The following is a 56,948-nucleotide window of genomic DNA, read 5'->3' as shown; positions in this document are numbered from 1 at the left end:
CGGCCGGCCTCCAGCCCGAACTCCTCGCTCTCGGCCGCCTGCAGGTAGGCGAGGAACGCCCCGAGCGTCGGGTCCTCGGAGTCGCCGGCGAAGCGGGAGGCCGCGTCGAGGAACGCGTCGAGGTCGGCCCGGGCCGCGAACGCGCTGACCGTGCCGCCGCGCGCCGCCACCTCGATGTCGAGGCCCAGCCGCCGCTCCACCTCGGTGATCAGGTCGGGGAGCGGCTGGGCGGTGTGCGCGCGGAGCTGGCGCAGCTCGTACGCCAGGCTGACCAGCCGGGTGCGGGCCAGCGGCGAGAACGCCTCCAGCCACTCCTGCCGGTCGGGCAGCTCGTCGAGCGCGTCGACCAGGCTGCCGCGCTCCTCGGCGAGGTCGGCGACCACCTGGTCGAGCGGGTCGCGCTCGTGGCGGCTCTCGCGGGCCTCGCGGGTCAGCTCCCTGGCGTACTCACCGAGCACCCGCAGATCGGCCGGTCCGATCCGCCAGCGCGGGCCGGCCAGCAGCCGGGCCAGGGCGTCGCCGGCCGTCGGGTCGTAGAGCACGCGCAGGGTGGCCACGATGTCGCTCACCTCGGGCACGGTGAGCAGGCCGCCCAGGCCCACCACCTCGACCGGGATGTCGCGCTCCTCCAGCGCCCTGCGCAGGGCCGGGAACTGCGACCGCTTGCGCGCCAGGATCGCGACGTCCTGGGGCTGCAGCGCGGGTGTCTTCTTGCGTTCGCCCTCGCCCCAGGGCAGGCCGTCGGGCGCCACCTCCTGGCCGAGCATCCTGGCCAGGCCGTCGGCGATCCAGCGCGCCTCGTCCTCGGCCGTCTCGTGGAAGGCGCAGGTGACACGGCCCCGGTCCACCCGGTTGGGCCCGGGAACGAGCACGGGCACCTCGCGGGCCTCCATGCGCAGCGGGAGCTGCACGCGGGCGGCCACGTCGAGGACCCGGTCGCCGTTGCGGAAGCTGACGCTGAGCTGCCGCACCGGCGCCGGGTCGCCGGCGCGGGTCCGGAAGTCGGTGGGGAAGCGGCGCAGGTTGCCGGCCGAGGCGCCGCGCCAGCCGTAGATCGACTGGCAGGGGTCGCCCACGGCGGTGACCGGGTGGCCGTTGCCGTACAGGCTCTTCAGCAGCACGAGCTGGGCGTGGCTGGTGTCCTGGTACTCGTCGAGCAGCACCACGGAGAAGCGCGACCGCTCGATCTCGCCGACCTCCTTGTGGCCCGCGGCGATCCGCGCGGCGAGAGCCATCTGGTCGCCGTAGTCGATGACCTCGCGGGCGCGCTTCAGCCGTTCGTACGCCTCCACCAGCGGCAGCAGCTCCTCCCTGGCCGCCTGGACGGTGAGCGGGCGGCGCTGGGCGAGCGTGGTGCGGCCGGTGAGCCGCCCGTGCAGGCCGTCCAGCCACTCGCCCACCCGGCGCACGTCGGCGGCGGTGCGCAGGTGCTCCGACAGCTCGCCGGCGAGCTCGAGCACGGCCGCGGTGACCGACGGCGGGCCCAGCTCGACGCGGTCCATCGGCCCGTCGTACCCGGCCACCACCCGGGAGGCGAGCTGCCACGACACCGCGGGGGTGACCAGGCGCATGGTCGGCTCCAGCGCCTCGCGCAGCGCGTGGTCGGTGACCAGGCGGGCGGCGTAGGCGTGGTAGGTGGAGACTGTCGGCTCGTCGTCGAGCAGCTCCGGCTCGACCAGGCCGGCCTCGGCGAGGCCGGTGAGCCGCTCGCGGACGCGGTTGGCCAGCTCGGCGGCCGCCTTGCGGGTGAACGTCAGGCCGAGCACGTTCGCCGGCCGGACCAGGCCGCGCGCCACCAGCCAGACGACCCGGCCGGCCATGGTCTCGCTCTTGCCTGAGCCGGCGCCGGCCATGACGACCATGGGTTCGAGGGGCGACTGGATGACGTCGGCCTGCTCGGGGGTGGGCGGCAGGATGCCGAGCTTGCCGGCCAGGTCGGCGGGGGTCAGCACACCTGGCCCCCGCTGTCGTTGACCGGGCAGCTCGCCTTTGCGGCGCAGGTGCGGCAGCCGTCGTTGGCCTTGGCCTGGAAGAAGGGGCCGGACATGCCGATCGCGACCGTGTCGACGAGGTCGCGAGCCCAGCCGGGGTTCGGGTCGTCGGCGAGGGCGCCCTGGCGCTGCTCCAGCGCGTCGTTGCGGCCGGCCGCCTTACCGAGCTGGACGAGGGCGGCGCCGCCCGGCTCGGTCATGCCGTGCCGGGCGAACGCGCCGAGCACGGCCGCGAGCTGGTAGACGCCGAGCTGGGGGTGGCGGTCCAGCTCGCCCGCCCTGGGCTTGGAGCCGCCGGTCTTGAGGTCGATGATCACGGCGCGGCCCTCGGAGTCGCGCTCGACCCGGTCGACGCGGCCCTTGATCTGCACGCCGTCGCCCACCATGGCGGTGAAGCCCTCCTCCAGGGCGACCAGCTCGCGGGGGTTCTCCTTGTGCCAGCGCACGAACTTGGCGATCATCTGCTCGGCGACCTGGCGTTGCTTGCGGTTGAACCAGACGCCGCCGAAGTCGAGCTCGTTCCAGATCTCGTCCAGGCGCCTGCCGAGCAGGTCCTCGCTGGGCAGGTCGGTGGCGGCGAGCACGGCGAGCGCGTGGATGATCGTGCCGAGTCCCTGGGCCGAACTGGTGCCGCCGGCGCCGACGGCCGTCTCCAGCAGCCAGCGCAGGCCGCACTTGGTGAAGCTCTCCACGGCCGACGGCGAGATGCTGACCGTGTCGTCCGGCCAGCTCAGCGGGCGGTCGTCGGTCATCGGGGTCAGGGCGTACCACTCGTTGGGGTGGGCGCCCTGGACGCCCGCGGCGGCGAGCCGGGCGAGGTGCCTGGCCGCCGTGCGCCTGACCCTGGCCGGCCTGGTGGGGTCGGTGACGGCGCTCCTGAGGTCGGCGACCAGCGCCGACATGGTGAGCCAGCGCGCCCGGTCGTCGACCGTGGCCGTCTCGACAGCGCCCGGCATCAGCTCGGTGAGGAACCTGGACGGCCGCTCGTCGGTGTCCTCGCCGCCGACGGCGGTGACGACGAGCCGGCGCCTGGCCCGCGTGGCGGCCACGTAGAACAGCCTGCGCTCCTCGGCGAGCAGCTTGGAGGACAGGGACGCCGCGCTGGGGTCGGCCCCCTCGACGAGTTCGACCAGGTCCTCGACGCCCAGCATCGAGCCGCGCAGCCGCAGGTCGGGCCAGACGCCCTCCTGGACGCCCGCGACCACGACCACGTCCCACTCCAGGCCCTTGGACCGGTGGGCGGTCAGCACGCGGACCGCGTCGCCGTCGGGGGCCCGCTCGGCCAGCGTGTCGCCCGGGATCTCCTGGGAGGCGAGGTCGTCGAGGAACACCTCGGGCCCCGCCTTGGGCATCCGGTCCACGAACCTGGCCGCCTGGTCGAACAGCGCCACCACGGCGTCGAGGTCGCGGTCGGCCTGCGCGCCCCTGGCGCCGCCGGACAGGCTCAGGTCGGTCCACCGCTCGGCCAGGCCGCTCGCCTGCCAGACGGCCCACAGGATGTCCTCGGCGCTGCCCTGGGCCCGCACCGCCTCGACGGCGGTGGCGAGCAGCTTGCCGACCCGTTCGGCGGGCAGCGCGATGTGCGGCTCGACGCGGGTCAGCTCGCGGGCGTCGCGGAGCGCGGCGACCATCAGCTCGCCGGACGCGCGCCGGGCCTCGTGGTCGTCCGGCACGGCCTCGTTCTCGGCGATCTTCAGGGCGCGGCGCAGGCGACGCACGCCGATCATGTCGGTGCCGCCGAGGGGGCCGGTGAGCAGTTCCTCGGCCACGCCCTCGTCCAGCGCCCCGGGGTCGAGGGCGACCCGGAGCATCGTCAGCAGGGGGCGGACGCCGGGCTCCTGCGCGATCGGCACCTCGTCGCCGGCCACCATGGTGGGCACGCCCGCGCTGACCAGGGCCCGCCGCAGCAGCGGGACCTGCCTGGACGCCGAGCGCACGAGCACGGCCATCCGGTGCCACGGCACCCCGTCGATGAGGTGGGCGCGGCGCAGCGCGTCGGCCACGACCGCAGCCTCCTGGCTCGTGCTGTCGGCGAGCAGCACCCGCGTCTCGCCGGGGTCGATCTCGGGCAGGCTCAGCAGGTCACGGTGCCCGAACGGGCGCCGCACGGACGCGCCGGGCGCGGGTGGGGCGGTGGCGGTGGCGGTGGGCAGGGGCGCGGGTGGGGCGGTGGCGGTGGCGGTGGGCAGGGGCGCGGGTGGGGCGGTGGCGGTGGCGGTGGGCAGGGGCGCGGGTGGGGCGGTGGCGGTGGCGGTGGGCAGGGGCGCGGGTGGGGCGGTGGCGGTGGCGGTGGGCAGGGGCGCGGCGGGCAGGCGGGCGGCGAGGCGGCGCGAGGCCTCCAGGAGGTCGGCGCCGCTCCGGCGGCAGACGCGCAGGGCCAGGACGGGGGCGTCGCGGCCGTCGAGCGTGCGGAACCGTTCGGGGAACTTCAGGATCCCGCGCACGTCGGCCCCGCGGAAGCCGTAGATCGACTGGTCGGGGTCGCCCACCGCGACGAGGTCGCGGCCGTCGCCCGCGAGCTGCTGCAGCAGGAACTCCTGGGCCGGGTCGGTGTCCTGGTACTCGTCGACGAAGACGGCGTCGTGCGCCGCTCGCTCCCGGCGGCGCACGTCGGGGTCCGCGAGCAGCCCGGCCGCCGCCCTGATCAGCTCGGCGTAGTCGAGCGCCGGCTCGGGGTCGAGGTCGAAGCGCCGCTGGTAGCGGGTGGAGAAGCGGCCCGCGGCCACCCAGTCGGCGCGGCCGTGGCGCCTGCCGAGCTCTTCGAGCCGCTCCCCGTCGAGGCCGCGCTCGGCGGCGCGGGACAGGAAGTCGCGCAGCTCCTCGGCGAACCCGCGGGTCTTGAGCGCCTCGCGCAGCGACTCGGGCCACTCCCGGGCTCCGTCCTCCAGCTCGCCGTGCAGCAGCCGCCGGATCTCCAGGAGCTGCTCCGGTCCGGTGAGCAGACGCGGCGGCGCCTCGCCGGCGAGCACCGCCTCGCGGCGCAGCAGCGCGTACGCGTAGCTGTGGAAGGTGAGGGCGAGCGGGGTCCTGGTGGTGCGGCGCAGCCGTGCGGTCACCCGTTCGCGCAGCTCGCCGGCGGCCTTGCGGCTGTAGGTGAGGATGAGGACCCGCTCCGGATCGACGCCGCGGTGCTCGATGCGGTCGACGACCGACTCGACGATGGTCGTGGTCTTGCCGGTGCCCGGCCCGGCGAGCACGAGCAGCGGGCCGCCGGGGTGCGCGACCACGGCACGCTGATGCTCATCGAGCACAGGGGGCTCGACGCGTCCCGTGTCCCCGCGCCGCACCAGCCGCCAGGTCTGACCACTCACAGCACTAGATTCCACCAGACCACAGGGGTAGATCGTGCCGTGTTGACCGGTCTTCCCGCGAGATCCGCCTACCGTAGCGGCGCGGCGGGCCGATGTCCCGCCGACACGCCGCAGGCCGGGGCGGGTGCGGGCGTCTCGGGCCGGATCCGGGCGGCTCAGGCGGCTCGCCGCAGCACCGCGACGAAAAGGGCGTGGAGCAGGCGCTTCACGAGCGCCTCCAGGAGCATGAACGCCGCCTTCGCGAGCACGGAAGCCATGAATCCGGACATTAAGCACCTCTAGGGGGAGAGTAAGGCTTTAGTGGCAGATTTCACCATAAAAGTGGCGACTTGGGTACGGCCTACCTGACCGGGCGGTGAACCCTGGCCGACGCCGCCCGTTCCACCAGACCCGCGACGAGGACCGCGACGGCGGCGCAGCCGAGCCCGATCCCCCAGCCGACGGGGCCGATCGGGCGACAGCCGAACAGGCCGCTCAGACCCGGCACGGACACGGCGGCGGCCAGCACGGCCAGCGACGACAGGGCGGCCAGCAGCACCAGCCGGTCCCGGCCGCCCACCGCGAGCGTCTGCAGGAGCTGCGCCCCCACCAGGCCGACCAGCCCCACCGTGTCGGCCCTGGCGCGGGTGCCCGTCATGCGGGCCAGCAGCCATGCCGCTCCTGCCGCCCCCGCGCTGGTGACCGCCCGCAGGCGGATGTCGCGGCTGAGCGCGGCCCCCAGCGACGCCTCGGGACCCTCGGCCAGCAGCCTCTCCGGGCTGGACGCGCCCGGCGCGCGCACGGCCACCGCCATCGCGGGCAGCATGTCGGTGAGCAGGTTGACGAGCAGGAGCTGGCGGGCGTTCAGCGCGCTTCGGCCGGTCAGCAGGCTGGAGCCGAGCGTGAAGGCGATCTCGCCGATGTTGCCGCCCAGCAGCATGCCGAGCGCGTCGCGGACCGACCCCCACATGGCCCGGCCCTCCACGATCGCGTCGATGATCGTCTCGATGCGGTCGTCGGTCACCACGATGTCGGCGGCGGCTCGCGCGGCGGGGGTGGCCTGCGGTCCGAGGGCCACCCCCACGTCGGCGAGCCGGATCGCCGGGACGTCGTTGGCGCCGTCGCCCGTGACGGCCACCACCCTGCCCGCCCGGCGCAGGCCGGCGACGATCCGCGCCTTGTGCCCGGGGGTCACGCGGGCGAAGACCGCCACCTCGGGCAGCACCTCGGCCAGCGCGTCGTCGTCCAGCCGGTCGAGTTCGGGGCCCGTCATCACCCGCCGGCCGTTCAGGGCGTTGATCTCGGCGGCGATGGCCTCGGCCGTGCTCGGATGGTCACCGGTGATCATGACGACGCGGACGCCGGCGCGCATCAGGCCCTCGACGCTGCGCTTGGCGGTGGGACGCACCGGGTCCGCCAGGCAGAGGAACCCGAGGAGGCGCAGCCGGTCGATCCGGGACTCCTCCAGGTCGGCGCGGCTGGAAGCCTCGCGCTCGGCGACCGCGAGCACCCGGTGCCCCTGCCGGGCCAGACGGTCCACCTCCTTCGCCAGCTCGCGCCTGACGCCGTCGTCCAGCGGGTCCGTGCCCGTCCCCCGCGCCACGCCCGCGCAGTGGGTCAGCACCGCCTCCGGAGCGCCCTTGACGCTCAGCAGGCACCTGCCGTTGGCCAGGCCCAGTACGGCGTGGTAGCCGCGCGCCGGCTCGAAGGGCAGCTCGTCGGTCCGCCGCCAGCCCTCCTGCGTCACGCCCAGGCCCCGGGCTCCCGCCACGACGGCGCGATCGGTGGGGTGGGGGACGGCGCGCCCGTCCTCGTGGCGGGGGCAGGCACGCAGCGCGGCGGCGACGACCGCCTCCAGCTCCGGCGTGAGCTCCCCCACCGGCCTGTCCGTCCGCCCGTCCGACACCCGGGCGAGCGTGATGCGGCCCTCGGTGAGGGTTCCGGTCTTGTCGAAGCAGAGCACGTCCACCCGGCCGAGCGCCTCGATGGTGGACGGGTTGCGCACCAGCGCGTCGCGGGCCGACAGCCGCTTGGCGGACGCCAGCTCCGCCACGGTCGCCACGAACGGGAGCCCCTCCGGCACCGCCGCCACCGCCAGGCTCACCGCCGGCGCGACGGCCGCCGCCACCGGCGTGCCGCGCAGCAGCTCGATCAGCATGAGCAGCACGCCCGAACCGATGGACGCCGGCAGGATCCGGCGGCTCAGCGCCCGCAGCCTCAGCTCCACCCCGCTCGGCGGCGGCCCGGCCGCCGCCAGGCGCGCGGTCCGGCCCCACTCGGTCGACTCGCCGACGGCCACCACCGCGGCGAGCCCGTGCCCGGCCGCGACCGTCGTCCCCCGATAGACCATCGAGGCGCGGTCGGCGATGGCCGCCGCCGCCGTGGGCGCCGCCGTCTTGACGACGAGCTGCGACTCCCCGGTGAGCGCCGACTCGTCGACCTCCAGGCCCGCCGCCTCGATCAGCCTGCAGTCGGCCGGTACGGCGTCGCCGGCGCGCAGCTCCACCACGTCACCGGGCACCAGGTCGTCGGGCACGGCGGTCATCGCGCCGGCGGGCCTGCGCAGCCGTACCGGCGGGGCGGTGACGCGGGTCAGGCGGTGCAGGGCCCGGTCGGCGCCCCGCCGCTGGGCTCCGCCGAGCAGGGCGCCCGCTGCCATCACACCGGCGATCAGCCCCGCGTCCAGCACCGAGCCGACCGCGGCCGACATGCCCGCGCCGGCGGCGAGGACGGGGGTGAGCGGGTTGGCCAGCTCGCTCACGCAGGCACGGGCCAGCGACCCGGCCCCCTGCGCCGCCCGGCTCACCGCGCCCCCGCGCGACCGCGGCGCTCCGTCCGCACGGCCCGCCACGCCTCGACCCGGTGCGGTGGGTTCGGCGGGGGAGCCCGTCGTCCTGCGGTGGTGGGCCTGCGTCTCGGTCAGGCCGTGCGGCGAGGTGCGCAGCCGGTCCAGGACGTCCTGGACCGGCATGGCGTGCCACGGCGTGTGGTCGGCCGGGATCGGCGGCGCCTGCCGGGCGGCACGGCGGCCCGTCCACGCCCCGGCCGCCAGCGCGGCCACGGACGTGCAGTCGGCGGCGAGATGTGCCCGCCGCAGGGCGTTCCGGGCCGGCCCGACGGCCGCCAGCCCCGCCCCGACGACCGCCCCTGTGGCGGCGACCCGGACACCGCGCCTGGCGGCCCTGCGGGCGTGCGGGAGGCAGCTCAGCAGCAGGTGCGCCCCGTCGAACCCGCCGATCACGTCGGCGTCCCACGGCACACGCCCGGCGCCCTGCGACCCGGCCGCGCCCTCACCGGTGCCCGGCAACCCGGCCCCGCCCTCACCGGCGCCCGGCCCGGCGCCCGGCAACCCGGTCACACCCGGCCCGCCCCCGCCTGGCCAACCTCCGCCCGGCCCGGTTACACCCGGCCCGGTTACACCCGGCCTAGTTACGCCCGGCTCCTGTCCGGTCAGGACGCCGATGGCCAGGTCGGCCTGGACCAGAGCGCGCCGCCAGCGTCGGGTGACCACCGCCACCCCGTGTCCCTCGGCCTGCAGGGCCCGTACCGAAGCCGCCAGCCGCGCGCCGCCCGGCACGGTCCGCTCGACGCCGAGCCGCCCGGCCAGCCCGGCGTCTCCTCCGGCCAGCACCACCGCGCAGGCGTCCCCCGGCGCGGCGGCCACCGCCGCGGCGAGGGGCGCCGGTTCGGGCGCCAGACCCACCAGCGCCACCGCCGTCCCGTGCCGGGCCACCATGACCGGCCGGACCCCCTGCCGCCGCCACCCGGCCACGTCGGCCCGTCCCGTCGCCTCCGGCGCACCGGCCCGCGCGTCCGGCGCCCGGCCCCGCCGCGCCGCGACGGCCCGCCCCGCCAAGGTGACGGCCCGCGCGTCGGAGGTGACGGGCTCGGCCGTCCAGCCGTCGCGCTCGCGGCGCGCGCCGGGGTCCGTGAGGTCGAGGAGGGAGTACAGGCGGACATGCAGCTCGTCCCGGTCCACGCCCGGATCCAGGGGGACGACGCCGTGGACCGCCCACCGGCCCGTCGTCAGCACGCCGGCGTCGAGGACGACCGTGTCGACGCGGTCCATCCGGTGCAGCGCGTGGTGATCCAGCACGATCGTGCCGCGTCCGGCCAACGCGCGGACGACGGCGCCGGTGAACGCCTCCCTGCCCAGCCGCGCCGCCCGGGGCGTGGCGGCGACCAGCACCGGCAGCGCCCGCCGGCGGTCGGCGCCGACGACGGCCGTGAGACCCTGCGCGGCGAGCGCGGCGGGACTCGCCGCGTCCGCGTACCGCTCGACGGGGCCGCGCGGCAGCCTGACCGGGCGCGGCGTCACCGCCATCCGGATGTGCCGGTACGCACCCGGCGCGGCGGCCAGCTCCTCCTCCCGTGACTCCCAGGCACGACGGCCGGCGCGGGCGTCGAGGTACCGGCCCGCCGCGGCGGCCGAGTCGATGAGCAGCGCGACCGGGCGCAGGGCCAGCGCATGGGTGACGACGCGGGTGGAGGCCAGCAGCGCCTCGGCCGTCTGCCGGCCGAGGCGTTCCTCGATCTCCCGCCGCACCCGCGGGGTGTGCTCCACCAGCCCGGTGATCGCGGGTACGACGGGCGGCAGCTTCGGGACGCGGGCGACCTGACCGGCCAGCGCGACCCCCACGCCGACCAGGTGCAGGCCGAGGCTGACGGCGGCACGGGCCTGCTGCTCCACCCCGTCGAACAGCCTTCCCCCGTCGCTCCCCTTCTCGGCGCAGGACCCGTCCTCCTCGTCGGCGGGCGTGCTGTCGGTGGCGGGGGGTCCGTCCGCCGCGGCGACGCGGTCGAGTTCCTCCACCACCGCCACGAACGCGGCCACGGATCCCTCGTCGAACCCGTCCGCCGTGTCCGCCTCCCCCGCGGCGTCGCGGCCGACGAAGACGCAGCCGAGCGCCCCGTTGACCTCCGCCCGGTCGGCCCCGGCGGCCAGCAGCCGCTTCTCCAGGGCACGGGCGGCGCGTTCGGTGCCCGGGCCGCCGAGGGCGCGCAACTCGATGCGGACGCCTCCGGCGCACTCCCGCACCAGGCGCGGGCGGGGAAGCAGGTCGCGTACCGGGTCGGGGAGCATGGTCAGCAGCGTGCCGGTGGCGAAGCGGATGCCGGGCAACCGCATGTGCGCTCCCCTCGATGGCGGTGGTGACGGGCCGGGGGGCGTCTTCTCGGGTGGACCGGAACCGGAAGGGCTGGGGAGTTCCTGTCCGGTCGGCCGGGAACGGACCGGCGGGGGTCTCGCTCTGGTCGGCCGGGAAAGAGCGGGCTAGGTCTCCGCCTTGCCGGTCTTCTTGCCGCGCGAAGCCCTCGCCCCGGCGTCGCGCTCGGCGGCCTGGGGGCGGACGGCGTCACCCGCGTCACCGGAGTCGGCCGCGGGCACCGCGCCGTCTCTCTCCGTCGGCTCCAGTGCGGGGGTGCCGGCACGGGCCGACGCGGGCGCCTGTCGCGGACCGGCCGAGAACTCCGCCGACTCCTTCGACCGGGCCCGCTGCGCGATCACCGTCCCCGCCCCGATCGCCGCCGCGACCGGCCACTCGATCACGCCCGCCACCGCGAGCGCGCCCAGCGCCCCGTAGTACGCCACCCTCTCGGGCGGCGGCAGCAGGGACCTGGCGACGTCCACCGCGTGCCCGACCTCCTGCCGGTTGACGCGCGGCATCGCGACGCGTGGCCTGGGCAGCCGGAGCTCCGGAGGGTGGATCCGGACGGTGACCATCGGCAGCTCCAGCGTGAGCTCGCGGGCGGGACCTGCCGCCGTCCGGGTGGTGGCGGACGGACGCGGCTGGGCGGTGGTCATGTTCCCTCCTCCGGGCCGAGCTGCTCTCCGTCTCCTTATCCCCGCGCTGGAGGGCGTTTCATGCCTGATACCGGCCTTTTGACCCTTTCGCGACCGTCTCGGGCAGCACATCCCCACCTGGACAGGCCGGATGGCGGAACCGGAGTCGTGACCGGCCCGCGATGGCCGCCGTCGCCCGGCGGGTGTCCTCCGCCGGGCGGGCCGCTACTTCCAGATGTGGTCGACGACGCGGGCCGTGGCCTTGCCGTCGTCGCGCGGAGCGAAGGTGGCGCGGAAGGCGTCGTAGCGGTCGGCGTGCGCCTGGGCGACCTCGTCGATCGAGCGCAGGGCGTCGATGACGTCGGCCGACGTGGACAGCACCGGGCCGGGGGCGATCTCCGGCAGGTCGACGTACAGGCCGCGCTTGGTGGAGTACTTCGGCAGGTCGTAGGCGTAGAAGACCATGGGACGCCCGGTGGCCGCGAAGTCGAACATGACGGAGGAGTAGTCGGTGACCAGCACGTCGGCCACCAGCAGCAACTCGGCCATGTCGGGATAAGTCGTTACGTCGTGGGCGATGTCGGGAACGGCGGGCATGGCCTGCATCGGGTGCGCCCGTACCAGCAGTTCGTGGTCGGCCCCCAGCTCGACCCGCGCCTTGGCCAGGTCGAGCTTCACCATGGCGTTCTTGCGGTCGTAGTCGCGCCACGTCGGCGCGTACAGCACGACCCGCTTGCCCTCGACCAGCCCCAGCCGCTCCCGCACCGCCGCGGCCAGCCGGTCGCGGTCGGGCGAGGTGAGCACGTCGTTGCGCGGCAGCCCGCTCTCTAGCACCTCGCCCTGGTAGCCGAACGCCTTGCGCAGCACCGGCGTGGCCCACGGCGACTGCGACAGCAGCACGTCCCAGCCGCGCACCTCGGTGGCCTGCCGGTGCCAGACCGGCGGCCGGGGATCGCGCTGCATGTGGGCCTGGTCGTTGCCGATGTGCTTGGCCGGGGTGCCGTTCCACGTCTGCAGCACCACCTGGTCCTCGCGCGAGCGGAACCAGACGGGCAGGAAGGAGTTGGTCACGATGTAGCGGGACCTGGCCAGGGCGGCGTGGTGCTCGCGGCTGCCCGCCCGCACCACGGTCGCACCGTGCGGCGGGACGAACGCGCCGTCCTTGACGATCCAGATGTGCTCGCGGTCGTCGCCGCGCCGCAGCCGCTCCTCGTAGACGGCGCGGACGCTGTCGGCGTAGAGCCGGCCGTCGTTGACGACGTAGACGGTGGCGTCGGTGAGCGGCTCGGTGCGCTGGGCCGGGTAGAAGACCCGCCGCAGCACGTGCGTGCCGGCCACGCCCTTCTCGTCGGCGGGCCGCTCCTCCTCGACGGTGACCACGGGCACGTCGAAGCGGGTGGACACGATCCGGTAGGCGCGCCCGCCGAACGAGCGGGGGTCCTCGTCGAGGCCCGGGAGCGCGGCGTGGTCCATGCGCAGCGGGACGATCTCGCCCGAGGGATGGCGCAGGGACAGGTTCCAGGTGCCGGAGGCCAGCGGCACGCTCTCGCCGAAGCGGTCCATCGCCGACGGCGTGAGCCGGACGGTGAACGTCTCGCCGTCGCGCTCCATCGGCAGGCCGTACATCAGGCCCGAGCGGTGCCGCAGCGAGACCGTGCGCGGACCCGCCGCGTCGGGGTAGCTGCCGCGCAGGACCAGCGTCGAGCCCTCCCAGACGGCCGAGGTGATCGCCGGGCGGATGCGGTGGGCGGAGACGATGACCCGATCGCGGCGGTCGCCGAGCACGGTGATCTCGCGATCTCCGGAGACGGCCCTGGTCTCTCCCGAGTCGCCCAGCATGACGGACGCCGCCGGGTCGCCCTTGGGCTCCACCCACAGCCGCCGGCCGTCCTTCTCCTGCAGCAGGGCCGACACGGCGAGGCCGACGACGACCTCGGTGCCGCCGCTGACGGGCGTGAACTCGGCCGCCATCCGGTGCCCGCCGAGCCGCGCGTGCCCCTTGGTCACGGTACGGCCGGACAGGAAGATCCGGAGTTCGAGGCGTTCGTCGGCGATCGTGGCGGAACGCAGCTCGGCCCGGTTGGGCTGGAGCACCACCTGCAGGGCGCGGTCGGACGTCCACACCGGGCGGACCCACCAGCCGGGCCGCAGCCGGAGCCCGGCGGGCCGCTCGGGCCGGCCGATGGACGAGCCGCGCAGCAGGCCGGTGGCCCGGGCGCCGCGGCTCCAGAAGACGATTTCGGCACGCCACGTCGTCGTGTCGTGGACGGCCGGGCGGTGCCGCATCCGGCGCCGGACCGCCGAGACGACCCCGCGCACCGCGCCGCGCCAGCGCAGCGCCCGCGGGCTCAGGTCGGCGGTGAAGCCGGACCAGTCGTAGTTGCAGCCCGGCTCGCGGGCCCCGTGGGTGGCCTCGGGCGCGAGCACCCGCCGGGTGCGCAGCCGTACGGGCGGCAGCCAGCGCGGTCCGCGCAGCACCACGGTCGCCCGGTTGAACCGGCGGCTGCGGACCGAGAGCCCGGCGAGGTAGGCGAAGCCGGTGATGCGCAGCCTGCCGTCGACCCACTGGATGTCGTCGATGTGGGTGACGGGCACCATGTCGGCGCGCCGCAGCCTGAACAGGGCGGGCGGCAGCTCGTCCTGGAACGGCAGGTCGGCGTACCAGCGCAGGCCCTTGCGGATCCGCTTGGACGGCTCGGCCGCGGCGGCGACGACCTTGGCCAGGGTGTCGCCGTCGGCCAGCTCGTCGTCGGGCCGCGTCTCGATGAGGTGGCAGATGACCCGCCGGGCGACGGGCAGCTCCCGCTTCACGGCCGGGTCGACGGCCGCGAGGTAGGGGCGGATGAGCGTGAGGAGCTCACGCCTGCGGGCGGGACCGCGTTTGACGGCGAGGTCCATCCGCGAGCCGAGCGGCCCGCTGAGCACCTCGGCGTCGAACGCCGGGTCGCGGCCGCCTGGACCGACCGCGCGCATGACCGCCTCGAGCGGCTCGCCGCGGTCACACAGATCCTGGACCGCCTTCAGACGGTCGGCGGCGGATTCGCCGCCCGGGCTCTGGGCTGTGACGCCGGTGGCCATCGGGGGGCACCGCCTTTCCGCCGTCATTCTCTTGCGCCCATGCTAAGGGGAGTCGGGTGGCACAGATCCCCACATGGGGGGAATCGGCAGGTCAATCACGTTTCTGTGAATCCGCTGAAGGCCGGTCGTCCCGCCCGTCCCAGCGCGCCCGCCGCATGTCGGCCCGGTCGCCCCGCACCGGGGTGCCCTCCTCGCGCCAGCGGGCCAGGCACTCCTCGCGGTGCTCGGGGCTCGCGCCGGAGCCGTCGGCGTGCACCACCCGCCACCACGGCACCGCGCCGCCCCAGAGGGACATCACCCGCCCGACCTGCCGCGGCCCGCCCTCGCCGAGGTATTCGGCGATGTCCCCGTAGGCGAGCACCCGTCCCGGCGGGATGCGCTCCACCACGTCGAGCACGCGCTCGGCGAAGGGGTTCAGGCCGTCCACGCGGCGGGACCCGCCTCGATGATCTCGTCGAACTTGCCGATCTCCATCGCGCTGCCGCCGGTCCACACCTCGACGACGCCGTCACGGACGGCGTAGCTCTCGCCGTCCTCGCCGACCAGCCGGGCGCCGAGCACCGCGGCCAGCCGGACGAGCTGCGCCACCTGCCAGTCGGAGCCGGGCTCCCCCACCACCTGCTCGCGCCACCGTCCGACGGTGTGCGCCGCGCCGCCGTGCCTGGCGACGATCTCGTACGACTCGTCCAGCTCGAACCCGGCCGGCACGATCGCCTTCGCGAGGTCGGCGAAGGCGATCGGCGCCTGCCTGACCACGCGCAGCTCGTATCCCATGACGCCGGACGATAGCGGATCTTTCACCCTCTGCGCTGATTGAGCACGACGACGGCGCCGCTGAAAGTCACCAACGCCGCCAGCACGCCGCCGCCGTACAGCAGCAGCCGCCACGGCTCGGCGCCCGGCTGCGACGGCACCGGCGAGTCCTCGCCGGCTCCGAAGTGCGTGTCGTCGGGCACCCCGCCGACCGGCTTGACGGCGGCGAACCGCTGGGCCGCGTCGAGCGCGGCGCCCGCGTCGACCACCCCGAACCCGGTCTTGTCGTCGTACCCCGCCCCCGGGCGGCCTCTGGCCCCGGCCGCCAGCGCCTGGGCGACCTGTTCGGGACGCAGGCTTGGGTGACGCGCCTTGACCAGGGCGGCCACCCCGGCGACGAGCGCGCCGGCCGGGCTGGTGCCGCGGGACAGCTCGTAGCCGCCCGCCCGTCTGACGACGGGCACGTCCACGCCGGGCGCGGCGACGAGCACGGACAGGTTGTCGCTGCTGAACGGCGCCTGCCTGCCCTGCTTGTCCACCGCGGCCACGCCGATGACGCCGGGGTAGCCGGCGGGGAAGCTCCAGTAGGAGGTGCCGTTCATCTTCGTGTAGCCGCTCTGCCCGTCGTTCCCGACGGCGGCGACCAGCACGACGCCCTTGCCCAGCGCGTACGAGACGGCCTCCCGCTCCGACCGGTGCGGGCCGTAGCTCCCGATCGACATGCTGACGACCTTGGCGCCGTGGTTGACGGCATAGCGCAGGGCCCGCGCCAGCGGGCTCTCCCGCCCGGCCGGGTGGTCGGGCTCGGGGTCGATGGTGCCCAGGTCGGGGTCCTCGGCCACGGCCAGCGGGATCGACAGCACCCGCGCCTCGGGGGCGACGCCGACCAGCCCCTCACCGGCGCCGGACCCGGCGATGAGCGCCGCCATGGCCGTGCCGTGGCGGCCCGGCCGGGCCTCGCGCTGCACCCCGGGCGCGCTCATGTCGGGTGCGGTGGTCACCCGGCCGCGCAGTTCCTTGACGCGCGTGTCGACCAGGCTGTCGATCACGGCGACGGTGACGCCCCTTCCCTTGGTCACGGTCCACGCCTGCTCGACGTTGAGCGCGTCCAGCACCCACTGCTGCTGCTCCCGGATCGGCGCGGGCGCCGCGGCGGCGGGCGCCTGGAGGGCGAGCGCGGCGGCGGTCAGCGCGCGTACGAGGGTCAGCACACGTTCCCCTGGGTGCAGGGCGGCACCTTGGGCGGGTCCGCGAGGAAGTAGGCGATCTGGTTGCCGATCGACCGGGCCGTCGGCCACAGCTCGCTGTGCAGGGTCTCCTCCGGCGGGATCGCCGCCCTGGTACGGCCGTCGGCGTAGCCGCCCGTGGAGAAGACGATGTACGGCCCGGCGCCCACCCAGCCGGTGCGCTGGCGCTGCTCGGCGCCGAACCGCTCGGTGGCCGTGCCGCGGAAGGCGACGGGCAGCACGCCGACCCGGTCGTCCTGGGTGAGCGCCTCGCCCGCGGCCACCCGCGACTCCTCGTCCTCCAGCACCGCCACGCCGACCGTGAAGACGAACGTGGCCGTCTGGTCGACGTAGGTGGCGCGCAGCATGGTGACGCAGCCGTGCTCGTCGAGGGGGCCGGCCACGGAGGCGTCCACGGCGTCGCGGCACTCGGCCGCGGGGGCGATGCCGACGCGCCGGGCGTACTGCTGGGCGCGGCCGAGCCCGAGGTACTTCACCTCTTCGGGGAACACGCCGGACGCCGGCCACGCCTGCCAGCGCCGCGCGATCTCCTCCTGCTGGTAGCGGTGCTGCTCGCCGGGGGTGAGCGGGCGGGATCGGGTCTCGGCGGACAGCCCGACGGTGCCGAGCAGCACGACGACGGCCGACATGGCCAGCACGCCGCCGACGAGCGCCACGAACCAGCGGCGGTAGCGCACGCCCTGCCGGAGCTCCGCCTCCTCGGCCAGCCGCCGGGCCTCGGTGACGCGGCGGGGCGAGGCCGCCGGCCAGACGGGCACGCGCGTGCGGCGCCCGGCTGGGGTGCCGAGCGGGTTCGTCCGTCCCGGCGTGGTCCCCCCGGCGCGTGGCAGCCCTGAGGTCGTCCTACGTGCCTTCACCACCGCCTCGTTCCCGGCTCGTCCTCGTGTCTATGTCGTCCCCCTCGATGCGCGGATCATGCCTCATGGGAGCTGGGTGCCCGCCGTATCCGTCTGACCAGGACGTACATCGACACCAGCGAGGTCAGCGCGCCGGCGGTGGCCGCCGCGGCGATCGTGCCGTAGACCTGGACCGCGGTGCGGTCACGGACGACGACGGTGATCGGCCCGCGGGAGCCCGCCCCGATCGGCGCGGCCGGGTCCTGGGCCGGGTCGCCGGTGGCGGTCTCGCTGTGCCGGGCCAGGCGGCGGGCCTCGGCGAGGGCGCGGGCGGCGTTCACCACGCCGAAGCCGGTGCCGGTGTCGTAGCCGCCCGGTGGCCGGTCGGTCGCGCCGGCGGTGAGGGCCTGCGCCACCAACGGTGGCGACATATCCGGATATTTCGCTTTTATCAGTGCGGCGACGCCGGACACCAGCGCGGTCGCCTGCGAGGTGCCCTGGCCCACCCAGTAGGCGTCGCCGGGTCCCGCCCCCATGATGTCGACGCCGGGGGCGGCCAGCAGGACCGAGGCGTTGCCGTTGGAGAACGTCGCCCGCCGCAGCCTCCGGTCCGTCGCCCCCACCGAGACCACGCCCGGGAAGGCCGCCGGATAGGAGTACGGGTCGAACCCGGCGCGCGCCGCCCTGCCCGCCCGCTCCTCGCCGGCCCCCTCGTTGCCCGCCGCGGCGACCAGCACGACGCCCCGCGAGATGGCGTAGCGCACCGCGGCGCGCTCCTCCTTGGTGGCCAGTTCCTTGGAGATCGACATGTTGATCACATCGGCGCCCCGGTCGACCGCGTAGCGGATGCCCCTGGCCACCACGTTCTCGAAGCGGCGGGCCGTGTTGAACCGGACGAACCCCGGCTCCTCGTCCTCCAGGATCACCCGTACCGACAGCACCTCGGCCTCGGGCGCCACGCCGATGACGCCCCGCCTGCCGCCGGGCCCGTGCCCGTGCCCCGCGATCAGCGAGGCCATGTACGTGCCGTGCAGGCGGTGCGGGGGCACACCGGGCGGGTTGGCCCCAGCGGTGAAGTCGCGCCCCACCGTGACCGAACCGGCCAGGTCGCGGTGCTCCGGATCGACGCCCGAGTCGAGCACCGCCACGGTCACTCCGGCCCCCTTGCTGGTGCGCCACGCCCTGGGCAGCTCCAGCGTGTCGAGGACCGGCTGCTGCACGCCGCGCACGTCGTCGGCCAGGGCGGGCGGCGCCCCGGCGGTCAGCACCACCCCCGAACCGCTCACGGCGGTCACGGTCACGGCGGCCACGGCCAGGCTCGTCCGGCTCAGCACCGCCACTCCTTCGAGGCGCAGTCGGGCACCCGCGGCGTGGTCAGCGACACCAGGATGCGCTCGGAGATCTCGGCCGCGAAGGCGAAGATGGCCGGTCGCTGGTCGGCGACGGCCCGCGCGGGCCGCCCGTCCACCTGCCCGGCCGTGGTCAGCACGACGTACGGCCCGGCCTGGCGCACGGAGGCCGCCTGCCGCACGGGCGGGGTGAAGCGATGGGAGACGGTGCCGGGGAAGGCCAGCGGGCGCAGGCCGGGCACCGGGGCGCCACCGGCGGGGAAGGCCGCCTTGGCCCGCGCGGCGGCCAGCTCGTCGGGCAGCGCCACGACGCCGACCGTGACGAGCACGCCCCGCAGCTCGTCGATGTAGGTGGCGCGCAGCACGGCACGGCAGCCGGCCGCGCGCAGCGCGCCGGACGCCCCGGCGTCGACCGAGGCGGCGCAGTCGGTGCGCGGCGAGATGCCGATCCGGGTGGCGTGCTCCCTGCCGCCCTGCTCCGCGGAGTAGGGCAGCCTGGCGGGGAAGATGCTCCCGGCGGGCCACGCCCGCCAGCGCTCGGCCACCTCACGCTTGGCGGCGGTGTGCAGCTCGGCCCGGGTGGGGCCCCTGGTCAGCTCGGCGCCCGCCGCGCCCGCCGCGGCCCAGGCGGCCACCGCGCAGACGAGCGTCAGCGCGGTGGTCACCACCAGGGCGGGCCAGCAGGGGCGGGCGAGGTCCACGGCATCGACCTTAATGCGGCCGCCCCGTGTCATCCGTGGAAACCGGAACGACCGACGAAACCGGACTCAGTAGGACGGCAGGCTCGGGTCGACGCTCTTGACCCAGCTCAGCACGCCTCCGCCGACGTGGACGGCGTCGGCGAAGCCGGCGTTCTTGACGATGGCCAGCGCCTCGGCCGAACGCGCGCCCGACTTGCAGTGCAGCACGATGCGCTTGTCCTGCGGCAGCTTCTCCAGGGCCGAGCCGTTGAGGAACTCGCCCTTGGGGATCAGCGTGGCGCCCGGGATCGACACGATCTCGTACTCGTTCGGCTCGCGGACGTCGACGAGGAAGATGTCCTCGCCGTTGTCCTGCATGGCCTTGAGCTCCAGCGCGGTGATCGTGGAGCCCGACGCGGCCTGGGCGGCCTCGTCGGAGATGGCGCCGCAGAAGGCCTCGTAGTCCTCGAGCAGCTCGGTGACCGTCGGGTTCTTACCGCACAGGACGCACTCGGGGTCCTTGCGGACCTTGACGTCGCGGTACTTCATCTCCAGGGCGTCGTAGATCATCAACCGCCCGACCAGCGGGTCGCCGATGCCGGTCAGGAGCTTGATGGCCTCGTTGACCTGGATGGAGCCGACGGAGGCGCACAGCACGCCCAGCACGCCGCCCTCGGCGCAGGAGGGGACCATGCCGGGAGGCGGCGGCTCGGGGTAGAGGCAGCGGTAGCAGGGCCCGTGCTCGGCCCAGAACACGCTCGCCTGGCCGTCGAAGCGGTAGATCGAGCCCCACACGTACGGCTTGCCCAGCAGCACGGCCGCGTCGTTGACCATGTAGCGGGTGGCGAAGTTGTCGGTGCCGTCGACGATGAGGTCGTAGCCGGAGAAGATCTCCATCACGTTCTCGGTGGTCAGCACCGTGTTGTGGACGACGACGTCGATCAGCGGGTTGATCTCGCGGACGGACGCCGCGGCGCTCTCGGCCTTGGGCCGGCCGACGTCGGACTGGCCGTGGATGACCTGGCGCTGCAGGTTGGACTCGTCGACGACGTCGAAGTCGATGATGCCGAGCGTCCCGACGCCGGCCGCCGCGAGGTACAGCAGCGCGGGCGAGCCCAGGCCGCCGGCGCCCACGCAGAGCACCTTGGCGTTCTTCAGCCGCTTCTGCCCGGCCATCCCGACATCGGGGATGATCAGGTGGCGCGAGTAGCGGCGCACTTCGTCAACGGTCAGCTCGGCGGCCGGCTCGACCAGCGGTGGCAAGGACACTGTCTACGCTCCCGTTTCAGGGGGACCCATCTCCTGATGAAACCTAGCTGCCGAGTGGGGCATTCCCCAATCGCGTCTCACCTATGAGACGGCGGGCCTCCGCGGCCACGACTCCGGGCATCTCCATCATCGCCACATGCCCCGCCCGCGGCAGCAGCACCAGTCGCACCTGGGGGAACGCGCGTCCGGCCTTGGCGGCCATGGCGGGGCGGACGAGCCGGTCGTGCCGGCCGTGGATGATCAGCGTCGGCGCCCGGACCCGGGCGGCCTGGCGCCACAGGTTGTCCTCGCCGCGCCGGAAGTACTCCGCGACGATGCCCCGGGCGGAGCCGATCATGGCGGCGCCCGCGTGGGGGAGGTCGTCGCGGCGGCGCAGCTCCTCGACGGCGTCGTGCAGCCGTGCGGGGTGGACCAGGCCCATGTCGGCCCAGACCATCGCGAACGAGGCCGTGATGCGCTGCTCGGCGGGGACGAGCCGGAGCCGGTCGGCCACCCACTCCCCCAGGCGGGGCATGGCCGCGGCGGCCACGCGGGCGGGCCCGTACCGCGGCAGCAGGTCGGGCAGCGCGGGCGAGACGAGGGTGAGCGAGCGCACGAGGTCGGGCCGCTGCGCTGCCACCCGGACGGACACGGCGCCGCCGAGCGAGTTGCCGAACAGGTGGGCCGGGCCGGTCTCCTCCATGAGGCCGATGACGGCACGGGCGTGTGCGGCGACGCTGTAGTCGCCGTCGGCCGGCGCCGGGGAGAAGCCCGCCCCCGGCAGGTCGATGGCGTGGCCGGTGACGTCGTCCTTGAGCTCGTCCATGAGGTCGGTCCAGTTGGTGGCGGCCCCGGCCAGCCCGTGCACGAAGACCGCCTGCTCCGGCGCTCCCCCGGGAGTGGACCTGACGTGCACCGAACCCACCATGCGTCCTGGCCAGTGCGGGATCGGCTCAGCGGTCATGCGCTCCTCCTCACTCACTCCACGATAACCACCCGGCCAGACCCTACCATTAACGGACATATGCGACTTAACCGCCTTTATTGGGACTCGGCGCGACTTATTCGGGCCACCCGGAGGCTCAAGAGGGGAGGACAAAACGGACATATCCCGTCAATTCATTTCATAAATGCTTAATGAGAGCAATGAGAGCGTTACTCTATAGCAAAACGCCACGATTCTCGTTTGCCGCGCCGCGCCGCCGGAAATGAAAAGCCACGGATGACGCATTTGATCGCCATCCACGACATTTTCCATTCGTAGCGGAGAATGCCGAAGAACCAGGGCAGTCGATCCTTTAGGGGGGAACTCAATGCCCACGTTCAAGAGCGCAATCGCAGGTCTCTCTCTGGCCACCGCCATGACCGGCGGGGTCGTCGCCCTCGGCGCGGCCACCACCGCGACCGCCGCGGGCGCCACCACCGTCACCACCACCGCGAGCGACTTCAGCATGGGCTGCTGGCGCGGCTGGCGGTGCTGGGGCGGCTGGCGTCACCACGGCGGCCGTCACGGCCGCCAGAAGGTCAGGGTGTTCATCAACATCCACAACAACAACCACAACGACAACGACAACGACGCCGACGCCGACGCCGTTGCGCTGAACGGTCTGCGCGGCCTGGGCAACGACCTCGGTCGCTGAAGTGGAGGGCGCTCCCCTGGAGCGCCGGGTCGGCCGGGCGGCCAGCCGTAGGCACACCGACCGGCCGAGGTGAGCCACCGGCTCACGCACCGGGTGCCGGAGTTCGCCGGGGTCGTCGTTTCCGAGACGAACGACGACCCCCCGCACCAACTCGGGCGCCCGGCTCGAAAGAAAGCACGACCGGCTCTGGACCGGAGTTTCTTCCAGAAAATTCGGCGCCTCCGGCGGCCTGTGGCCGGAGCGCTTTCCATAGCGCCATTCCGCGACGGGGACCAAGCTCGCGGATGGCACATCCGAACACCATTCTTTGGGGGATTTCCCATGGGTCTGTTCAAGCACGCCATCGCCGGCCTCGCCGCCGCCACCGCCATGACCGGTGGGGTCGTCGCGCTCGGCGCGGCCACCACGGCGGCCTCCGCCACCACGACCACCACCGCCTCGGCCGACCACACCTTCGGCGGCTGCGGCGGCGGCTGGGGCTGGCGCCGCTGCGGCGGCTGGGGCGGCTGGCGTCACCACGGCGGCCGCCACGGCCGTCAGCGGGTGAAGGTGCACGTCAACATCCACAACAACAACGAGAACGACAACGACAACGAGGCGGACGCCGACGCCATCGCGGTGAACCTGCCGAACGGCCTCACCGGCGCCAACTGACCTGAGGCGCCCCGCCGGGGCGCCTCACCGGCCGGCCGCCCGAGCGGGCGGAAGCGAGCCTCCGAGCTCACGGTCTCATGCCTGTGTCCGCGAGGTGGCGCCGCCTGCCGAGGCGAGCGGCGCCACTGCGGGCACAGGCATTCGCATGTCCCAGAACCCGGTCACGGACCGGACAGCGCATTCACTCACCACGTCCTTCGAGGAGCACTTCCATGTCCAGGTACAAGCACGCGATCGCGGGTCTCGTGGCCGCCACCGCCATGACCGGCGGCTCGATCGCCCTCGGCGCGGCCACCACGACCGCCTCCGCCACCACGACCACCACCGCCTCGGCCGACCACACCTTCGGCGGCTGCGGCGGCGGCTGGGGCTGGCACCGGTACTGCGGCGGCTGGGGCGGCGGGCGTCACCACGGCCGCAGCGGCCGTCAGCGGGTGAAGGTGCACGTCAACATCCACAACAACAACGAGAACGACAACGACAACGAGGCCGAGGCCGACGCCATCGCCGTGTCGCGCCCGCGGCCCACCGTCACCGTCGCGCCCATCCCCCAGTAATCGCAGGAAGTCCGCGTCGAGCGGCCGCCCGGTCGAGGACCGGGCGGCCGCGCCCGGTACGGACGTGCTCGACTCTCAGCCCGCCGCCCACCGCCCGCTCCGGAGCATCGCCGCGACGGAGCGCTCGTGCTCGTCGGTCCATTCGACGTCGGGGTCGGCCTCCACCAGGCCGAGCACCACCGACGCGATCGCCAGCGCGGGCTCCGACCATTCGGCGGGCTCGGGTGCTCCGAACGGATTGGCCCGGAATCGCCGGTCGGTGATCTCCTGGTTGGCGGGTGCCATCAGGACGAGTCCGCGCAGGGTGGCGACGGCCGCCCGCGCCACCGTCTCGTAGGTGACGCCGGCACGCGGCCGCAGGCCGATCACGCCCGCCATCCGGGCGTAGGCGGTCGCCACGCCCGCGACCAGTGAGCCTTCGGACTCGGCGAACGACCGCTGGACCTCGGCGCGCAGGGCGCCGTCGGGCAGGCCGCGGAAGGTGGCCTGCAGTGCGAGGTAGGTGCGCCAGGCCGACGACCGATGGAAGACCTCGAACTCGCCCAGCGCGCTCTCGCGCAGCACCTCTCCGGCCAGTGCGCGGCGCAGCCCGGGCGTGCGGGCCCAGCCGAGCGAGGCGAGCAGCGTGCGGGCCACGGCTCCCACCGCGCCGGGATTCGGGTCGGTGATGGCCGGGACGGCGCCTCGGGCGAGCTCGCGCAGCAGGTCACCGAAGAACAGGTCCTTGTACGGCCAGCGGCGGTAGGCGGCGCTGCGGGCGACGCCGGCGTCACGAATGATCTCCTCGAAGCTGATGTGCTCCAGGCTCACCGTCAGCCCGGCCGCCTCGACCCTGGTGGCCGCCGCGGCGAGCATCCGCCGCGCGGTCTCGTCGTCGGACAGCCGCCTGCGGCGCCGGGCCAGACCGCTCCCCGGTGTCTCTCCCGTCATGCGGCCAGCATATGGTACTTGGGATATCGTGTCTCAACGCGAGGCGGTGAACCCGTGAAGATCCCGGCGACCGGCACTCCGGCGCGCGACCGCACCGGGCACCCGGCACGCTTCCTGGTGCTCGTCACCGCGTTGTCGGTGCCGTTCTACGTCCTGGGCGCCGTGTCTCCCGCCGTTCGCGTCGGCGCGGTCGAGCTGCCGGCGAGCGCGATCATGTTCGTGCTGCCCGGGCTGGCCGCCGCGATCCTGGCCCACCGTGCGGGCGGCCGGGCCGCCGTCACGGCCCTGTTGTCCCGCGTCGTCGACCGGCCCGCGGGACGGGCCCGCTGGTATGTCGCGGCGGCGCTGCTGCCCGTCGTCATCGGGGCTCTCACGTGGACCCTGGACCGGCTCGCCGGTGGGGTGGGATCGGCCCCTGCGACGCCGCTCGCGGTCCTGCCGCTGCTGTTCGCCGCTGCGCTGGTGGCGGCCGCGTGCGAGGAACTGGGCTGGACCGCTTACGCCTGCGATCCGATGCTGCGCCGGTTCGGCACCGTGGGGACCGGGCTGCTTCTCGGGACCTTCTGGGGCGGGTGGCACCTGGTCCCCCTCCTGCAGGTCGGTCATGGCGCGGCCTGGATCGGCGGCTGGTTCCTGGGAACGGTCGCGGCCCGCATGATCATGGTCGGCCTGCGCAACGCCACCGGCGGGGTGTCGGCGGCGATCCTGACGCACGCCATGCTCAACGTCACCGTCGCCTACGTGCCCGACTACGACCAGCCCGCCGTCCCGTTCGTGTCCGGCCTGCTCACCGTGGTGGCCGCCGTGGGCGTCCTGCGGCTCCGCGCGTGCCGGACCACCCGCCGGACCGGCTGATGGCACCCGCGCGCTCAGGCGGACTTGCGGGCCTTGCGCTTGGGCGCGGCCTTCTCCTCCTTCTCCGCGGCCTCCTTGGCGGTCTTGGACGTCCGGGCCGGCTTCCTGCCCTTGGCGGGACCGCCCTCGCGCTCCCGCTTGGCCGCCTCGACGCTGGCGCGCAGCGCGGCCATGAGGTCCACCGCCGGGCCGCCCTCCTCCTCGGTCTCCGGCGGCGCGACGACCTCCTTGCCCGCCACCTTGGCCTCGATCACCTGCTGCAGGGCCTCGCGGTAGGCGTCGTGGTACGCCGCCGGGTCGAAGTCCGCCTCCATGGTGGTGATCAGCGACTCGGCCATCTTCAGCTCCTGCGGCCGTACCTCGATGTCCTCCTCCAGGAACTCGAAGTCGGGCGTGCGGATCTCGTCCGGCCAGAGCATGGTCTCCAGGACGAACACCCCGTCGCGCACCCGCAGCGTCGCCAGCGACTCCCGCTGACGCAGCGCCACCTTGACCACCGCCACCTGGCCCGAGCTCTCCAGCGCGTCGCGCAGGAGCACGTACGGCTTGGCGCCCTGCCCGTCGGGTTCGAGGTAGTAGGACTTGGCGAAGTAGATGGGGTCGATCTGGTCGGCCGGGGCGAACTGGAGGACGTCGATCCGGCGCGAGGTGGACAGCGGCAGGTCCTCGAAATCCTCGTCGGTGAGCACGACGATCTCGCCGGTGGCCAGCTCGTAGCCCTTGGCGATGTCGGAGTAGGGCACCTCTTCGCCGTCGACGGTGCACACGCGCTTGTAGCGGATGCGGCCGCCGTCCTCACGGTGGACCTGGTGGAAGGTGACGTCCTTCTGCTCGGTCGCGGAGAACAGCTTGACCGGGATCGTGACCAGCCCGAAGGAGATCGCACCTTTCCAGATGCTGCGCATGTGCACTCCTCATCAGCGGTGGCGGGCGGCTCGCCTGGGCACATACCCGGAATGGGGCAAGGGAAGCCACACCCGATGCCATACCCGATCGAACCGATGCCGGCCGTGCGGAGCGGTCAGCGCCGCGACAGGATCCCCGCGGAGGCACCCGTTGAAGCAGGCGAGCGAGAAGGTCCCGGTCCGGGTCGAGGGCCGCGACCTCGTCCTGACCAACCTGGGCAAGGTGCTGTACCCGGAGGCGGGGTTCGCCAAGGCCGAGGTGATCGACTACTACAGCCGGGTCGCGCCCGTGCTGCTGCCGCACCTGCGGGGCAGGCCGCTGACCGTCAAGCGCTACCCCGACGGCGTCGACGGCATGTTCTTCTTCGAGAAGAACGCCCCCCGGCACACCCCCGACTGGGTCAGGACGGTCCGGCTCCCCGCCCCGGGCAGCACCAAGGACCGCGAGACCATCGACTTCGCCGTCGTCGACGACCTGCCGACGCTGGTCTACTACGCCAACCTGGCCGCGCTGGAGCTGCACGTGCCGCAGTGGCGGGTCTCCGCCGACGGCGAGGCGCTGCCGCCCGACACGCTGGTCTTCGACCTCGACCCGGGGCCGCCCGCCACCGTCGTCGAGTGCTGCCGGGTGGCGCTCACGCTGCGCGAGGTGCTCGACGCCGAGGGGCTCCCCGCGCTGCCCAAGACCAGCGGCAACAAGGGCATGCAGCTGTACGCCGGCTGGGACTGCCGCGAGGAGCCCTCCGCGTACGCCAGGCGGCTGGCCCGGCTCCTGGAGCGCCGGCACCCCGACCAGGTCGTCAGCGTGATGGCCAAGAAGGCACGGCCGGGCAAGGTGTTCATCGACTGGAGCCAGAACAACCCGGCCAAGACCACCGTCGCCCCCTACTCCCTGCGGGCCGGCTGGCACCCCACGGCCTCGACCCCGCTGCTGTGGGAGGAGGTCGAGGACTGCGAGCGGCCCGAGGATCTCGTCTTCACCGCCCCGGACGTACTCTCCCGGATCGAGGAACACGGCGATCTTTTCCGCCGGGCGTAGTCTGGTCCCGTCCGCGTCTACAAGGAGACCGCATATGTCGGAGATGGACCCGCGTGGCGACGACCTCACGTACGAGGAGGGCGAACTGCCGATCGAGGCCCCCGAGGGAGACGCCGCCGAGCAGCAGCGGCGGACCAGCGACGACGACCAGCGTCGCCCGCGGACGTCCGTCCCCCTGGAGGCGGACCCCGCCGACGCCGCCGAGCAGGACCGCGTGGTCGACCTGGATGACGACGACTACCGGTGAGGGTCGTTGACCTGCCCGTAAGATGTGCGCACCAAGCGCACTGAGAGACCCATGGGAGACCGCGTGACCGCAACCCCGGACGCCAAGCCCCGGGGCACCCGGCTGCCCCGACTCGCCCGCCGCAGGCAGCTGCTGAGCGCGGCCCAGGAAGTGTTCGTCGAGAACGGCTACCACGCGGCGGCCATGGACGAGATCGCCGACCGCGCGGGCGTCAGCAAGCCGGTGCTCTACCAGCACTTCCCCGGCAAGCTGGAGCTCTATCTCGCGCTGCTCGACCTGCACGTCGACGACATGGTCAACCGCTGCCGCGAGGCCCTCGCGTCCACCACCGAGAACAAACTGCGGGTGCAGGCGACGTTCAGCGCGTTCTTCGACTTCGTCTCGACCCAGGGCGAGGCCTTCCGTCTCGTCTTCGAGTCCGACCTGCGCAACGTCGCGCCGGTGCGGCAGCGGGTGGAGCGGTCCCTGCAGGAGTGCGCCGAGATGGTGAGCGCGGTGATCCAGGAGGACACCGGGTGCACCAGCGACGAGGCCCACCTGCTCGGGGTCGGGCTGGTCGGCATGGCCGAGGTGAGCGCCCGCTACTGGGTGACCACCCACGGCTCGATCCCGAAGGACGCGGCCGAGCAGCTCATGGCCCGCCTCGCCTGGCGCGGCATCAGCGGTTTTCCGCGTACGGCGTAACCCGTTCGCTGGTCGCGATCAGTTGCCCTTTCGCGCCCGCCGAGGGGCGACGATGGGACATGGCCGGCCCCCATCGAGCGACGGCTCGCAGCGGCGCGATCACAGGCACGAAAGGGAGCACGATGGAAGTCAAGATCGGTGTGCGGTCCGTTCACCGCGAGCTCGTCGTCGAGACCGAGATGTCGGCCGAGCAGGTGGAAGAGGAGATCCGCAACGCCCTGGCCGCCGAGCGGGGCGTGTTCTCCATCACCGACGTCAAGGGCAGGCGCGTGCTCGTGCCGGTCGCCTCGCTCGGCTTCGTGGAGATCGGCGAGGACGAGCCGAGGCCGGTCGGCTTCGGCGGCACCCTCTGACGTCCGAGGCGTGAGGGGGCGCGGCCACCGCCGCCCCCTCCCCCGGCCGCCGTTCGCCCTCCCCGTCCTGCCGGGCGCCGGTCGCTCTCCCCGTCTTTCCGGGCGCCGGTCAGAGACCGAGGGCGGCCATCCGCTTGCCGTGCTCCTCCGTCAGCCGGGCGAACATCCGCGAGACCTCCGCCTGGTCGTCCGCTCCGGCCTCCACGAGCATGCGGGCCAGCTCCGGCCGGGCCGCGGCGACCCGCTGGCCCTGGCTGAGCGCCTCGCCGACGAGTCGCCGCGCCCACAGCGCCAGCCGTCCCGATGCCGCCGGGTCCGCCTTCAGCGCGGCCCGCACCCGTTCCACCGCGAACTGCGAGCGGCCCTCGTCGGCCGACACGACGTCGACGAGCTTGGCGATCGGCGGATCGAGCCGCCTGGCCGCCTCCCGGTAGAAGTCGAACGCGATGCCCTCCCCCACGTACGCCTTGACGAGGGCCTCCAGCCAGTCGGACGGGGCGGTCTGGGCGTGCCAGGCGTCCAGCGGCTCCACGAACGGCGCCATGGCCCGCTCCGGGTCCGCGCCCAGCTCGGCGAGCTGGTCGCGCAGCAGGCGGAAGTGCCCGTACTCGGCCACCGCCAGCTCGCTGAGCGCGGCCCGGTCGGCCAGCGACGGGGCCAGCGCCGCGGCGTCGTCCGTCAGCCGCGCGAAGGCGCTGAGCTCGGCGTAGGCCAGCACGCCGAGCAGGTCGACCACACCAGGAGAGTCCTTCATGGAAGGCAGCGTACTTCGCGAGAATCTACGGGAACATCCAGAAGCTCGGCCAGCGTTGTGGTATCGAGTACACTGCTCTGTGAAAGTGCGACCGCCCTGTGTTATTCCGGGGGATTTCCCCGATAACCCCCCGCTTCCCCGGGTCTGCGGTCGCTGATGACACGAGAGGGCTGGCTCTACCGCGAGGACCCTGACAGGGGATGGTTTTCCGCCCGTCCGGTCCCGGCAGGCCCGCCTTCATTTGAGACTGAGGCAGGCCACGCTGACGACTTTCCGAGACCTCGGAGTCATACCAGAGATCGCCGATGCCCTCGAGACCGAGGGCATCACCACACCGTTCCCGATCCAGGAGATGGCGCTACCGCTCGCACTGAGCGGCCAGGACCTGATCGGGCAGGCCCGCACGGGCACCGGTAAGACCTACGCGTTCGGCATCGCGATGCTCCAGAGCATCGGCAAGCCGCGCAAGAACCGCAAGAAGCCGCGCGGCCTCGTCGTCGTGCCCACCCGCGAGCTGGCCGTCCAGGTCAGCGAGGACCTGGTCACCGCGGCCGGCAAGCTCGGCTCCCGGGTGCTGACCGTCTACGGCGGGCGGGCGTACGAGCCGCAGATCGAGGCGCTCAAGGCCGGGGTCGACGTGATCGTCGGCACTCCCGGCCGGCTGCTCGACCTGGTCAAGCAGAAGCACCTCGACCTGAGCCAGGTCACCTCGCTCGTGCTCGACGAGGCCGACCGGATGCTCGACCTCGGCTTCCTGCCCGACATCGAGCGGATCTTCAAGCTGATCCCCGAGCAGCGCCAGACCATGCTCTTCTCGGCCACCATGCCGGGCGAGATCGTGGGGCTGTCGCGCAAGTACCTCAACCGTCCCACGCACGTGCGGGCCGAGCACGACAGCGGCGAGGGCGAGACCACCCCGCAGGTCCGCCAGATCGTCTGGCGGGCTCACCGGATGGACAAGATCGAGATTCTGGCCCGGCTGCTGCAGGCCGAGGGCCGTGGGCTGACCATGGTCTTCTGCGAGACCAAGCGCGCCTGCGACATGGTCTCCGAGCAGCTCGACACCCGCGGCTTCGCCGTCGCGGCGGTCCACGGCGACCTCGGCCAGGGCCAGCGCGAGCAGGCGCTGCGCGCCTTCCGCAACGGCAAGATCGACGTGCTGGTCGCCACCGACGTGGCGGCCCGCGGCATCGACATCGACGACGTCACCCACGTGGTCAACTACGACTGCCCCACCGACGACAAGACCTACGTGCACCGCATCGGCCGCACCGGCCGGGCGGGACGCACGGGCATCTCGGTCACCTTCGTCGAGTGGGAGGAGCTGACCCGCTGGAAGATGATCAATCAGATGCTGGGGCTCGACTTCGCCGAGCCGGAGGAGACCTACTCCACCTCGCCGCACGTCTACACCGAGCTGGGCATCCCCGAGGGCACCAAGGGCGTCCTGCCGCACGCCGCCCGTTCGCGGGCGGGCCTGTCGGCCGAGCGCATCGAGGACCTGGGCGAGACCGGCCGGTCGCGCGTGCGGGGCCGGCGGCGTGACGAGCGGGAGGAGCGGGAGGAGCGTCCCGCGCGCACGCCGCGCCAGCGCCGCCGCACCCGTGGCGGCAAGCTCACGCAGGAGGGCGCCGCGCCCGTGGAGACGCCGGAGGTCGAGCCCGTGGACAGCCATTCGCGCCCGAACGAGGAGACACCCGCGATCATCACGACAGACGAGGTGGCCAAGGCCGCCGAGCCCCGCCGCCGCACCCGCCGGGCACCCGCCCAGGACGCGCCCGTGACTCAGGACGCGCCCGTGGAGGCACGGGAGCCGGAGCCGGTCGCCCGGCCCCTCGCCGACCCCGTGGCGCAGCCCGTGGCCGAGAGTCCGGCCGCGCCCGCCGTTCCGGAGCCGAGCTTCCTGTCCACCCCGCCGCCGCCGGCCCGCAGGGAGCCGGAGCGGATCATCCCGCCGAGTCCGTTCACGGTGATCTTCCAGTCGCCCGACCTGGCCACGGACGACGACGACATCGCGCCGTCCGCCGCCACCGAGCGCAAGCAGCAGCGCCGCCAGGCGCGCGGCGCCGGCGGCAACCGCCGTCGCGCCGGCTGACGCCTGGAGGTCCATGGAAGGCGCGCACCCCCGGGGTGCGCGCCTTTCGGCGTCCCGGGGGACGCGCGTCCGCCCCGTCGGGTCCGGATACGGCGCGACGTCATCCACCGAGGTGGCGGGCCGAATTCCCCGTTCGCGCATACGCCACGACTCCCGTGAATCGCACCGGCGTCCCGGGCTCGCCGGTGTCGAGCCGCTGACCTCGGGGTATTGTTGCCCCACGTGAGCACGCCGCGATTCCTGACCCTGCCACCCGGCGTCGCGCCCCAGAAGATCGAGACGCCCCAGGGCAGCTTCGCGGCCCTGGAGGCGCTCCCGGGGAGCGGCGTGGTGGAGCGCTGGCCCGCGCTGCTGGTGCCGGGCCTGACGGGCAGCAAAGAAGACTTCATCGCGATCCTGCAGACCCTGGCCCAATCCGGCCGCCGGGTGCTCGCGGTCGACCTGCGCGGCCAGTACGAGACGCCGGGCCCCGACGACCCCGGCGCCTACACCTGCGCGGCGCTGGGCGCCGACATCGACGTGCTGGCCCAGGCGATGGGCGGCGGCGAGCCCGTCCACCTCGTCGGGCACTCCTTCGGCGGGCTGGTCGCCCGCGAGGCGGTCATCGACGGGCGGACGAGGTTCGCGTCGTTCACGCTGATGGGCTCGGGCCCCGCCGCGATCGTCGGCGCACGGGCGCAGCACAGCCGCACCCTCATGCGGGAGGTGCCCGAGCTGGGCCTGGAGGAGGTCTGGCACTCCAGGTTCGAGCCGCAGGCGCTCAGCGCGGGGGTGCCCGACGACATCCTGGCGTTCCTTCGCAAGCGGCTGCTCGCCAACTCCCCCACGGCGCTGGCCTGCATGGCCGAGCAGATCCTCACCATGCACGACCGCACCGACGAGCTCCGCCAGATCGAGGTGCCGACGCTCGTCCTGTACGGCGAGCACGACGACGGCTGGCCGCCCGAGACGCAGTCGGAGATGGCCGCGGCGCTGGGCGCCGAGAGCGTGGTCGTGCCGGGGGCCGCCCACTCACCGGCCGTGGAGGCGCCCGAGACGACGGCGGCGGCGCTGGTGAGGTTCTGGAACACTGCCGAGGGCCGCCTCGTGGACAGCAGGCCCGGCGGCGGGTGAGCGATCACTCCGTGCCGGCGAGCGTCGACGACATCGTGGTGCGGCCGCCGCACACCGTGACCTGGCAGGTGCACCTCGACCGCACCATGTGGGTGGGCGGTGTCCGCGGCCTCATGCTGCAGGCCCTGCACCCGCTCGCCATGCGCGGCGTCTGGCAGAACTCCACGTTCCAGGACGACCCGTTCGGCCGGCTGCGCCGGACCGCCGACTTCGTGGGCCGGGTGACGTTCGGCAGTCCGGAGGAGGCCGACGAGATCGGCAGGCGGGTGCGCGGCATCCACCGGCGGCTGCGGGTCAGCGACCCCGACACCGGCAGGACCCACCGCGTGGACGAGCCCGAGCTGCTGCTGTGGGTGCACTGCGCGGAGGTGTCGTCCTACCTGGAGGTGGCCCGGCGGGGCGGGCTCGGCCTCACCGGGCGCCAGGCCGACCGCTACCTCGACGAGCAGCGCCGCAGCGCCACCTACGTGGGACTCCATCGTGACGACGTGCCGGGCTCGCGCGCCGAGCTGGCCGCCTACTTCGCGCACGTCCGCGCCGAGCTGCGGGTCACGGAGGAGGCCGTGGCCGCGGTGCGGTTCCTGCTGTGGCCACGGCTGCCGCGGCGGCTGCGGTGGCTGTCGGCCGGTCTGCCCGCGTACGTGCCGTTCGGGGCGCTGTGCTACTACACGCTGCCGAGCTGGGCGCGCCGGATGTACGGGCTGCTGCCCGAGGTGCCGCGACCGGTGGTGACGGCGGCGCTGCGGGCGTTCCGGCTGGCGGCCAACTCGCTGCCGGAGCCGGCGCACGACCGGGCGTTCATGCCGGCGACCCGGACGATGCTGCGGGCCTCTCGCGAACGGCTGGGCGCGGCGGGTTACGACGTGAGCAGGGGGCTGCGCGGCCTGCGCGACCCGCGCCGCTGGCCCGAGCCGCCCGGCCGCTGACCTCGCCTACTCGGCCAGGCCGTCCCACGGGCGGCGTTCGGGGGCGGCGGTCCGTCCCTCGGGGCAGTGCCGGCGGAAGTCGCACCAGGAGCAGAGAGGACCGGGGTTTGGGGCGAAGATCTCGTCGAGCTCGGGCGGCAGGGCGGCGGGCGGGGTGGCCGGCGCGTACGGGGTGCCGGGCGAGGACCTGGACGCGGACGCGGCCGACCTCGGGGAGCCGGCGGCGGCTACCGGCTCGGTGGCGGCCTGTCCGAGCCCGGGATGCTGGCCCGCGGCCGGAACCGTGGCCGCCGACCCGGGCGACGCCGGAGAGGCAGGCCGGGTCGGTGTCACGGGGACGGCGGGCGACCGGCGCGAGGCCGCGCCGGGGCGGGGAGCCGCGGACATGACCTCGCGGTAGCGTTCGTCGGCCGTGGCCGCCTCCGTCGCCACCTCCTCGGCCCGCCGCAGGTGCCGCCCCAGCGACTCGTCCGTGTGCCGCCATTCGACGATCTCGCCGGTCGGCAGGTGGTGCAGCTCCACCGCGTGGCACGGGGTGCGCATCATCCGCGACGCGGCGATCGCGTAGACGGCCAGCGCGAGTGACGAGCGCGCGTCGTCGGAGGTGAGCGGCCGGCGGCCGGTCTTGTAGTCCACCACGACCAGCTCGTCGCCCCGCCGGTCGAGCCGGTCGATGCGGCCGGACACCGCGATGACGCGGGTGCGGGTGGCGACCGTGCGCTCGACACCCACCGGGTCGTCGGACGGGTCGAGCGTGCCCGTGTAGCCGGTCACGTAGTCGCGGGCGCGGCCGAGCCACTGCGCCGACTGCTCGGCGTCCCGGAACCCCTCGGTGATCCAGCCGTTGGTGAGCAGGACGGCCGCCGTGAGCGGGGTCCGGCGGTCGTACGGCTCGCGCCACCACGCGGCGAGCGCGTTGTGCACGCTCGCGCCCACGCTGTTGTGCGCCCAGGCCGGCCCCTTGGCGGGCTGGGGCCGGTCGAGGTAGGTGAACCGGTAGCGGCGGCGGCAGTCGAGCCAGGAGTTCAACCGCGACGGCGTGCACGAGTAGAGCCGCCGCGGCATCCCGTCCAGCGGGAGCTGGTCGTACACCTACGCGTCGCCCGGCGTGATCCTGATCCCCGCGGCGCGGGTGCCGTCGGTGAGCGGCCCGTCGGGCGCGTCGTCCTCGCCCGGCTTGCGGGTCAGCGAGCCGGAGACCCAGTCGTCGAAGTGGGGCTCCAGGTCGCCGACCGTGACCTCCTCACCGTGGGCGGGCAGCACCCGCGTCTCGCCCGGCAGGGTGAACAGCCGCCCGCCGATGGAGGTGAGCTGGTCGGGCAGGGCCGGGTATTCGCCGCCGATCTTGCCCGGCCCGTCGGCCTGCAGGGACTTGCCGGTGAACACCGCCCCGAGCGCCTCGCAGTAGAGCGAGACGCCGCCGGGCGAGATGCCGGGCGTCTCCAGGACGTCGAGCTGGACGTCGGCGACGCCGAAGATGCCGTCGTCCTCCATCTCGATGTCGGGCCAGGTCTCCGCCCAGGTCTCCCGCCACAGGGGCTTGTCCTTGGGGTGCAGGGCGATCACCGCCTCGTCCCTGGCGGCCACCTCGATGGCGGCGCCGACGTGGTCGGGCAGGCCGTGCGTGCAGATGACGGCGAGCACCTCACGCTCGCCCACCTGCTCGAGGATCTTGTCGGCGTCACGCGCCGGGTCGATGACGATCACCTCGTCGTCGTCGCCCACGATCCAGGTGTTGTTCTCGACCTTGTGCTCGGTGCCGTCGATGTCGACGACGCCCTCGGTCACCACTCGCTCGATACGCGCTGTCACGCTTCCGAACTCTAGTCCGTTCGGCTCGCAGTGCGAATTCCGTCACGCCGCAGTCGCGCGACGATTCCCGCCCGCGCCTACCGCGGACGCAGCAAGGACGCGCGGCTCGTACGGCGGCTGCGGCAGGCGGAAGTGCCTCCATCGGCAGGATGACCCGCGGCGGGTCCGGCGGACATAGTCATGGTGTCCAGTCGTGGGAAGTGGAGGAGCACCTCATGTCCGTCCTGTTCGCGCTCGCCGCGCCGATCTGTACGACGCCGACGGAATGCGCGGGCCAAGGTGTCGACACCTTCCTCGGGACCCCCGAGCGGATCTGGGCCAGTGTGGCCGCACTGGTGTCGCTGGCGGCCGTGGTCACGGGCTGGCTGTCGCTGCGTCTCGCCCGCCGGCTCCGCGACGGCGGCCGGATGCTGACCATGGCGGCCCTGGCCGGGGGCCTGATCGGCGCGGTCAACGGCGCGGTGAACCTGGCTGTCGCCGACGGCGGTCTCGGCACCGGCAACGGGGTGTTCGGGAGCATCGTGGCCCTGGCGCTCGGGCTGGCCGGCGCGGGCCTCGGCCGGCTGGCACTGGCTCGCTCCCGCCGCGCCGAGCTGAAGGGCTGACCCCGACGACGATCACCGCGGCGACCCGCGACGACCTGGGCGTGCGGACGTGCGGGCGACCGGGATCAGCCGCCGAGGCGCGGGGAGAAGGCGCCGAACGGCAGGTCGAGGTCGTGGTCGCGCAGGTCCAGCAGGGCCAGCTCGCTGAGCGCGACGAGGCAGCCCGCCTCGGCCGGCCAGACGATCGTCCACAGCCAGTTGCCGAGCGCCTCACCGGCGTAGACGGCCCGGTCGTCGGGCCCGCCGACGCACCACAGCGGCGTCGGATGGCCCAGCACCTCGATCTTGGCGTTCGGCGGGCCCGCGTCGAACCCCTCACCGGGGTCCGGCCCGCTCAGCCCGGCGAGCGCCGCCCCGAGCCCCACCCCCGGCTCCTCGGCGACGATGAGCACGTCGGCCGGGCCATGGCTGATCGAGGGCCCGCAGAGGGCGACCACGCTGGCCCGGTCTCCGGTGCGCTCGTCGCCCACCTCGCCGAACCCCGTCACCAGCCAGCCCGCGGGCAGCGGCCAGGGCACCCAGACGGGGACCACGGCGTTCTTGCGGAGCGTCTCGACGGCCGCGAGGGAGGGCGGGCGAGGCGGCTGGAACGGCAGGATGTCGCCGTGCGCGTCACACCGCCACGCGCTCGACCATGCGTTGGGCCCGTGGAGGGAGCCGAAGCACCGCGGGCAGGTAGGTGGCGCCTTCACAGCTACCCACGGTGCGTCGTCCGGCCGCGTGCCGTCAAGGCCGCATTCCGTTAGCTCCTCGTTATGTTGGTCAGGTGCGCGTAAATTGTGTGGGCGCGGTGATCACCGACGGGCGGGGCCGGCTGCTGCTCGTCCGGCGTGGTCACGCCCCGGGCGCGGGCCTGTGGTCGGTGCCGGGCGGCCGGGTGGAGCCCGGCGAGACGGACGCCACCGCGCTGGAACGCGAGGTGCTGGAGGAGACGGGCCTGCGGGTCACGGCGGGCGCCCTCGCGGGCACGGTCGAGCGGCCGGGCCCGGACGGGGTGACGTACGTGATCCGCGACTATCTCGCCTCCGTGACGGGGGGCGAGATGGTCGCGGGGGACGACGCCGCCGAGGTGCGCTGGTGCTCCGGCCAGGACGTGGCGGGGCTGGCCCTGGTGCCCGGCCTGGCCGAGGTCCTGGCGGAGTGGGGGGTGTGGCCGTGAACGGTCACCGGGCCGCGCTCAGGGTGGAGGTCCACAGGATGAGGTGGTCGGCGCTGTAGGTGGTGCTGCGGCCGAGCGCCACCACCTCGGAGCCGGCCACGGTGACCGCCGCCAGCCACTGCATGCCGGGCCCCGCCAGGCGGTCCTCCGTCAGGTCCGTACGGTCCCAGGTCATGCCGTCGCGCGAGAGCCAGGCGGCGCTGTCGCCGTCGCCGGGCGTGCCGTGCCAGCCGACCGCCACCAGGCCCTGGCCGGCCGCCGCCAGGTCGTACACGGCCGCCGCCCGGTCGGCGGGGAGCCAGGTGGTGCGCCAGGTGGCGCCCCCGTCCTCGGAGACGGCCGAGAACACCCGCCGCGAGCCCTCGGACTGGGCCGACCCGATGGCGACGAGCCGGTCCTGGTGGGCGACGACCTGCCGGAGCACCGCGCCGGACGAGCCTGGCGGGGTGACCCGCGCCCGCGCCTTCCAGTTGAGCCCGTCCTGCGACAGCCAGACCACGCCGCCCTCCTCGTCGCCCGTGCTCGCGCCGCCCACGGCCACGTAGCCGCCGGGCGTGGCGGCCAGGCCGTGCACGCGGACGCCGGAGCCGCCCTGCGGCAGCTTCCTGGAGCGGGTGTATCTCCGCAGGTCGGGGGTGAACCACAGGGCCGCGCGGGCGGTGCCCGACGGGTCGCGTTCCTCCCCTGCGAGCACGTAGCCCTTCGGTCCCGCCGCGACGAGGCGGGTGTCGAGGTGGGGGTGGTCCTGGCGGCGGGACAGGTCCCCGGAGGCGGCGACGGGTTTCCAGGTGCGGCCGTCCTCGGAGGAGACCAGGAGCGGCTCGGTGACGCCGACGGCCGTCTGGGTGGCGCCGACCGCGAGCCAGCCGCGCCTGCCGTGGGCGACGCCGTCGAGGATCTGCTGGTGCGGGCCGCCGAGGCTCATCGACGTCCAGCTCTGCCAGTTGAGGCTGGTCCAGATGCCGGCGTCGCCGGACGCGGTGCCGACGGCCACGTACCTGCCGTCGTGGGCGGCCAGCCGGGTCGTCTGCCTGGCGATCCGCGACAGGCCCTCGACGTCGGCCAGCCGTACCCGGGAGGGGTCGCCGCGCCGGGGGGCCGCCACGAGGACGAGCTGGTTGTCGACGTCCGCCGCGGCCCGGTCGCCGCCCGCGAACAGGGTGCCGGACTCGGTGATGGCGAACCCGCGCAGCGTGGCGCCGGCCAGGTCGCCGAGGTCGGCCCGCTTCGTCCAGGCGCGGCCGTCGGGGCTGGTCAGGACGGTGTACGTGCCGAGGTCGGCCTGGCTGACCGCGGCGATGCCGCCCGCGTGGGTGATCAGCGACTCGACGCCGGGGCTCTGGCCGGGCAGGCCGCTGAGAGATCCGCAGTGCGACCACTCCGCGCCGGTCGGCGAGCAGTAGACGCGTACGTCGCCCTCGGGCGTGCGCTTGCGGAGCGGCACCAGCACGAACTGCCTGCCCGCCAGGGCCAGCGATCCGGGCCGCGGGATCGCCTCGGGGAGCTGGAACCCGGTGGCCTGCCAGGTGCGCCCGCCGTCGGCCGACCGGATGACGCGCGAGCCGTCGCCCTGCGCGGGCCGGGCCACGGCGACGACCGTGTCGCCCTGCGCCACGACGGCCTCCAGCTGGAGCGCCGCCAGCTGGCGGGTGTCGACCCGCTGCCAGGACCGGCCGTCGGCGGAGTGCCAGGCCGCCGGGCCGGCGCTGCCGTCCTGCAGCCGCGCCTGGCCCACGGCCACGAATCCCGACCGTGTCCTGGCGATGTCGGCGATCACGTCGCCGGGCCGGAACGCCGCGAGCCCGTCCTGGCCCACGGCCGCCCAGCTGAAGCCGTCACCGCTGGTCCACAGGCCGCGCTCGCCGCCCAGCCCGTCGCCCCCGCTGGCGAGCCAGAGCCCGTCGCCGCCCACGACGCGCCGCACGGTCGACGTGGTGGCGCCGGTCACCTGGCCGAGCTGCCAGGTCCTGCCGCTGTCGGGCGAGTACAGGAACAGCGGGCGCGGCGTGGGGATGGTCGTGTCGCTGCCCACGGCCACCACGACGCGGCCGGCCGAGGCCATGTCGTTGAGCTTCTGGTTGGAGCCGTCACCGGCCGACGGGACGGTGAACAGGTCGTCGCCCGACCGGCCGGTGCCGGCCGCCAGGCGCAGGCTGGGGACGCCCGGATCGGTCCACCGCCACACGAGCACGCCGGCGGCGACGACCAGGGTGAGGGCGAGCACGATGGCGACGGGCGCGGCCGGGCTGCGCCGCCCCCGTACGGGGCTCACCCGGCGCAGGGCCGCCGGAGCGGGCCCCCGATGGTGCCGGCCGCCCGCTCCGGCGGGCCGCGCCGGGCCGGTGGCGACGAGCAGGTCCGGTCTGGTGGGCCGCCCGGCGGGCGGCCGTCCGACGCGCCGCACCCCCGCCTCGCCACCGTCGCGGTCCGCGGGGCCGGTCTGCTCGCCGGGGCCGCTCCGGTCCTCTGGGCCGGGGTGCTCGCGGAAATCGGGGTGATCGCCAGGCCCGGCATGGTCACCAGCGCCGGGATGATCGCGCGGGTCCGTATGGTCGCGCGGGCCGGGGTCGCCGGTGCGACGTTCGGGCGCCTCGGCGTCCGCCACCACCGGCACGGGCAGCGGCATGCGGTACGGGGTGGCGGGCCTGTCGTGCTCCGGCGCCCCGTCCTCGGCGCCGGAGGGGCCGGGCGGGCCGGACGGTACGGGCGGGCCGGGCGGCTGGGGGCGGGGTGGTCCGCTCGCGACCAGCTTGTCCGGCCGGTTCACCACCCGCCGGGGCCTGCGCGGCTGGTCGGCCGGAGTGGAGTCGCCGGGCGAGGTGTACGGTCTGCGCCCCTTGGGCGACTCCGGCGGCTCGTCCTCGGGGACGGGCGCGGAGAACGGCGGCATGCCCCAGGGGGAGGCCAGCGGTAAGCCCCTGGCCCGGTCGTCGCTGGGCCCCGGAGGGGAATGCCGGATCCGCGGCTCGCCGGCGGAACCATGCCGATCCGACCCGTACCGGTCCGACCTGTACCGATCTGAACTGTGCTGGTCTGATGTGTCCTGTGCTGAGGCGTTCGCGTCATCCCGACGCGGATCTTCGTCACCCGGCGGTCGCCGTGGTAGGTCGCTGGGGCCGGAGGCCACGCGGCGCACCTCCTAGTACGAGCTTGCGAGCATGTCGAGCGTGTCGAGTGAGGAGATCACCTCCACCGGTCCCTCGCCTCCCCCACGACAACCAGACCAGCATGCCGGAGCCGGAATGGCGAGACCTCTCTAGCGAGATTTCCGGAACCTCTCGCCCGTTTCATGCAGAGACCGTGGTGATCGACCGTTTTCTGGCGAGATACAGTACGCCCACCGCGAAGACCGAAAGTTGTACCGCCGTGCCCGCGAGCGACTGCCACGGCACCTCCCCCTGCGCCAGAGCCTCCTCCAGCTTCCCGGCCGCCGCGCTGAGCCCGAACGCCACCACGTTGTTGACCACGTGCAGCGCGATCGGGGCCTCCAGCCCCCCGGTGCGGATGGCCAGCCAGCACATGAGCGCACCGAAGCTGAACACGTCGACCAGCCCCACCCACGTGTAGCCGTGCAGCGAGGCGAACGCGGCGGAGCCGATCAGGATGCCCCACACCGGGTTGCTCAGGTGCGCGCCGAACGCCTGCAGCAGCCAGCCACGGAAGACGTACTCCTCGGCGGCCGCCTGGAAGGGGACCAGGAGCACGACCACCACGAGAGCGGGCAGGAGGGTCGCCCAGCCGGCCCAGCCGAACACCTCGGAGACGTCCGCGCCGGTCACCGCCAGCGCCACGACCTGCGCGCCCTGCCCGAGCGCCAGCGCGAGCACCGCCACCCCGGCGCACTGCAGCAGCCACGACCAGCGCAGCCGCCCGGCGACCGACGAAAGGGTCCCGGGTCTGCGCTGCTGGACGAGCGCCACCGTGCCGAACGCCAGGGGCAGCACCAGCGCGAGCGACAGCAGCGTCATCACCAGCGCGAACACCGGATCGCCGAACACCTGGGCGGAGGAGCCGGCGGTCACCGGGACACCGGTCAGCCCCGCCACGACCACACCGACGACGGCCACGCCGACGCCCACCGTGACGCCCCCGGCGGCCAGGACGAGCGTGCCGACGAGCTGGCGCCACAGGCGGGCCCGGGAAGTCCTGGCGAGCTGGTCGTAGCGGGCGCCGGACGGCGTGGGCAGGAACCAGGACGGCTGCTGGGGCGGCAGGTAGGGGTAGGGGTGGATCGGCGCCGCGGGCTGGTGGGGGCCGATGTGCGGTCCCTGGTTCTCCTGCATTTCTCCATTCTGAGCCGTCCGATGCGCAATAGTTCACAGACGGCAGGCCGATTCAGGCGGATGCTCAGGGGGTCAGCCCGTCGACCCCTGGGAGCGGATCCAATGTCAAGGCTGGGACCCATCGTCACGCTGGCTGCCGGAGCCGTGCTCGCCGCCGGGCTGGGCGTCGCCAGCGTCACCGCGGCACCGGCGGCGGACCCGACCGCCGCGGCGCGGCCCGACGACACGAACACGACCGGCGACGCCGTGAGGACCGGCGGTCCGGACGGGACCGGCGACGGAGCCGAGGCCACCGCGCCCGCGGCCGAGCCGTCCCCCACCCCCCGGTCCGGCGAGTCGGCGTCCGCCGGCACCAAGCTCGACTACGCCGGCCGCGTGCCGGGCAACGGCGGCCTCATCGCGATCTCCGTCCGCGGCGGCAAGGCCATCGGCTACTTCTGCGACGGCAGGACGGAGGCGTGGCTCAAGGGCGACGCCACCGGCGGCAAGGTCGGGCTGGAGGGCTTCGGCGGTGCGACGGCCGGCGCGACGCTGGGCGGCGGCAAGGCCACCGGCTGGCTGAGGCTCGGCGGCAGGAAGTGGAACTTCACCGCGGCCACCGTCAAGAAGCCGTCGGGCCTGTACCGCGCCACCGCGCAGATCAGGAGCGCCCGGCTGCGCGCCGGCTGGATCGTGCTGCGGCGGCCCGAGGGCGGCTTCACCCAGGTCGGCGCCGCCGTCCTGGACGAGACGCAGGTGCGGGTGCCCCAGCTGGACGGCGACCGGCCGACCGCTCCCGTGTCCGTGGACGGCGCCACCCTCTACCCCCAGGACGTCGACGGCTTCATCCAGGAGATGCGATGACCTCCCTCATGTACGAACCCTCCCGGACCCGGTTCACCGCGCTGCTCGTCCCCCTGCTGGCCGGCGGCCTGGCCATGGTCGCCCTCGGCGTGTACGGGCGGCTGCACACGCCCACGGGGTTCGCGGTCGGCCCGGCGGGCTTCTCCGCCGCCCTGCCGATGAAGTCGTGGCTGACGACGGGCGCGTTCGTGCTCGCGTTCGTCCAGGTGGTGTCCGCCCTGTCGATGTGGGGCAAGTACGGCGTCGCCATCCCGCCCTGGGTGCACCGCTGGTCGGGCCGGCTCGCCTTCGTGCTCACCATCCCCGTCGCCTTCCACTGTCTGTACGCCCTGGGCCTGCAGTACGACGTGCCCCGGGTGCTCGCCCACTCGCTGCTCGGCTGCTTCTTCTACGGGGTGTTCACGGCGAAGATGCTGGCCCTGCCCAGGCGCGACACGCCGGGCTGGACGCTGCCCGTGCTCGGCGGCCTGGCGTTCACCGCCCTGGTCGGGCTCTGGCTGACCTCGTCGTTCTGGTTCTTCACCACGATCGGGGTGACGTTCTAGCCCTCCGGGCTGAACGTCGAGGTGCGCTTCAGCCCGGCGGCGCGACCCTTGGCGGCCACGACGAGCGCCATCTTGCGCGACGCCTCGTCGATCATCTCGTCGCCGAGCATGACCGCGCCGCGCCGCCGCACCGTCGTGGCGTACTCGTAGGCGTCCAGGACGAGCTCGGCGTGGTCGTAGTCCTCCTGGCTGGGCGAGAACACCTCGTTGGCCGCGTCCACCTGCGCCGGGTGCAGCACCCACTTGCCGTCGAAGCCGAGCGCGGCGGCCCGCCTGGCCACCCGGGTGAACCCTTCGACGTCCCGGATCTGCAGGTAGGGCCCGTCGATCACCTGCAGGTCGTGCATCCTGGCCGCCATGAGCAGCCGCATGAGGACGTAGTGGTAGGCGTCGCCCTCGGTGTAGCCGGGCGGCTGCTCCCCCACGACCATCGTGCGCATGTTGATCGAGGCCATGAAGTCGGCCGGCCCGAACACCAGCGTCTCCAGTCGCCGTGACGACCCGGCGATGGTGTCGACGTTGACCAGCCCGCGGGCGTTCTCGATCTGCGCCTCGATGCCGATGCGGCTGACCTCGAAGCCCATCGTCTTCTCGATCTGGGTGAGCAGGGTGTCGAGCCAGACGACCTCGGTGCTGTCCTGCACCTTGGGCAGCATCACGCAGTCGAGCCGGTCGCCCGCCTGCTCCACGACCTCGATCACGTCGCGGTACGTCCACTGGGTCGTCAGGTCGTTGACCCGGACCACGCGCGTCTTGCCCGTCCAGTCGCCCTCGCGCAGCGCGGCCACCACGTTGGCGCGGGCCTCCTGCTTGGCCGATGGCGCGACGGAGTCCTCCAGGTCGAGGAAGACCTCGTCCACCGGCAGGGTCTGGGCCTTCTCCAGGAAGCGGGGGTTGCTGCCGGGCACCGCGAGAACGGAACGTCGTGAGCGCATGCGGCACACGCTAGACCATCGCCGCCACGCCCTCCGAGGGAATCCGCATCGGCATGCTCGCGGCATTCGGATGATAGCGCCATCCAGATTGTCGTATCATCTGAGCCATGTCACTCCCCGAGATCCACCTCACCGACCTCGACGTGATCCGCGACCCGTTCACCGCCTACGGGCGCGCCCGCGAGCTTTCGCCGCTGGCGCGGGTCGTCGTGCCGGGGATGAGCCCGATGTGGGCGCTGACGCGCCACGAGGGCGCGCGGGCCGTGCTGGGCGACCCCAGGTTCGAGATCACCTCCGGCAGCTTCATGCGTCCCGACGTGCCCGAGGACTGCCTGCCGTACCTGCGCACCATGTCCGAGATGGACGGGCCCGAGCACCTGCGGCTGCGCAGGCTGGTGGCGCCCGCGTTCTCAGCGCGCCGCGCCGGCGCGTTCCGGAAGGTGGTCGAGCCGATCGTCGCGCGGCTCCTCGACGCGTTGCCGGGCCACGCCGAGGACGGCGTGGTGGACCTGCTGGAACACGTGGCCAAGCCGCTGCCGATGGAGGTCGTCTGCGAGCTGGTCGGCGTGCCCGAGCCCGACAGGCCGCGCTGGCGGGAGTACGGCGCCATGATCGTGACCGGTGCCGGCCCGGCCTTCGGCGCGGCCATCCCCGGCATCATCGAAGGGGCCAGGGAGGCGGTCGCGCGCCGCCGCCGCGAACCGGCCGACGACCTGCTGTCCGACCTCATCCGGGTCCGCGACGAGGACGGCGACCGGCTCGGCGACACCGAGCTGGTCACGCTGGTCTGGCATCTCGTCCTCGCCGGCCAGACGCCCGCCCACCTCGTCGCCAACGCCGTGGAGGTGCTGCTCGCCCACCCGGACGCGCTCGCCGCGCTGCGCGCGGACCCGGCGCTCATGCCCCGGGCGGTGGAGGAACTGATCCGCTGGTGCGGCCCTAACCTGCTGACGATCCCCCGTCACGCGCGCGAGGACGTCGACCTGTACGGGCACCCGGTGCGCAGGGGGGACACGGTGACCGTGTCGCTCGCGGCCGTCAACCGCGACCCCCGCGCGTTCGCGGACGCCGACCGGTTCGACGTCACGCGGGAGCCGGGAGCGGTGGGCCACCTGGGCTTCGCCCACGGCCCGCACTTCTGCCTGGGGGCGGCGCCGGCCCGCGTGCAGACGGAGATCGCGCTCTCGGCCCTGCTGCGCCGTTTCCCCGGCCTCGCGCTCGCCGTCCCGGAGGCGCCGCGCGCCCCGGACCCCGGCACCTGGCGGCTGCTCGCGCTGCCCGTCACCCTCTGACGCGCGGCGCGCCCGTCACGCGGCGAGCAGGGCGGCCAGGACGCCCTCGGCGCGCGTCCACAGCAGCGAGCCGCCCTCCTCGGGCAGCAGGTGCCGCCGCGCGCCGGGGATGCGACGGGCCAGGACGGCCCCGTGGTCGGGCGAGTGGACGGTGCCCGGGTCGTGCCCGCCGTACCAGAGCACGACCGGCACCCGGATGTCCTCCACCCGGAACGGCCACGGCCGGAAGGCGAGCACCAGGTCCCGCGCGTAGCCGGCCGCACCCTGCGCGAAGCCCTCGGCCAGCGAGCGGCGGTAGGCGGGCTCGAAGGCGGGGTCCGTGTAGACGGCCAGGTCACGTTCACCGCTCGTCCCGGTGACCAGGCCCCACATCATCTCGGCGCCGCCGTCGCGGGCGAAGGTCGCCTCGAACGCCTCCGGGTCGTCGGCGGCCGCTGCCAGCAGCCCGGCCACCGCCGGGTCCACCGGCAGCCCGGGATGGGTCAGCTCGTCCAGGCCGGACACCACGGCAGCGGCCGTCACGACCCCGGCGGCGGCGCAGGCCAGCGCGAACGGCGCCCCGTGCGAGAACCCGACGACCCGCACCCCGCCCTCCAGGCCGAGCCCGGAGACGAGTTCGCGGACGTCGCCGGGCCAGCTCAGCAGCGTGCGGTCCGGAGCGGGGTCGGAGACCCCCAGGCCGGGCCGCTCCACCGCGACCAGCCGCACTCCGAGGCGGCCGAGGACGTCCGCGCCGAAGCCGAGACTGCGGCCCATCGCCGCCCCGCTGAAGAACAGCACCGGCGCCCCGTCCGCGGGCCCCCAGGCCGCCCAGCCGAGCGCGCGCCCGTCGCGCAGCCGCACCGTCCCCGCCTCTTCGGGCTCCATGATCCCGTACGTCACGCCATCCTCCAGTCCGGTGTCCACGGCAGGTGACTGTAGGCGGCCCCCCGCCCGTCCGGCCACCGGTTATCAGGGCCGGCACGGGCGGTTACAGTCGAGCCGTGAGCGACACACGCGCGGCCGTCGAGGAGGGCGCCAAGAAGTCCGGCGTCCTCTGGGTCACCCTCGACCGCCCCCGCCTGGCCTGGCACGTCTGGCACGACGGCGCCGTCCACCTGGTGACCGGCGGCGGGGAGCAGGACCTGCCCGGCCTCGACGCGCTCGACACGGTGCGCGTCACCCTGCGCAGCAAGGACAACGGCGCCCTGCTGGTGGAGTTCGACGCGCGGGTCGCCGTCGTGGACCAGGCCGCCGAGCCTGAGGTGGTGGCGGTGCTGGCCAAGGAGCGGCTCAACGCCCGCGACAGCGAGCACCTGGCGGAGCGCTGGGCCCGCGAGTCCACAGTGATCCGCCTGACGCCGGTGACCGCCTGACGCCACTGACAGCGTGACGCCGGTGACCGCCTGACGCCACTGACAGCGTGACGCCGGTGACCGCTCGACGCCACTGGCCGCCTGACGGCACGCCCGGCCGAGGCCGTCAGGGCGACACGGCCACCGGCTCGTGCTCGACCGGCGCGGCCGCCTTGGGCCCGGTCCTGGCCGTCTGGGCGAGCAGCGCGCCCGACAGGACCAGCAGGCCGCCGAGGATCTGGAACCCGCCGAGCGTCTCGCCCAGCAGCGCCCAGGCGACCACCGCGCCTCCGATGACCTCCAGCGACGCCACCGTCGCGCCGATCGCCGCCGACAGGCGCCGCACCGCGGTCACGCCCAGGATGTACGCCGTCACGGTCGCGATCACCACCATCCACAGGTACGCCCCGGCGACCGGCAGCGTGACCCCGCCCTGCGGCGTGGCCGAGACGGTGAACGCCTCCCACGGGATGTTCCACGGCCTGGCGAACGGGACGAGCACGACGGCGGCCCCGAGCATGCCCCAGGCGATGAGGCCCAGCGGGTCCACGTCGTCCCCGAAGCTATCGCTCATCAGGAAATATCCGGCACAGCACGCCCCGGCGGCCAGCCCGAGGAGCAGGCCGAGCGCGTCCAGCCGCAGCCCCTGCCAGGCCTCCACGACGATGCCGAGCCCCACGACCGCGAGCACCGCGCCGACGAACGCCGCCCGCGCCAGCCGTATCCTGCGCACGAAGCGCACCCAGACGACCACCATCACCGGCGCCATGAACTCCAGCAGCAGTGCGATGCCCACCGGCAGCCGCGTGATCGCCACGAAGTAGAGGGCCTGCACCCCGGCCACGGCGACGACCGCGTACATGCCGAAGAAGGGCAGCCGCGAGCGCGGGATGCGCAGCGCCGACGGCTTCGCCACGGCCAGGACGGCCAGGAGCAGCAGCCCCGCGCCCGCCATCCGGGCCCACACCGCCTCGATCGGGGCGAGCCCGGCGGCGATGAGGTACTTGGCCATGGGACCGGAGAACGCGAAACACCACGCGGAGACGAAGGCGATCGCCAGGCCCGCATATCGCATCAGAACACCATCCGTAATTACCGTCAGCAGGATTTGATACTGACACGAGGGTGGTCCCGGGCGCAATGCCACATGGCTGTTAGCCTGCAGAGATGAAGATCTTCGTGGCCCGCCTGGCCGGGACCTCGGTCTTCGATCCCGCGGGCGACCCTATCGGCCGCATCCGGGATGTCGTGGCCGGCCTGCGCGGCACCCGGCCGCCCAGCGTGCACGGCATGGTCGTCGAGGTTCAGCCGCGCCGCCGGGTGTTCCTGCCCATGACCCGCGTACGCGGCATCGAGGCGGGCGCGGTCGTCTTCACCGGGAAGCTCAACGTGCGCCGGTTCGAGAAGCGCGCCAGCGAGACGCTGGTCATCGGCGAGATGCTCGACCTCACCGTGACCATCGACGGCGAACCGATGATCGTCTACGACGTGGCGATGGAGGAGACCAAACCGTCGGTCTGGGAGATCACCAAGGTCGCCGCCTACCGGGGCAGGCGGCGGCGCGAGCCGAGAGTCGCCGCCTGGAACGAGGTGTCGGGGTTCAACGTCCTGCAGAAGGACCAGGGCGCGGCCGGGCTGATCGCGGCGTTCGAGTCGATGCGGCCGGCCGACATGGCCAGCGCCCTGCACGAGCTGCCCGGCAAGCGGCGCGTCGAGATCGCCCGCGCCCTCGACGACGACCGGCTCGCCGACGTGCTGGAAGAGCTGCCGCCGGGCGACCAGATCGGCATCCTCGGCACCCTCGAACCCGAGCGGGCCGCCGACGTGCTGGAGGAGATGGGTCCCGACGACGCCGCCGACCTGCTGCACGACCTGCCCGAGGAGCAGGCCACCCGGCTGCTGGCCCTGATGGAGCCGCGGGAGGCCGCTCCGGTGCGGCGCCTGCTCACCTACCCGCACGACACGGCCGGCGGCATGATGACCACCGAGCCCGTGATCCTGCCGCCGAGCGCCACGGTGGCCGAGGCGCTCGCGCACATCCGGCACCAGGACCTCACGCCGGCCGTCGCCGCCCAGGTGTACGTGACCCGGCCCCCCAACGAGACGCCGACCGGGGCGTACCTGGGCGTGACCCACTTCCAGCGCCTGCTGCGCGACCCGCCGTCGACCCTGCTCGGCGCCGTGCTCGACCCGTCCATCGACCCGATCAGGCCCGGCTTCACGCTGCCCGACGTCGCCTTCTACCTGGCCAGCTACAACCTGGTGGCGGCGCCGGTCGTCGACGAGCTGGGCCGGCTCGTCGGCGCGGTCACCGTGGACGACGTGCTGGACCACATGCTGCCCGAGGACTGGCGCGAAAGGGCGCACCCGTGACCGCCGAACGCCTCGACCAGCCTCGCGACCTGCGCCGGACGCTGCGCCCGCACTACGACCGCGAGGCGTTCGGCCGCCTGTCGGAGCGCATCGCGCGCTTCCTCGGCACCGCCAGGTTCATCGTCTACATGACGGTGTTCGTCGGGGTGTGGGTGACCTGGAACGTCGCGGCCCCCCGATCCCTGGCCTTCGATCCGTACCCGTTCATCTTCCTCACCCTCATGCTGTCGCTGCAGGCGTCGTACGCGGCGCCGCTCATCCTGCTCGCCCAGAACAGGCAGGCCGACCGCGACCGCGTCCAGTACGAGCAGGACCGCGAGCGGGCCGAGCGCGACCAGGCCGAGATCGAGTATCTGACCCGCGAGATCGCCGGGCTGCGGATGGCGCTGAGCGAGGTGGCGACCCGCGACTACCTGCGCTCCGAGCTCCAGCGGCTGCTGGACGAGCTCAGGGAGCGGCCCTGACGTCGAGCCGGGCGAGCAGGTCGCCGATCCGGCGCCGAGCTCACCGGGGTCCAGCAGGTCGAGCCGCCCCGGCGCCTCGGCCGGCCGCGCGAGCACGTCGACGGTGCGGCCCTCGTCGCCCAGAAGAGACACGGAGTAACCTGAGAACGTTGCGCGGACACCTGAAAGCACGGATTAACCCCGTCGCTTCCCTGGTTCATACCATGGAGGGGCATCCTCGCCGACGTGTCGCGCCGGTCACCCACAGACGACTAAGGAGGGACGGCACTCCCTTCGTGCCGAGACTTCGATGGCACCAACCCAGCAGCAGGTGACGGCCGCCCTCGCCACCGTCATCGACCCCGAGATCCGCCGTCCGATCACCGATCTCGGCATGGTCAAGAGCGTCGACATCGCGCCGGACGGCGTCGTCCGCGTAGGCGTCTACCTGACGGTGGCCGGCTGTCCGATGAAGGACACCATCCGCCGCGACGTGGTCGCCGCCGTCTCCAAGCTCGACGGTGTCGCAGGCGTCGAGCTGGAGCTCGACGTCATGAGCACCGAGCAGCGCAAGGAGTTGCAGACCAAGCTCCGCGGCGACCGGGGCCCGGAGAAGGAGATCCCGTTCAACCAGCCCGGCTCGCTGACCCGCGTCTTCGCGGTGGCCAGCGGCAAGGGCGGTGTCGGCAAGTCGTCGGTCACGGTCAACCTGGCCGCCGCCATGGCCGCCAACGGGCTCAAGGTCGGCATCGTCGACGCCGACATCTACGGCCACAGCGTTCCGCGGATGCTCGGCGCCGCCGAACGCCCCACCAAGGTCGAAGACATGATCATGCCGCCGGTGGCGCATGACATCAAGGTCATCTCGGTCGGCATGTTCAAGCCCGAGGGCAACACCCCCGTGGTCTGGCGCGGGCCCATGCTCGACCGCGCGCTGCACCAGTTCCTCGCCGACGTCTACTGGGGCGACCTCGACGTCCTGCTGCTCGACCTGCCGCCCGGCACCGGCGACATCGCCATCTCCGTGGCCCAGCGCCTGCCGTCGGCCGAGCTCCTCGTCGTCACCACGCCGCAGATGGCCGCCGCCGAAGTGGCCGAGCGGGCCGGCTCGATCGCCGCGCAGACGCACCAGCAGATCGCGGGCGTCATCGAGAACATGGCCTGGCTTCCCTGCCCGCACTGCGACGAGCGCATCGCGGTGTTCGGCGAGGGCGGCGGCCAGACCGTGGCCGACGCGCTCACCCGCACGCTCGGCGCCCGCGTGCCGCTGCTCGGCCAGGTGCCGCTCGACCTGCGGCTGCGCGAGGGCGGCGACGAGGGCAAGCCGCTCGTCCTGACCGACCCCGACTCGCCCGCGGCGGCCGAGCTGCGCTCGATCGCGGCCACCCTCGGCAAGCGGGCGTCCAGCCTGAAGGGCATGCAGCTCGGGCTGGCCCCCAACCGCCGCTAGCCCTCCGGCAGGCGCCGTGGCCGTGGCGTCATCGGCCACGGCGCCTGTCATGGCCCGAAACTCCTGGGGCGCCGTTCGACACCGGCGAAGACGAGGCCGAGTTCGTAGGCCAGGACGGCCGCCTGGGTACGGTCGCGGGCGCCGAGCTTGTCCAGGACATTGCCGACGTGCGTTTTGACCGTCTCCTTGGTGACGTGCAGGGCCGCCGCGATTTCCGCGTTGTTCTGTCCGAGCGCGATGTGCCGCAGGACGTCCAGTTCGCGGGGGGTCAGCTCGACCGGCACGCGCGGCGTGGCTGTACCGACGTGCGGGGATGCGATGCGGCGCAGCGCGTCGGGGAAGAGCAGCGCGTCGCGTGAGTGCACCAGCCGGACGGCCTCCACCAGTTCGTCGGCGGGCGCGCGTTTGAGCACGTAGCCCGCGGCGCCGGCGCGCAGCGCGCCCCAGACCAGTTGGTCGTTCTCGAACGTGGTGACCACGACGACGCGCGTCGCCGGGGAGCGGCGGGCCAGCTCCTGGGTCGCGGCCAGACCGTCCATGCGGGGCATGCGGATGTCCATCAGCACGACGTCCGCGCCGGTGCCGGCCTCGACGGCTTCGCGGCCGTCGCCCGCCTCGCCCACCACCTCGATGTCGTCGTGCAGGGACAGCATGGTCGTCCAGCCCGAACGGATCAACTTCTCGTCGTCGGCCAGGACGACCCGGATCACAGCGGCAGCCTCGCCTGAACGCGCCACGTCCCGTCCGCCTCCTCCCAGGTACACGTGCCGCCGGCCAGGCGGGCCCGCAAACGCATGCCGGTCAGGCCGCGCCCCTGTCCGCCGAGGCTGCCCGCGACCGCGTTGTCCACCGTCAGGACCAGGTCGGCGCCCACGGCGACGTTCAGCGTGACCGGGCCGCGCCCGTGACGCAGGGCGTTGGTGAGCGCCTCCCGCGCGAGGGCGAAGGCCGTGCGCGAGGCTGCGGCCGGGACCTTGTCGAGGTGTTCGATGACGTTCATGTGCACGTCGAGGCCGCGGGTGAGCGTGTCGAGGGCCTCCAGGGTGGGGGTCTCGGTGGTGCCGCCGTCGTCGAGCACGCTCAACAGCACGTCCAGGTCCTGCTGGGCGTCGCGGGCGGTGGCCGTCAGGTGCTCCAGCGACTGTACGGCGAGCGCGGTCTTGGTGCGCTGCAGTGCCGCCTGGGCGGCCATCGCCTGGACGAGGACGACGCTGAGAGCGTGGCCGACGGAGTCGTGCAGTTCCAGGGCGAGGCTCTGGCGGCGGCCGAGTTCGTCGATCACGCGTGACGGCTCGGTGCGCAGCAGCCGGCGCGCCGCCCAGCGCTGCCCGAGTCCCGCGGCGACCATCACGGTCAGCACGGTGGCGGCGATCAGGAGCACTTCAGCAGGCTCGCCGAGCCCCGCCCGCGCCAGTCCGGGCAGCGACACCAGTCCGGGCGTCAGCGCCAGCATGCCCGCTCCGAACGTGCCACCGCCGTACAGGTGCAGGCTGGTCAGCACCACCAGGTAGACGCGGTCCGCCCGCTTGGGCACCTCGACGTCGAGCAGCTCCGACAACGCGGCCGCCTCCAGACGCCGCATCAGCGGCGTCAGGGCGAGCAGCACGGAGGCCGGCAGGCAAGCCGCCCATAGCACCAGCACGCGCCCCGGCGTCCACTCGGTCAGGATAGGCAGGCCGAGCACCACGGCGACCGGAGTCAGCAGCGCGGCGCCCAGCAGCTGGTAGATCCCGGCCCGCACGGCCAGAACGATGTGGTACCTCACGACGATCGACGTTAGCCGACGGCCCGCCCGGCGCACTCCCTCCCCAGGGGGAGGCGGCCGGGTCCGGCTGTTCCTAGCGTGATCGGCATGACGAGAAGTGATCGGATCCTCGACGCGCCGCTGCCGGCCGCCATGACCACCGGAACAGCGGAACCGGCCATGGACGCGCCGGCGGCCACCGGGCGGCTGCGCAGCATGTGGAGAGCCGCGCATGCCCCGGTGGCCGGGGTTCCCCGCTGGGCGCGGACCGCCGCCTACGTCATCCCGTTCACCGTGCTGCCGGCCGGCCTCTGGCGACTGCCTTTCGCGTTCGGCGACGGGCTCCAGCTCGGCGAGCGGGCCTACATCATCCTGCTGACGATCATGTCGGAGCTGCTGGCGTTCACGGCCGTCGGACTGGTCGCCGCCTGGGGAGAGCGATTCCCGCGCTGGGTACCCGGGCTGGGTGGCCGCAGAGTGCCGACGCCGGCCGCCGTCATCCCCGCGACCCTCGGCGCCGTGATCCTGACGGTCTTGTGGACAGCCGCCGTCGTCACCGAGCTCGCCGGAGTGACCCTGCGAGGCGAGCCGACTCCCGCCAACTTCCCCACCCAAGCAGGCGGCTGGCAGGCGGCGATCTACTACCTCTGCTACCTCCCGCTACTGCTGTGGGGACCCCTGCTCGCCGCCGTCACCTACGCCTACTACCGGCGCCGCAGGAACACCTGACCCGGTCGGCACGGCACAGGCGCACTTCCTCGAAGTCCTGGCCGATCCCGGAGACGCCGGCAGTTCATGCTGCTGTTCGGAAGGTGCCGGCAGCCCGTCAGGTGGCCTCGGAGTCGTACGGCGGGAGCTCGCCGTAGCCCAGCTCGTCCACCGGATCGGGGACGGGCGGCGCGGTGACCGGTTCGAGCTGGCGCGGCTGGCCGTTCCAGTCGTCCTCCAGGTCGTCCAGGAGGTGCTTGCGGACGAAGTTGCGCGGATTGAGGTCGGCGGGGTCGAAGTTGGACAGCTCCGGAGGCAGCCCGGCACGCAGGTCATCACGGGCGTTGTTGGCCATCCGGCGCAGGTTGCGCAACGTCTTGCCAGCCTGCGACGCCGCCTCGGGCAGCTTCTCCGGACCGAAGACGAGCAGCGCGATGACGATCAGCGCTCCGATCTCCAGCCAGCCCAGTCCGAACACCGTGAGCTCCTACCGCAGTCCGTTGCTCCGAGGACAACCCCGGCACATCCCAGACTAAAGGCTCCAGGGGGCTGGTCGGTCGTCCACGTCGGACAACAACGTACCAACCGCCCGGCCCCGTGATCCGAGCGCGTCCGACAGCCCACCACCGGGACCGGCGTACCGCGGCCCACCACCCGGACGGGCAGACACCGGCCCACCACCCGGACGGCGTACCGCGGCCCACCACCCGGACGGGCAGACACCGGCTCACCACCCGGACGGACGGACGGTGGCCCGCCACCCGGGACGGGCGGGCGCCGCGGCCCGCCAGGGTCAGGACGGGGTCGGGTTCGGGGTCTCGTCGGCCATCACCGTGAGGGTCGCGGAGCGCTCCTGACCGGCGCGCTCGTACTTGACGTTGATCTTGGCGCCCGGCGCCTTGCTGCGGATCAGCGCGATGAGCTCGTTGCCGTCCTGCAGCCGCAGGCCGTCGATCTCCAGGATGACGTCACCCGGCTTCAGGCCGGCCTTGGCCGCGGGACCGTTGGCGTCGATCGGCTGGCGGCCCTCGGCGGGCTCGGAGGCGATGCGGACGCCCTGGCCCTTGTAGTTGCGGTCGAGCACGATGCCGATCTTGGGCCGCTTGGCCTTGCCGTCGGTGACCAGCTCCTGCGCGACGCGACGCGCTTGGTTGACCGGGATGGCGAAGCCGAGGCCGATGCTGCCGCTCTGGCTGTTGAGCGAACGGCTCAGCGTGGCGATGGCGGAGTTGACCCCCACGACCTCACCCTTGCCGTTGACCAGCGGGCCACCGGAGTTGCCCGGGTTGATCGCGGCGTCGGTCTGGATGGCGCTGATGTAGGCGGGCTCCTCGGACGTGCCGCTCTCGTCGCCCGCGATGACCGGACGGTTGAGCGAGCTGACGATGCCCGTCGTGACCGTGCCCGACAGGCCCAGCGGCGAGCCGACCGCGATGACCGGGTCGCCGACGACCACCTGGTCGGAGTTGCCGAGCGTGATCTCCGGCGTGCCGAACGTCTCCTCCGGCTTGACGACCGCGAGGTCGGAGCCGGGGTCGCGGCCGACGATCCGGCCCGTGGTGGTCTTGCGGTTGTGGAACTGGATCCGGATCTCGCCGCCTCGGGCGGCCATGGCGACGACGTGGTTGTTGGTGACCACGTAACCGTCCTTGATCAGGAACCCGGAGCCGGTCGCGCCGTCGGCGCTCGTGCCGTTGCCGACCTCCAGGGACACGACGCTCGGCAGCACGCGGGCGGCGACGCCCGCCACCGAGTCGGGCGCCCGGTTGCTGCTGCCGTTGGGCGGCGGGCCGAGGCTGTAGGACGGGTCGGTGCCGCCGGTCGACCTGGTGAGCAGGTAGGTGCCGACGCTGCCGAACAGGGACGCGGCGAGCGCGATGACGACGGCCAGCACGATCAGCAGGCCGGTGCTCGGGCCGCGCCGGACCGCGACCGCCTGACCGCCGTGCGGGACGGAGGGCGGCGGAGCCCAGCCGGGGCCCATCCCGAAGGCGCTGCTCGGAGGCGGCGGCATGTCGCCGCCGTAGGGCGGCGCGCCGGGCGAGCTGCCGAAGAACGGGCTCTCGTAGGCGCGGGTGTCGTGCCCCGGACCCGTCTCACCGCTCTGCGGCACGCCGTACGGGGTGCTGTCGGGGCTGGCGAAGAACGGGCCCGAGCCCTGGTCGGCGCTCGGAGGGCCGGGCCTGTCACCGCCTCCTTGCCCGGACTGGTCGCTCCAGGAGCCGTACGGAGCGGGGCCGGCGTGGTGAGCCTCACCGGGATGGCCGGGCTGGTCGGGACGATCGGAGTGGCCGGGATGACCGGCCTGGTCAGGATGACCGGCCTGGTCAGGATGACCGGCCTGGTCAGGATGACCGGCCTGGTCAGGATGACCGGCCTGGTCAGGATGACCGGAGTGGCCGGGATGACCGAACTGGTCGGGCGGGCCGGAATGGCCGCCCTGGACCGACGCGTCACCGGGACGTCGCGACGGGTCCGCCCAGCCGCCGGACACGGCCGGCTCACCGCCCGGCTCGCCGGATCGCTCCGCCCGCTCCTCGGCGGGCCGGAACTCCGGGCGCCCCTGCGCGTCAGGGAAGTCCGACGGCCTGCGTCCGTCGTCGGGGCGCGTCTCGTCGGTCATCTAGGTCTCACCACTCCTTGCTCGACACCGCAATCCTGGCGCGATAGGCATACGAGAGTCGTAAAAGCATGTGTCAGGAATCGCCCACACGCGAGCGGACCCCGGACAAAACACCGATCCCAGATCGTATGCCCCTGACGCCATCGACTACGCCATCGAGTATTCCAGGCCTGGACCGCTGGTCAGGGCGTGGCGGTGGGAGGAGTGCTCACCGGGGGATTCTGCTTGATCATCTCGACCGGCGGGGGCGACGTGCTCTGGCCCGAGCCGGAGACCGCGAAGAAGGTGCCGAGGGCGACGGCCGCGGACACCACGCCGACCGCCACGTAGGAGCCACGTCGCCTAGCGCCGCGGCCCGGGCCCGAAGCGCCACCCATCACGGTGCGCGGCCGGTTGTCCGGAGGGGCGATGCTGTGCGGCCCGGGAAGGGGCACCCCACCGAACGTCCGGGTAGGGAAAGGCCGCTCCCGAGGGGGCAACGGGCCGCCCGGCTCCGCCATGCGCAGCAAGGACATGGTCAGGTCGGCCGGCATGGCAAGTTCGTCGAGCGAGCGCAGGCGCGACTTCAGCGCCCGCATCGACTCGACCTCGTGCCTGCAGTCGGCGCAGAAGGCCAGGTGGGCGAGAGCACGATCACGCTCGGTGTGATTGAGCTCGCCGTCCACCAGAGCGGATACACGTTCTCCAAGATGCGACATATCAGACTTCCTCCCCACGGGTCCCGGACGGGAATGCTGGCGGGGGGAGTTGTGAGTTGCGGGGAGCCCGATGATCGAGCGCCTCGCGCAACTGCGCCCGGCCACGGTGAATACGGCTGCGGACCGTGCCCAGCTTGACGCCGAGCGTGGCCGCGATCTCCTCGTAGGACAGGCCCTCGATGTCGCACAGCACGATGGCCGCCCGGAACTCCGGGGCGAGCGCGTCGAGCGCCGCCTGGATGTCGGGCTCGAGGTGGGCGTCGTCGAACGCCTGCGCCGGCGACGGCTCGCGACCGCGCAGCCGCTCGGCGGCGTCGTCGGCGAGCCCCTCGAAGCGGATGCGCTGCTTGCGACGGGCCATGTCGAGGAACAGGTTGGTCGTGATCCGGTGCAGCCAGCCCTCGAACGTGCCGGGCGTGTAACTGGACAGCGACCTGAAGACCCGTACGAAGACCTCCTGGGTGAGGTCTTCGGCGTCATGAACGTTGCCGGTCAGGCGATACGCCAGCCGATAAACGCGGGCGGAGTGTGTCCGCACCACTTCCTCCCAGGTGGGAGGCGTCCAGTCGGACACGGGAGCATCGGCCTGGTGGTCGCTTTCGTCCACCAGAACTCCTCTCTCTGGGACCACCGCTACCGCCATAGTGCCTGGTTTCGTCCCTTCATGCGCACTGCCTGCCTTCCGGACCGGCAAAGCCCGTTTAAACCTGCAACGCCGCGAGGTGCTCCTGAGTTCCCGTCCTGGCGTGTCTCCCCTAGGCTGCGATCGGTGACCAATCGCACGAAAGTGGGGGGAGGAGGCCGATGACCAGTCCGGTGGAGGCCACTCTGGCCTATGCGGAGCAGTTCCATCACGAGGATGAGATCCTGCACGCGGCGCGCCGGCGCGGCCTGGAGATGGGCGCGCCGCCCATCCTTCCCGGAGGCGGGGCCGCGCTCTGCTTCCTCGCCTCGGCGCTCAACGCCAAGTCCGTGGTCGAGATCGGCACGGGGTGCGGCGTCTCCGGCCTCTGGCTGCTCCGCGGCATGCGCCAGGACGGCACGCTGACCAGCGTGGACGTGGAGCCCGAGCACCAGCGGCTGGCCCGGCAGGCC

The 56,948-nt window shown here is 73.7% G+C and carries 52 protein-coding genes (1 of these 52 cut by a window edge); 22 read left to right on the top strand and 30 right to left on the bottom strand.

Translation table 11 applies throughout. The features are described from left to right. The 13 genes from CXR44_RS23890 to CXR44_RS23825 all read right to left on the bottom strand — a co-directional run. Positions 1-1,952: the 5' portion of an ATP-dependent helicase gene (locus tag CXR44_RS23890; protein WP_101788320.1), read on the bottom strand. Its footprint begins 1,354 nt before the window's first position; only the first 1,952 of its 3,306 coding nucleotides appear in the window; the start codon lies at positions 1,950-1,952; its stop codon lies off the left edge, out of view. Then, on the bottom strand, positions 1,946-5,242 hold the full coding sequence (locus CXR44_RS23885) for an ATP-dependent helicase (protein WP_101788319.1): 3,297 nt from the start codon (positions 5,240-5,242) through the stop codon (positions 1,946-1,948). Before CXR44_RS23885 ends, CXR44_RS23890 begins: the two co-directional genes overlap by 7 nt. A 400-nt stretch (positions 5,243-5,642) precedes the next feature. Then, positions 5,643-10,409 carry a cation-translocating P-type ATPase gene (locus CXR44_RS23880; protein ID WP_245899366.1) on the bottom strand — a complete coding sequence of 1,589 codons (4,767 nt, stop codon included), beginning with the start codon at positions 10,407-10,409 and terminating at the stop codon, positions 5,643-5,645. A 144-nt stretch (positions 10,410-10,553) separates the two neighbouring features. Then, the gene (locus CXR44_RS23870; protein ID WP_101788318.1) at positions 10,554-11,084 is read right to left on the bottom strand and encodes a hypothetical protein; all 531 of its coding nucleotides are present in this window, start codon (positions 11,082-11,084) and stop codon (positions 10,554-10,556) included. Positions 11,085-11,288: 204 nt separating this feature from the next. Beyond that, on the bottom strand, positions 11,289-14,141 hold the full coding sequence (locus tag CXR44_RS23865) for a CDP-glycerol glycerophosphotransferase family protein (RefSeq protein ID WP_245899365.1): 2,853 nt from the start codon (positions 14,139-14,141) through the stop codon (positions 11,289-11,291). A 91-nt stretch (positions 14,142-14,232) separates the two neighbouring features. Next, entirely contained in the window at positions 14,233-14,568 is a 336-nt protein-coding gene (locus CXR44_RS23860) for an MGMT family protein (RefSeq protein ID WP_101788317.1), read from the bottom strand. After that, the gene (locus CXR44_RS23855; protein ID WP_101788316.1) at positions 14,556-14,915 is read right to left on the bottom strand and encodes a hypothetical protein; all 360 of its coding nucleotides are present in this window, start codon (positions 14,913-14,915) and stop codon (positions 14,556-14,558) included. The genes CXR44_RS23860 and CXR44_RS23855 overlap by 13 nt, the downstream gene beginning before the upstream one ends. Before the next feature lie 23 nt (positions 14,916-14,938). Beyond that, on the bottom strand, positions 14,939-16,105 hold the full coding sequence (locus tag CXR44_RS23850; RefSeq protein ID WP_101788315.1) for a S8 family serine peptidase: 1,167 nt from the start codon (positions 16,103-16,105) through the stop codon (positions 14,939-14,941). Next, entirely contained in the window at positions 16,099-16,998 is a 900-nt protein-coding gene (locus tag CXR44_RS23845) for a hypothetical protein (RefSeq protein ID WP_144070060.1), read from the bottom strand. The genes CXR44_RS23850 and CXR44_RS23845 overlap by 7 nt, the downstream gene beginning before the upstream one ends. Positions 16,999-17,054: 56 nt before the next feature. Beyond that, on the bottom strand, positions 17,055-18,311 hold the full coding sequence (locus CXR44_RS23840; protein ID WP_245899364.1) for a S8 family peptidase: 1,257 nt from the start codon (positions 18,309-18,311) through the stop codon (positions 17,055-17,057). Beyond that, entirely contained in the window at positions 18,305-19,027 is a 723-nt protein-coding gene (locus CXR44_RS23835; RefSeq protein ID WP_245899363.1) for a hypothetical protein, read from the bottom strand. The genes CXR44_RS23840 and CXR44_RS23835 overlap by 7 nt, the downstream gene beginning before the upstream one ends. A 66-nt stretch (positions 19,028-19,093) precedes the next feature. Next, positions 19,094-20,275: an adenylyltransferase/sulfurtransferase MoeZ gene (moeZ, locus tag CXR44_RS23830; protein ID WP_101788313.1), complete on the bottom strand. Its 1,182-nt coding sequence runs from the start codon at positions 20,273-20,275 to the stop codon at positions 19,094-19,096. A gap of 43 nt (positions 20,276-20,318) precedes the next feature. Continuing rightward, complete coding sequence (locus CXR44_RS23825; protein ID WP_101788312.1) at positions 20,319-21,218, bottom strand: alpha/beta fold hydrolase; 900 nt, start codon at positions 21,216-21,218, stop codon at positions 20,319-20,321. Positions 21,219-21,567: 349 nt separating this feature from the next. Between CXR44_RS23825 and CXR44_RS23820 the strand changes: the two genes are divergently transcribed. The 3 genes from CXR44_RS23820 to CXR44_RS23810 all read left to right on the top strand — a co-directional run bounded on the left by CXR44_RS23820 (position 21,568) and on the right by CXR44_RS23810 (position 23,105). Continuing rightward, positions 21,568-21,894, top strand: coding sequence for a hypothetical protein (locus CXR44_RS23820; RefSeq protein WP_101788311.1), 327 nt, complete (start codon positions 21,568-21,570; stop codon positions 21,892-21,894). 321 nt (positions 21,895-22,215) lie between these two features. Further along, positions 22,216-22,548, top strand: coding sequence for a hypothetical protein (locus tag CXR44_RS23815; protein WP_101788310.1), 333 nt, complete (start codon positions 22,216-22,218; stop codon positions 22,546-22,548). Between the two features lie 212 nt (positions 22,549-22,760). After that, a complete protein-coding gene (locus CXR44_RS23810) occupies positions 22,761-23,105 on the top strand; it encodes a hypothetical protein (protein WP_101788309.1) in 345 nt (114 codons plus the stop codon). A 75-nt stretch (positions 23,106-23,180) separates the two neighbouring features. Here CXR44_RS23810 and CXR44_RS23805 read toward each other — a convergent pair whose 3' ends face one another. After that, positions 23,181-24,035, bottom strand: a complete 855-nt coding sequence (locus CXR44_RS23805; RefSeq protein ID WP_245899362.1) for a TetR/AcrR family transcriptional regulator — start codon at positions 24,033-24,035, stop codon at positions 23,181-23,183. Positions 24,036-24,089: 54 nt separating this feature from the next. Between CXR44_RS23805 and CXR44_RS23800 the strand changes: the two genes are divergently transcribed. Next, complete coding sequence (locus tag CXR44_RS23800) at positions 24,090-24,890, top strand: CPBP family intramembrane glutamic endopeptidase (protein ID WP_101788308.1); 801 nt, start codon at positions 24,090-24,092, stop codon at positions 24,888-24,890. A gap of 14 nt (positions 24,891-24,904) precedes the next feature. On the opposite strand, the gene ku is transcribed toward CXR44_RS23800, so the two are convergent. Beyond that, the gene (ku, locus tag CXR44_RS23795) at positions 24,905-25,795 is read right to left on the bottom strand and encodes a non-homologous end joining protein Ku (RefSeq protein ID WP_101788307.1); all 891 of its coding nucleotides are present in this window, start codon (positions 25,793-25,795) and stop codon (positions 24,905-24,907) included. Positions 25,796-25,946: 151 nt separating this feature from the next. Here ku and ligD point away from each other — a divergent pair, with 151 nt between their 5' ends. The 4 genes from ligD to CXR44_RS23775 all read left to right on the top strand — a co-directional run bounded on the left by ligD (position 25,947) and on the right by CXR44_RS23775 (position 28,118). Then, positions 25,947-26,834, top strand: coding sequence for a non-homologous end-joining DNA ligase (gene ligD, locus CXR44_RS23790; RefSeq protein WP_245899361.1), 888 nt, complete (start codon positions 25,947-25,949; stop codon positions 26,832-26,834). Between the two features lie 34 nt (positions 26,835-26,868). Beyond that, positions 26,869-27,081, top strand: coding sequence for a hypothetical protein (locus CXR44_RS23785; RefSeq protein WP_245899360.1), 213 nt, complete (start codon positions 26,869-26,871; stop codon positions 27,079-27,081). Positions 27,082-27,144: 63 nt separating this feature from the next. After that, a complete protein-coding gene (locus CXR44_RS23780; RefSeq protein WP_180903666.1) occupies positions 27,145-27,765 on the top strand; it encodes a TetR/AcrR family transcriptional regulator in 621 nt (206 codons plus the stop codon). A gap of 122 nt (positions 27,766-27,887) precedes the next feature. Further along, positions 27,888-28,118 carry a DUF3107 domain-containing protein gene (locus tag CXR44_RS23775; RefSeq protein ID WP_101788304.1) on the top strand — a complete coding sequence of 77 codons (231 nt, stop codon included), beginning with the start codon at positions 27,888-27,890 and terminating at the stop codon, positions 28,116-28,118. 109 nt (positions 28,119-28,227) lie between these two features. On the opposite strand, the gene CXR44_RS23770 is transcribed toward CXR44_RS23775, so the two are convergent. Further along, a complete protein-coding gene (locus CXR44_RS23770; protein ID WP_101788303.1) occupies positions 28,228-28,872 on the bottom strand; it encodes a ferritin-like fold-containing protein in 645 nt (214 codons plus the stop codon). A gap of 352 nt (positions 28,873-29,224) precedes the next feature. On the opposite strand from CXR44_RS23770, the gene CXR44_RS23765 reads away from it, so the two are divergent. From CXR44_RS23765 to CXR44_RS23755, 3 genes are all read left to right on the top strand, one after another. Beyond that, on the top strand, positions 29,225-30,967 hold the full coding sequence (locus CXR44_RS23765) for a DEAD/DEAH box helicase (RefSeq protein WP_101788302.1): 1,743 nt from the start codon (positions 29,225-29,227) through the stop codon (positions 30,965-30,967). A gap of 222 nt (positions 30,968-31,189) precedes the next feature. Then, complete coding sequence (locus CXR44_RS23760) at positions 31,190-32,080, top strand: alpha/beta fold hydrolase (RefSeq protein WP_101788301.1); 891 nt, start codon at positions 31,190-31,192, stop codon at positions 32,078-32,080. Next, positions 32,077-33,006 carry an oxygenase MpaB family protein gene (locus tag CXR44_RS23755; RefSeq protein ID WP_245899359.1) on the top strand — a complete coding sequence of 310 codons (930 nt, stop codon included), beginning with the start codon at positions 32,077-32,079 and terminating at the stop codon, positions 33,004-33,006. The genes CXR44_RS23760 and CXR44_RS23755 overlap by 4 nt, the downstream gene beginning before the upstream one ends. 6 nt (positions 33,007-33,012) lie before the next feature. On the opposite strand, the gene CXR44_RS41115 is transcribed toward CXR44_RS23755, so the two are convergent. Beyond that, positions 33,013-34,098: a RecB family exonuclease gene (locus CXR44_RS41115; RefSeq protein ID WP_245899358.1), complete on the bottom strand. Its 1,086-nt coding sequence runs from the start codon at positions 34,096-34,098 to the stop codon at positions 33,013-33,015. After that, entirely contained in the window at positions 34,099-34,818 is a 720-nt protein-coding gene (locus tag CXR44_RS23735; RefSeq protein WP_101788300.1) for an MBL fold metallo-hydrolase, read from the bottom strand. 215 nt (positions 34,819-35,033) lie between these two features. On the opposite strand from CXR44_RS23735, the gene CXR44_RS23730 reads away from it, so the two are divergent. After that, positions 35,034-35,423: a DUF6223 family protein gene (locus CXR44_RS23730; protein ID WP_101788299.1), complete on the top strand. Its 390-nt coding sequence runs from the start codon at positions 35,034-35,036 to the stop codon at positions 35,421-35,423. A 65-nt stretch (positions 35,424-35,488) separates the two neighbouring features. Here the strand turns inward: CXR44_RS23730 and CXR44_RS23725 are convergent, their stop codons facing one another. Then, entirely contained in the window at positions 35,489-36,115 is a 627-nt protein-coding gene (locus CXR44_RS23725) for a DUF6758 family protein (RefSeq protein ID WP_101788298.1), read from the bottom strand. Between the two features lie 74 nt (positions 36,116-36,189). Between CXR44_RS23725 and CXR44_RS23720 the strand changes: the two genes are divergently transcribed. Then, complete coding sequence (locus tag CXR44_RS23720; RefSeq protein ID WP_101788297.1) at positions 36,190-36,582, top strand: NUDIX hydrolase; 393 nt, start codon at positions 36,190-36,192, stop codon at positions 36,580-36,582. 4 nt (positions 36,583-36,586) lie between these two features. On the opposite strand, the gene CXR44_RS23715 is transcribed toward CXR44_RS23720, so the two are convergent. Continuing rightward, positions 36,587-39,472 carry a hypothetical protein gene (locus tag CXR44_RS23715; protein ID WP_101788296.1) on the bottom strand — a complete coding sequence of 962 codons (2,886 nt, stop codon included), beginning with the start codon at positions 39,470-39,472 and terminating at the stop codon, positions 36,587-36,589. A gap of 397 nt (positions 39,473-39,869) precedes the next feature. Then, positions 39,870-40,865 carry a CPBP family intramembrane glutamic endopeptidase gene (locus CXR44_RS23710; protein WP_101788295.1) on the bottom strand — a complete coding sequence of 332 codons (996 nt, stop codon included), beginning with the start codon at positions 40,863-40,865 and terminating at the stop codon, positions 39,870-39,872. A 102-nt stretch (positions 40,866-40,967) separates the two neighbouring features. On the opposite strand from CXR44_RS23710, the gene CXR44_RS23705 reads away from it, so the two are divergent. Together CXR44_RS23705 and CXR44_RS23700 are read left to right on the top strand one after the other, a co-directional pair. Beyond that, positions 40,968-41,708: a hypothetical protein gene (locus tag CXR44_RS23705; RefSeq protein WP_101788294.1), complete on the top strand. Its 741-nt coding sequence runs from the start codon at positions 40,968-40,970 to the stop codon at positions 41,706-41,708. Then, on the top strand, positions 41,705-42,253 hold the full coding sequence (locus CXR44_RS23700) for a DUF6529 family protein (protein ID WP_101788293.1): 549 nt from the start codon (positions 41,705-41,707) through the stop codon (positions 42,251-42,253). The genes CXR44_RS23705 and CXR44_RS23700 overlap by 4 nt, the downstream gene beginning before the upstream one ends. Here the strand turns inward: CXR44_RS23700 and CXR44_RS23695 are convergent. Then, a complete protein-coding gene (locus CXR44_RS23695; RefSeq protein ID WP_101788292.1) occupies positions 42,250-43,188 on the bottom strand; it encodes an HpcH/HpaI aldolase/citrate lyase family protein in 939 nt (312 codons plus the stop codon). The two genes, CXR44_RS23700 and CXR44_RS23695, sit on opposite strands and share 4 nt — an antisense overlap. A gap of 107 nt (positions 43,189-43,295) precedes the next feature. Between CXR44_RS23695 and CXR44_RS23690 the strand changes: the two genes are divergently transcribed. Continuing rightward, entirely contained in the window at positions 43,296-44,480 is a 1,185-nt protein-coding gene (locus CXR44_RS23690; protein ID WP_101788291.1) for a cytochrome P450 family protein, read from the top strand. Between the two features lie 15 nt (positions 44,481-44,495). Here CXR44_RS23690 and CXR44_RS23685 read toward each other — a convergent pair whose 3' ends face one another. Beyond that, on the bottom strand, positions 44,496-45,386 hold the full coding sequence (locus tag CXR44_RS23685; RefSeq protein WP_245899357.1) for an alpha/beta fold hydrolase: 891 nt from the start codon (positions 45,384-45,386) through the stop codon (positions 44,496-44,498). A gap of 77 nt (positions 45,387-45,463) precedes the next feature. On the opposite strand from CXR44_RS23685, the gene CXR44_RS23680 reads away from it, so the two are divergent. After that, entirely contained in the window at positions 45,464-45,835 is a 372-nt protein-coding gene (locus CXR44_RS23680; RefSeq protein WP_101788290.1) for a hypothetical protein, read from the top strand. 106 nt (positions 45,836-45,941) lie between these two features. Here CXR44_RS23680 and CXR44_RS23675 read toward each other — a convergent pair whose 3' ends face one another. Then, entirely contained in the window at positions 45,942-46,889 is a 948-nt protein-coding gene (locus CXR44_RS23675; RefSeq protein ID WP_101788289.1) for an EamA family transporter, read from the bottom strand. A gap of 92 nt (positions 46,890-46,981) precedes the next feature. Between CXR44_RS23675 and CXR44_RS23670 the strand changes: the two genes are divergently transcribed. The 3 genes from CXR44_RS23670 (at position 46,982) to CXR44_RS23660 (ending at position 50,080) form a co-directional block, all read left to right on the top strand. Beyond that, the gene (locus tag CXR44_RS23670; protein WP_101788288.1) at positions 46,982-48,187 is read left to right on the top strand and encodes a magnesium transporter MgtE N-terminal domain-containing protein; all 1,206 of its coding nucleotides are present in this window, start codon (positions 46,982-46,984) and stop codon (positions 48,185-48,187) included. Then, positions 48,184-48,651 carry a DUF1003 domain-containing protein gene (locus CXR44_RS23665; RefSeq protein WP_101788287.1) on the top strand — a complete coding sequence of 156 codons (468 nt, stop codon included), beginning with the start codon at positions 48,184-48,186 and terminating at the stop codon, positions 48,649-48,651. The genes CXR44_RS23670 and CXR44_RS23665 overlap by 4 nt, the downstream gene beginning before the upstream one ends. A 289-nt stretch (positions 48,652-48,940) precedes the next feature. Beyond that, positions 48,941-50,080, top strand: a complete 1,140-nt coding sequence (locus CXR44_RS23660) for an Mrp/NBP35 family ATP-binding protein (RefSeq protein ID WP_101788286.1) — start codon at positions 48,941-48,943, stop codon at positions 50,078-50,080. Positions 50,081-50,127: 47 nt separating this feature from the next. Here the strand turns inward: CXR44_RS23660 and CXR44_RS23655 are convergent, their stop codons facing one another. Both CXR44_RS23655 and CXR44_RS23650 read right to left on the bottom strand, forming a co-directional pair. Then, positions 50,128-50,790, bottom strand: a complete 663-nt coding sequence (locus CXR44_RS23655; RefSeq protein ID WP_101788285.1) for a response regulator transcription factor — start codon at positions 50,788-50,790, stop codon at positions 50,128-50,130. Further along, positions 50,787-51,845, bottom strand: coding sequence for a sensor histidine kinase (locus CXR44_RS23650; protein ID WP_180903665.1), 1,059 nt, complete (start codon positions 51,843-51,845; stop codon positions 50,787-50,789). The genes CXR44_RS23655 and CXR44_RS23650 overlap by 4 nt, the downstream gene beginning before the upstream one ends. Before the next feature lie 87 nt (positions 51,846-51,932). Here CXR44_RS23650 and CXR44_RS23645 point away from each other — a divergent pair, with 87 nt between their 5' ends. Then, positions 51,933-52,553: a hypothetical protein gene (locus tag CXR44_RS23645; RefSeq protein WP_219601963.1), complete on the top strand. Its 621-nt coding sequence runs from the start codon at positions 51,933-51,935 to the stop codon at positions 52,551-52,553. 97 nt (positions 52,554-52,650) lie between these two features. Here CXR44_RS23645 and CXR44_RS23640 read toward each other — a convergent pair whose 3' ends face one another. The 4 genes from CXR44_RS23640 to sigE form a co-directional block, all read right to left on the bottom strand. Continuing rightward, positions 52,651-53,010, bottom strand: coding sequence for a sec-independent translocase (locus CXR44_RS23640; RefSeq protein ID WP_101788283.1), 360 nt, complete (start codon positions 53,008-53,010; stop codon positions 52,651-52,653). Positions 53,011-53,325: 315 nt separating this feature from the next. Next, positions 53,326-55,155, bottom strand: a complete 1,830-nt coding sequence (locus CXR44_RS23635) for a trypsin-like peptidase domain-containing protein (protein WP_101788282.1) — start codon at positions 55,153-55,155, stop codon at positions 53,326-53,328. Between the two features lie 182 nt (positions 55,156-55,337). Further along, a complete protein-coding gene (locus tag CXR44_RS23630) occupies positions 55,338-55,853 on the bottom strand; it encodes an anti-sigma factor family protein (protein WP_101788281.1) in 516 nt (171 codons plus the stop codon). A 1-nt stretch (position 55,854) separates the two neighbouring features. After that, positions 55,855-56,496, bottom strand: coding sequence for an RNA polymerase sigma factor SigE (sigE, locus tag CXR44_RS23625; RefSeq protein ID WP_101788280.1), 642 nt, complete (start codon positions 56,494-56,496; stop codon positions 55,855-55,857). A gap of 161 nt (positions 56,497-56,657) precedes the next feature. Here sigE and CXR44_RS41110 point away from each other — a divergent pair. Then, positions 56,658-56,948, top strand: a 291-nt coding sequence (locus CXR44_RS41110; RefSeq protein WP_245899355.1) for an O-methyltransferase, incomplete at its 3' end; no start/stop codon positions are given.

Source organism: Nonomuraea indica (assembly GCF_002850745.1).
Lineage (GTDB): Bacteria > Actinomycetota > Actinomycetes > Streptosporangiales > Streptosporangiaceae > Nonomuraea > Nonomuraea indica.
The sequence above is the reverse complement of the archived record's forward strand: the minus strand, read 5'-3'. Positions and strand labels throughout refer to the sequence as shown.

Excerpts from the sequence above, each read along its gene's own strand:
- CXR44_RS23670 (WP_101788288.1), top strand. The coding sequence starts at position 46,982 with ATGAAGATCTTCGTGGCCCGCCTGGCCGGGACCTCGGTCTTCGATCCC.
- CXR44_RS23730 (WP_101788299.1), top strand. The coding sequence starts at position 35,034 with ATGTCCGTCCTGTTCGCGCTCGCCGCGCCGATCTGTACGACGCCGACG.
- CXR44_RS23705 (WP_101788294.1), top strand. The coding sequence starts at position 40,968 with ATGTCAAGGCTGGGACCCATCGTCACGCTGGCTGCCGGAGCCGTGCTC.
- CXR44_RS23765 (WP_101788302.1), top strand. The coding sequence starts at position 29,225 with ATGGCGCTACCGCTCGCACTGAGCGGCCAGGACCTGATCGGGCAGGCC.
- CXR44_RS23775 (WP_101788304.1), top strand. The coding sequence starts at position 27,888 with ATGGAAGTCAAGATCGGTGTGCGGTCCGTTCACCGCGAGCTCGTCGTC.
- sigE (WP_101788280.1), bottom strand. The coding sequence starts at position 56,496 with ATGGCGGTAGCGGTGGTCCCAGAGAGAGGAGTTCTGGTGGACGAAAGC.
- CXR44_RS23825 (WP_101788312.1), bottom strand. The coding sequence starts at position 21,218 with ATGACCGCTGAGCCGATCCCGCACTGGCCAGGACGCATGGTGGGTTCG.
- CXR44_RS23635 (WP_101788282.1), bottom strand. The coding sequence starts at position 55,155 with ATGACCGACGAGACGCGCCCCGACGACGGACGCAGGCCGTCGGACTTC.
- CXR44_RS23805 (WP_245899362.1), bottom strand. The coding sequence starts at position 24,035 with ATGACGGGAGAGACACCGGGGAGCGGTCTGGCCCGGCGCCGCAGGCGG.
- CXR44_RS23770 (WP_101788303.1), bottom strand. The coding sequence starts at position 28,872 with ATGAAGGACTCTCCTGGTGTGGTCGACCTGCTCGGCGTGCTGGCCTAC.
- CXR44_RS23855 (WP_101788316.1), bottom strand. The coding sequence starts at position 14,915 with ATGGGATACGAGCTGCGCGTGGTCAGGCAGGCGCCGATCGCCTTCGCC.
- CXR44_RS23815 (WP_101788310.1), top strand. The coding sequence starts at position 22,216 with ATGGGTCTGTTCAAGCACGCCATCGCCGGCCTCGCCGCCGCCACCGCC.
- CXR44_RS23880 (WP_245899366.1), bottom strand. The coding sequence starts at position 10,409 with ATGCGGTTGCCCGGCATCCGCTTCGCCACCGGCACGCTGCTGACCATG.
- CXR44_RS23675 (WP_101788289.1), bottom strand. The coding sequence starts at position 46,889 with ATGCGATATGCGGGCCTGGCGATCGCCTTCGTCTCCGCGTGGTGTTTC.
- CXR44_RS23690 (WP_101788291.1), top strand. The coding sequence starts at position 43,296 with ATGTCACTCCCCGAGATCCACCTCACCGACCTCGACGTGATCCGCGAC.
- CXR44_RS23810 (WP_101788309.1), top strand. The coding sequence starts at position 22,761 with ATGTCCAGGTACAAGCACGCGATCGCGGGTCTCGTGGCCGCCACCGCC.
- CXR44_RS23785 (WP_245899360.1), top strand. The coding sequence starts at position 26,869 with ATGTCGGAGATGGACCCGCGTGGCGACGACCTCACGTACGAGGAGGGC.
- CXR44_RS23700 (WP_101788293.1), top strand. The coding sequence starts at position 41,705 with ATGACCTCCCTCATGTACGAACCCTCCCGGACCCGGTTCACCGCGCTG.
- CXR44_RS23695 (WP_101788292.1), bottom strand. The coding sequence starts at position 43,188 with ATGCGCTCACGACGTTCCGTTCTCGCGGTGCCCGGCAGCAACCCCCGC.
- CXR44_RS23660 (WP_101788286.1), top strand. The coding sequence starts at position 48,941 with ATGGCACCAACCCAGCAGCAGGTGACGGCCGCCCTCGCCACCGTCATC.
- CXR44_RS23645 (WP_219601963.1), top strand. The coding sequence starts at position 51,933 with ATGACGAGAAGTGATCGGATCCTCGACGCGCCGCTGCCGGCCGCCATG.
- CXR44_RS23870 (WP_101788318.1), bottom strand. The coding sequence starts at position 11,084 with ATGACCACCGCCCAGCCGCGTCCGTCCGCCACCACCCGGACGGCGGCA.
- CXR44_RS23820 (WP_101788311.1), top strand. The coding sequence starts at position 21,568 with ATGCCCACGTTCAAGAGCGCAATCGCAGGTCTCTCTCTGGCCACCGCC.
- ku (WP_101788307.1), bottom strand. The coding sequence starts at position 25,795 with ATGCGCAGCATCTGGAAAGGTGCGATCTCCTTCGGGCTGGTCACGATC.
- CXR44_RS23865 (WP_245899365.1), bottom strand. The coding sequence starts at position 14,141 with ATGGCCACCGGCGTCACAGCCCAGAGCCCGGGCGGCGAATCCGCCGCC.
- CXR44_RS23715 (WP_101788296.1), bottom strand. The coding sequence starts at position 39,472 with ATGCCGCCGTTCTCCGCGCCCGTCCCCGAGGACGAGCCGCCGGAGTCG.
- CXR44_RS23630 (WP_101788281.1), bottom strand. The coding sequence starts at position 55,853 with ATGTCGCATCTTGGAGAACGTGTATCCGCTCTGGTGGACGGCGAGCTC.
- CXR44_RS23710 (WP_101788295.1), bottom strand. The coding sequence starts at position 40,865 with ATGCAGGAGAACCAGGGACCGCACATCGGCCCCCACCAGCCCGCGGCG.